Source organism: Chryseobacterium sp. WG23 (genome assembly GCF_024586575.1).
In the GTDB taxonomy this organism is placed as follows: domain Bacteria; phylum Bacteroidota; class Bacteroidia; order Flavobacteriales; family Weeksellaceae; genus Chryseobacterium.
In genome coordinates, this window is the sequence record NZ_JALCZE010000008.1 from 115,344 (window position 1) to 173,014 (window position 57,671).

58 protein-coding genes and 1 tRNA gene (2 of these 59 cut by a window edge) are annotated in these 57,671 nt (G+C 36.8%); 28 read left to right on the top strand and 31 right to left on the bottom strand.

All coding sequences use genetic code 11. The features are described 5' to 3' along the window. The 6 genes from MP477_RS13590 to MP477_RS13615 form a co-directional block, all read right to left on the bottom strand. Nucleotides 1-695, bottom strand: partial view of a DUF2235 domain-containing protein gene (locus tag MP477_RS13590; protein ID WP_230040668.1) — the 5' portion only. It extends 661 nt beyond the left edge of the window; 695 of the gene's 1,356 nt are visible here — the first part of the coding sequence; the start codon lies at nucleotides 693-695; the stop codon falls past the left edge of the window. A gap of 158 nt (nucleotides 696-853) precedes the next feature. Continuing rightward, the gene (locus tag MP477_RS13595) at nucleotides 854-1,531 is read right to left on the bottom strand and encodes a response regulator (protein ID WP_257190834.1); all 678 of its coding nucleotides are present in this window, start codon (nucleotides 1,529-1,531) and stop codon (nucleotides 854-856) included. Further along, the gene (locus tag MP477_RS13600) at nucleotides 1,497-2,219 is read right to left on the bottom strand and encodes a sensor histidine kinase (protein ID WP_257190835.1); all 723 of its coding nucleotides are present in this window, start codon (nucleotides 2,217-2,219) and stop codon (nucleotides 1,497-1,499) included. Before MP477_RS13600 ends, MP477_RS13595 begins: the two co-directional genes overlap by 35 nt. Before the next feature lie 62 nt (nucleotides 2,220-2,281). Further along, the gene (locus MP477_RS13605) at nucleotides 2,282-2,905 is read right to left on the bottom strand and encodes a hypothetical protein (protein WP_257190836.1); all 624 of its coding nucleotides are present in this window, start codon (nucleotides 2,903-2,905) and stop codon (nucleotides 2,282-2,284) included. 13 nt (nucleotides 2,906-2,918) lie between these two features. Further along, entirely contained in the window at nucleotides 2,919-3,689 is a 771-nt protein-coding gene (locus MP477_RS13610; protein ID WP_257190837.1) for a hypothetical protein, read from the bottom strand. Nucleotides 3,690-3,754: 65 nt separating this feature from the next. After that, nucleotides 3,755-4,375, bottom strand: coding sequence for a DUF5715 family protein (locus tag MP477_RS13615; RefSeq protein WP_230040678.1), 621 nt, complete (start codon nucleotides 4,373-4,375; stop codon nucleotides 3,755-3,757). Between the two features lie 222 nt (nucleotides 4,376-4,597). On the opposite strand from MP477_RS13615, the gene aqpZ reads away from it, so the two are divergent. Next, nucleotides 4,598-5,314 (top strand): aquaporin Z, encoded by a 717-nt coding sequence (aqpZ, locus tag MP477_RS13620; RefSeq protein WP_257190952.1) that lies wholly within the window; start codon nucleotides 4,598-4,600, stop codon nucleotides 5,312-5,314. A gap of 53 nt (nucleotides 5,315-5,367) precedes the next feature. Here the strand turns inward: aqpZ and MP477_RS13625 are convergent, their stop codons facing one another. The 12 genes from MP477_RS13625 to aceB form a co-directional block, all read right to left on the bottom strand. Continuing rightward, entirely contained in the window at nucleotides 5,368-5,913 is a 546-nt protein-coding gene (locus MP477_RS13625; protein WP_257190838.1) for a hypothetical protein, read from the bottom strand. Between the two features lie 174 nt (nucleotides 5,914-6,087). Further along, entirely contained in the window at nucleotides 6,088-7,074 is a 987-nt protein-coding gene (locus MP477_RS13630) for an acyl transferase (RefSeq protein ID WP_257190839.1), read from the bottom strand. A 197-nt stretch (nucleotides 7,075-7,271) separates the two neighbouring features. Next, nucleotides 7,272-8,042, bottom strand: a complete 771-nt coding sequence (locus tag MP477_RS13635; protein WP_257190840.1) for a UDP-2,3-diacylglucosamine diphosphatase — start codon at nucleotides 8,040-8,042, stop codon at nucleotides 7,272-7,274. Between the two features lie 27 nt (nucleotides 8,043-8,069). Next, nucleotides 8,070-8,513: a 6-carboxytetrahydropterin synthase gene (locus MP477_RS13640; RefSeq protein WP_047488007.1), complete on the bottom strand. Its 444-nt coding sequence runs from the start codon at nucleotides 8,511-8,513 to the stop codon at nucleotides 8,070-8,072. 70 nt (nucleotides 8,514-8,583) lie between these two features. Next, nucleotides 8,584-10,026, bottom strand: coding sequence for a serine hydrolase (locus MP477_RS13645; protein WP_257190841.1), 1,443 nt, complete (start codon nucleotides 10,024-10,026; stop codon nucleotides 8,584-8,586). Nucleotides 10,027-10,091: 65 nt separating this feature from the next. Continuing rightward, nucleotides 10,092-10,472 carry a hypothetical protein gene (locus tag MP477_RS13650; protein ID WP_257190842.1) on the bottom strand — a complete coding sequence of 127 codons (381 nt, stop codon included), beginning with the start codon at nucleotides 10,470-10,472 and terminating at the stop codon, nucleotides 10,092-10,094. 1 nt (nucleotide 10,473) lies between these two features. After that, entirely contained in the window at nucleotides 10,474-10,896 is a 423-nt protein-coding gene (locus tag MP477_RS13655) for an SRPBCC domain-containing protein (RefSeq protein ID WP_257190843.1), read from the bottom strand. Between the two features lie 71 nt (nucleotides 10,897-10,967). Then, on the bottom strand, nucleotides 10,968-11,351 hold the full coding sequence (locus tag MP477_RS13660) for a thioesterase family protein (protein WP_257190844.1): 384 nt from the start codon (nucleotides 11,349-11,351) through the stop codon (nucleotides 10,968-10,970). A 129-nt stretch (nucleotides 11,352-11,480) separates the two neighbouring features. Next, the gene (locus tag MP477_RS13665; protein WP_257190845.1) at nucleotides 11,481-12,053 is read right to left on the bottom strand and encodes an OmpH family outer membrane protein; all 573 of its coding nucleotides are present in this window, start codon (nucleotides 12,051-12,053) and stop codon (nucleotides 11,481-11,483) included. 123 nt (nucleotides 12,054-12,176) lie between these two features. Beyond that, complete coding sequence (locus MP477_RS13670; protein ID WP_257190846.1) at nucleotides 12,177-13,190, bottom strand: terpene synthase family protein; 1,014 nt, start codon at nucleotides 13,188-13,190, stop codon at nucleotides 12,177-12,179. 360 nt (nucleotides 13,191-13,550) lie between these two features. Beyond that, a complete protein-coding gene (aceA, locus tag MP477_RS13675) occupies nucleotides 13,551-14,831 on the bottom strand; it encodes an isocitrate lyase (RefSeq protein ID WP_257190847.1) in 1,281 nt (426 codons plus the stop codon). Between the two features lie 161 nt (nucleotides 14,832-14,992). Beyond that, nucleotides 14,993-16,567: a malate synthase A gene (gene aceB, locus MP477_RS13680; protein WP_257190848.1), complete on the bottom strand. Its 1,575-nt coding sequence runs from the start codon at nucleotides 16,565-16,567 to the stop codon at nucleotides 14,993-14,995. 126 nt (nucleotides 16,568-16,693) lie between these two features. On the opposite strand from aceB, the gene MP477_RS13685 reads away from it, so the two are divergent. From MP477_RS13685 to MP477_RS13695, 3 genes are all read left to right on the top strand, one after another. Further along, nucleotides 16,694-18,166, top strand: a complete 1,473-nt coding sequence (locus MP477_RS13685; protein WP_257190849.1) for a helix-turn-helix domain-containing protein — start codon at nucleotides 16,694-16,696, stop codon at nucleotides 18,164-18,166. Nucleotides 18,167-18,287: 121 nt separating this feature from the next. Next, on the top strand, nucleotides 18,288-18,941 hold the full coding sequence (locus tag MP477_RS13690; RefSeq protein ID WP_257190850.1) for a ComF family protein: 654 nt from the start codon (nucleotides 18,288-18,290) through the stop codon (nucleotides 18,939-18,941). A gap of 107 nt (nucleotides 18,942-19,048) precedes the next feature. Further along, nucleotides 19,049-19,735, top strand: a complete 687-nt coding sequence (locus tag MP477_RS13695; protein WP_257190851.1) for an alpha/beta fold hydrolase — start codon at nucleotides 19,049-19,051, stop codon at nucleotides 19,733-19,735. Nucleotide 19,736: 1 nt separating this feature from the next. On the opposite strand, the gene upp is transcribed toward MP477_RS13695, so the two are convergent. Next, nucleotides 19,737-20,387, bottom strand: a complete 651-nt coding sequence (gene upp, locus MP477_RS13700) for a uracil phosphoribosyltransferase (protein WP_257190852.1) — start codon at nucleotides 20,385-20,387, stop codon at nucleotides 19,737-19,739. A 156-nt stretch (nucleotides 20,388-20,543) separates the two neighbouring features. Then, nucleotides 20,544-21,854: a ribosome biogenesis GTPase Der gene (gene der / locus MP477_RS13705; protein ID WP_230040716.1), complete on the bottom strand. Its 1,311-nt coding sequence runs from the start codon at nucleotides 21,852-21,854 to the stop codon at nucleotides 20,544-20,546. Nucleotides 21,855-22,110: 256 nt separating this feature from the next. On the opposite strand from der, the gene MP477_RS13710 reads away from it, so the two are divergent. Beyond that, nucleotides 22,111-22,181, top strand: a tRNA-Gln gene (locus MP477_RS13710). A gap of 288 nt (nucleotides 22,182-22,469) precedes the next feature. Here MP477_RS13710 and katG read toward each other — a convergent pair. After that, the gene (katG, locus tag MP477_RS13715; protein WP_257190853.1) at nucleotides 22,470-24,746 is read right to left on the bottom strand and encodes a catalase/peroxidase HPI; all 2,277 of its coding nucleotides are present in this window, start codon (nucleotides 24,744-24,746) and stop codon (nucleotides 22,470-22,472) included. 475 nt (nucleotides 24,747-25,221) lie between these two features. Here katG and MP477_RS13720 point away from each other — a divergent pair, with 475 nt between their 5' ends. Together MP477_RS13720 and MP477_RS13725 are read left to right on the top strand one after the other, a co-directional pair. Continuing rightward, nucleotides 25,222-25,689: a heme-binding domain-containing protein gene (locus MP477_RS13720; protein WP_257190854.1), complete on the top strand. Its 468-nt coding sequence runs from the start codon at nucleotides 25,222-25,224 to the stop codon at nucleotides 25,687-25,689. 5 nt (nucleotides 25,690-25,694) lie between these two features. Further along, complete coding sequence (locus MP477_RS13725; protein ID WP_230040720.1) at nucleotides 25,695-26,105, top strand: thiol-disulfide oxidoreductase DCC family protein; 411 nt, start codon at nucleotides 25,695-25,697, stop codon at nucleotides 26,103-26,105. Nucleotides 26,106-26,270: 165 nt separating this feature from the next. On the opposite strand, the gene MP477_RS13730 is transcribed toward MP477_RS13725, so the two are convergent. After that, complete coding sequence (locus tag MP477_RS13730; RefSeq protein WP_257190855.1) at nucleotides 26,271-27,710, bottom strand: alpha-amylase; 1,440 nt, start codon at nucleotides 27,708-27,710, stop codon at nucleotides 26,271-26,273. 187 nt (nucleotides 27,711-27,897) lie between these two features. Between MP477_RS13730 and MP477_RS13735 the strand changes: the two genes are divergently transcribed. After that, on the top strand, nucleotides 27,898-28,575 hold the full coding sequence (locus tag MP477_RS13735) for a DUF4290 domain-containing protein (protein WP_230040724.1): 678 nt from the start codon (nucleotides 27,898-27,900) through the stop codon (nucleotides 28,573-28,575). Next, entirely contained in the window at nucleotides 28,575-29,882 is a 1,308-nt protein-coding gene (gene murA / locus MP477_RS13740; RefSeq protein WP_230040731.1) for a UDP-N-acetylglucosamine 1-carboxyvinyltransferase, read from the top strand. Before MP477_RS13735 ends, murA begins: the two co-directional genes overlap by 1 nt. Before the next feature lie 277 nt (nucleotides 29,883-30,159). Here the strand turns inward: murA and MP477_RS13745 are convergent, their stop codons facing one another. After that, nucleotides 30,160-30,471 (bottom strand): NIL domain-containing protein, encoded by a 312-nt coding sequence (locus tag MP477_RS13745; RefSeq protein WP_047490408.1) that lies wholly within the window; start codon nucleotides 30,469-30,471, stop codon nucleotides 30,160-30,162. Nucleotides 30,472-30,628: 157 nt separating this feature from the next. After that, nucleotides 30,629-31,255 (bottom strand): YiiX/YebB-like N1pC/P60 family cysteine hydrolase, encoded by a 627-nt coding sequence (locus tag MP477_RS13750; protein ID WP_257190856.1) that lies wholly within the window; start codon nucleotides 31,253-31,255, stop codon nucleotides 30,629-30,631. A 135-nt stretch (nucleotides 31,256-31,390) separates the two neighbouring features. Between MP477_RS13750 and MP477_RS13755 the strand changes: the two genes are divergently transcribed. Then, nucleotides 31,391-32,092, top strand: a complete 702-nt coding sequence (locus MP477_RS13755; RefSeq protein ID WP_257190857.1) for a response regulator transcription factor — start codon at nucleotides 31,391-31,393, stop codon at nucleotides 32,090-32,092. A gap of 27 nt (nucleotides 32,093-32,119) precedes the next feature. After that, on the top strand, nucleotides 32,120-33,487 hold the full coding sequence (locus MP477_RS13760; RefSeq protein ID WP_257190858.1) for an ATP-binding protein: 1,368 nt from the start codon (nucleotides 32,120-32,122) through the stop codon (nucleotides 33,485-33,487). Nucleotides 33,488-33,492: 5 nt separating this feature from the next. Here the strand turns inward: MP477_RS13760 and MP477_RS13765 are convergent, their stop codons facing one another. Further along, the gene (locus MP477_RS13765) at nucleotides 33,493-34,353 is read right to left on the bottom strand and encodes a DMT family transporter (RefSeq protein ID WP_257190859.1); all 861 of its coding nucleotides are present in this window, start codon (nucleotides 34,351-34,353) and stop codon (nucleotides 33,493-33,495) included. Nucleotides 34,354-34,884: 531 nt separating this feature from the next. Between MP477_RS13765 and MP477_RS13770 the strand changes: the two genes are divergently transcribed. The 5 genes from MP477_RS13770 to MP477_RS13790 all read left to right on the top strand — a co-directional run bounded on the left by MP477_RS13770 (nucleotide 34,885) and on the right by MP477_RS13790 (nucleotide 41,575). Next, nucleotides 34,885-35,583 carry an MgtC/SapB family protein gene (locus MP477_RS13770; protein ID WP_257190861.1) on the top strand — a complete coding sequence of 233 codons (699 nt, stop codon included), beginning with the start codon at nucleotides 34,885-34,887 and terminating at the stop codon, nucleotides 35,581-35,583. Nucleotides 35,584-35,697: 114 nt separating this feature from the next. Continuing rightward, nucleotides 35,698-35,982, top strand: a complete 285-nt coding sequence (locus tag MP477_RS13775) for a cation-transporting P-type ATPase (protein ID WP_257190862.1) — start codon at nucleotides 35,698-35,700, stop codon at nucleotides 35,980-35,982. 28 nt (nucleotides 35,983-36,010) lie between these two features. Continuing rightward, nucleotides 36,011-37,114, top strand: a complete 1,104-nt coding sequence (locus MP477_RS13780; protein ID WP_257190863.1) for an efflux RND transporter periplasmic adaptor subunit — start codon at nucleotides 36,011-36,013, stop codon at nucleotides 37,112-37,114. A 107-nt stretch (nucleotides 37,115-37,221) separates the two neighbouring features. Next, nucleotides 37,222-40,317 (top strand): efflux RND transporter permease subunit, encoded by a 3,096-nt coding sequence (locus MP477_RS13785; RefSeq protein ID WP_257190864.1) that lies wholly within the window; start codon nucleotides 37,222-37,224, stop codon nucleotides 40,315-40,317. Then, nucleotides 40,307-41,575, top strand: a complete 1,269-nt coding sequence (locus tag MP477_RS13790; RefSeq protein ID WP_257190865.1) for a TolC family protein — start codon at nucleotides 40,307-40,309, stop codon at nucleotides 41,573-41,575. Before MP477_RS13785 ends, MP477_RS13790 begins: the two co-directional genes overlap by 11 nt. A 119-nt stretch (nucleotides 41,576-41,694) precedes the next feature. On the opposite strand, the gene MP477_RS13795 is transcribed toward MP477_RS13790, so the two are convergent. The 3 genes from MP477_RS13795 to MP477_RS13805 all read right to left on the bottom strand — a co-directional run bounded on the left by MP477_RS13795 (nucleotide 41,695) and on the right by MP477_RS13805 (nucleotide 45,863). Next, nucleotides 41,695-42,150: a DUF1801 domain-containing protein gene (locus MP477_RS13795; protein WP_257190866.1), complete on the bottom strand. Its 456-nt coding sequence runs from the start codon at nucleotides 42,148-42,150 to the stop codon at nucleotides 41,695-41,697. A 109-nt stretch (nucleotides 42,151-42,259) separates the two neighbouring features. Continuing rightward, on the bottom strand, nucleotides 42,260-44,059 hold the full coding sequence (locus tag MP477_RS13800) for a T9SS type A sorting domain-containing protein (RefSeq protein ID WP_257190867.1): 1,800 nt from the start codon (nucleotides 44,057-44,059) through the stop codon (nucleotides 42,260-42,262). A 190-nt stretch (nucleotides 44,060-44,249) separates the two neighbouring features. Beyond that, nucleotides 44,250-45,863: a T9SS type A sorting domain-containing protein gene (locus MP477_RS13805; protein WP_257190869.1), complete on the bottom strand. Its 1,614-nt coding sequence runs from the start codon at nucleotides 45,861-45,863 to the stop codon at nucleotides 44,250-44,252. Nucleotides 45,864-46,109: 246 nt separating this feature from the next. On the opposite strand from MP477_RS13805, the gene MP477_RS13810 reads away from it, so the two are divergent. The 4 genes from MP477_RS13810 (at nucleotide 46,110) to proC (ending at nucleotide 49,795) form a co-directional block, all read left to right on the top strand. Further along, on the top strand, nucleotides 46,110-47,315 hold the full coding sequence (locus tag MP477_RS13810) for a pyridoxal phosphate-dependent aminotransferase (protein ID WP_230040759.1): 1,206 nt from the start codon (nucleotides 46,110-46,112) through the stop codon (nucleotides 47,313-47,315). A gap of 8 nt (nucleotides 47,316-47,323) precedes the next feature. After that, nucleotides 47,324-47,809, top strand: a complete 486-nt coding sequence (locus MP477_RS13815; protein WP_257190870.1) for a hypothetical protein — start codon at nucleotides 47,324-47,326, stop codon at nucleotides 47,807-47,809. Nucleotides 47,810-47,812: 3 nt separating this feature from the next. Continuing rightward, nucleotides 47,813-48,826, top strand: coding sequence for a UDP-N-acetylmuramate dehydrogenase (gene murB, locus MP477_RS13820; RefSeq protein WP_257190871.1), 1,014 nt, complete (start codon nucleotides 47,813-47,815; stop codon nucleotides 48,824-48,826). 165 nt (nucleotides 48,827-48,991) lie between these two features. Further along, nucleotides 48,992-49,795: a pyrroline-5-carboxylate reductase gene (gene proC / locus MP477_RS13825; RefSeq protein WP_257190872.1), complete on the top strand. Its 804-nt coding sequence runs from the start codon at nucleotides 48,992-48,994 to the stop codon at nucleotides 49,793-49,795. On the opposite strand, the gene MP477_RS13830 is transcribed toward proC, so the two are convergent. Beyond that, on the bottom strand, nucleotides 49,785-50,198 hold the full coding sequence (locus MP477_RS13830; protein ID WP_257190873.1) for a VanZ family protein: 414 nt from the start codon (nucleotides 50,196-50,198) through the stop codon (nucleotides 49,785-49,787). The genes proC and MP477_RS13830 overlap by 11 nt on opposite strands. A gap of 55 nt (nucleotides 50,199-50,253) precedes the next feature. Between MP477_RS13830 and lnt the strand changes: the two genes are divergently transcribed. Further along, entirely contained in the window at nucleotides 50,254-51,888 is a 1,635-nt protein-coding gene (gene lnt / locus MP477_RS13835; RefSeq protein WP_257190874.1) for an apolipoprotein N-acyltransferase, read from the top strand. 365 nt (nucleotides 51,889-52,253) lie between these two features. On the opposite strand, the gene MP477_RS13840 is transcribed toward lnt, so the two are convergent. After that, nucleotides 52,254-52,427 (bottom strand): hypothetical protein, encoded by a 174-nt coding sequence (locus tag MP477_RS13840; protein ID WP_257190875.1) that lies wholly within the window; start codon nucleotides 52,425-52,427, stop codon nucleotides 52,254-52,256. Between the two features lie 906 nt (nucleotides 52,428-53,333). Continuing rightward, nucleotides 53,334-55,043 (bottom strand): T9SS type A sorting domain-containing protein, encoded by a 1,710-nt coding sequence (locus MP477_RS13845; RefSeq protein WP_257190876.1) that lies wholly within the window; start codon nucleotides 55,041-55,043, stop codon nucleotides 53,334-53,336. 239 nt (nucleotides 55,044-55,282) lie between these two features. Between MP477_RS13845 and rpmB the strand changes: the two genes are divergently transcribed. The 7 genes from rpmB to MP477_RS13880 form a co-directional block, all read left to right on the top strand. Next, on the top strand, nucleotides 55,283-55,525 hold the full coding sequence (rpmB, locus tag MP477_RS13850) for a 50S ribosomal protein L28 (RefSeq protein WP_002976757.1): 243 nt from the start codon (nucleotides 55,283-55,285) through the stop codon (nucleotides 55,523-55,525). 6 nt (nucleotides 55,526-55,531) lie between these two features. After that, complete coding sequence (gene rpmG / locus MP477_RS13855) at nucleotides 55,532-55,714, top strand: 50S ribosomal protein L33 (protein WP_027373683.1); 183 nt, start codon at nucleotides 55,532-55,534, stop codon at nucleotides 55,712-55,714. Nucleotides 55,715-55,733: 19 nt separating this feature from the next. Continuing rightward, the gene (locus MP477_RS13860) at nucleotides 55,734-55,886 is read left to right on the top strand and encodes a DUF4295 family protein (protein ID WP_081989060.1); all 153 of its coding nucleotides are present in this window, start codon (nucleotides 55,734-55,736) and stop codon (nucleotides 55,884-55,886) included. Between the two features lie 89 nt (nucleotides 55,887-55,975). Next, the gene (locus MP477_RS13865; RefSeq protein ID WP_257190877.1) at nucleotides 55,976-56,302 is read left to right on the top strand and encodes a RidA family protein; all 327 of its coding nucleotides are present in this window, start codon (nucleotides 55,976-55,978) and stop codon (nucleotides 56,300-56,302) included. Next, nucleotides 56,286-56,441: a RidA family protein gene (locus tag MP477_RS13870; RefSeq protein ID WP_257190953.1), complete on the top strand. Its 156-nt coding sequence runs from the start codon at nucleotides 56,286-56,288 to the stop codon at nucleotides 56,439-56,441. Before MP477_RS13865 ends, MP477_RS13870 begins: the two co-directional genes overlap by 17 nt. Nucleotides 56,442-56,460: 19 nt before the next feature. After that, nucleotides 56,461-57,414 (top strand): signal recognition particle-docking protein FtsY, encoded by a 954-nt coding sequence (gene ftsY, locus MP477_RS13875; RefSeq protein ID WP_257190878.1) that lies wholly within the window; start codon nucleotides 56,461-56,463, stop codon nucleotides 57,412-57,414. Nucleotides 57,415-57,487: 73 nt separating this feature from the next. Continuing rightward, nucleotides 57,488-57,671, top strand: the 5' portion of a protein-coding gene (locus MP477_RS13880) for a GlsB/YeaQ/YmgE family stress response membrane protein (protein WP_202270897.1). The gene runs 77 nt beyond the window's last position; the window shows 184 of its 261 coding nt (coding positions 1-184); it begins with the start codon at nucleotides 57,488-57,490; the stop codon falls past the right edge of the window.

A 57,671-nucleotide genomic window follows, 5' to 3' on the forward strand; every position in this document is an offset into this window, starting at 1 on the left:
ATATAGACCGACTGGGGGCCTTCCAGATATCCACCGCCCACATCTGCATGAGCTCCCGGAACAAATATTTCTTTCCATACGGAATTCCAGTCTTCATATTTTTTGTTCTGTATGGTTTTAGAGTCTTCAAAAAAGCCGGTAAGCGGAAAAAAGAACCGGCATTCATTAATTGCACAAAGGTGAAGCGCTTGCTCTATTGTGTTGGAAAGGCTTAAGTCATAGGTATTAAAAGGTTTGGATTCTACCGTATCAAAAGCACCTAAAAACTTAATTTTAATGTGCATTGATGAATAGTGAGACAAAAGCCGGTTACAGAAAGTCCGGGCCAGCATTCCTCCTCTCCCGAATCCGTATAGGTAGAAATGGTACTCTTTATTTTCATCCCTGATTATTTCCTGTACAAAAGCATCTGCTTTCTGAATTTTATCGTCGGAAGAATATCCGTTACCGTAAGGTGGGTTTGCACAGGTGGCCATAGCAAAGTTATTGTCTTCACCCCCTATTACCGTTCCTATTCCTTCAATATATATTTTTTGATTCCCACGAAATAGGTTGTATAGTTTGTAAATATTGGTAAAAGCACCATAGTAGCTTTCATTATTCTTTAGTGGCTTATCCGGTGAAAAAGCGTTTACTCCATTATTTCCAGTACCATCAAAGAAGATTCCAACAGAAATTATGTTGCTGTCCTCCATTCTTTTTAATCATTTATGTTACAGATTGATCTGCATTGTACATTCAAATTTCATCCAAAGGTCTCTGACCTGGATATTTTCAAAGTAACAGAAAAAAGGACTGCTAAACTAGCGTGAAAAGTACCAAATAAAAAATTCCGTATTTCTACGGAATGAGGCTATAATTTGTCAAGCGAATAAATATTGTTTATAATGGCGTAAATCACTATGCCCACTGTATTTTTAGCTCCAATTTTCTCCAGGATCCGCTGTCTGTGACTCTCTACCGTTCTTGGGCTGATGAAGAGCTTTTCTCCGATTTCATTATTTGTAAATTCCTGACAAATAAGTTTTACAACGTCTTTTTCTCTTTCAGACAGCTCATCTTCTGTTTCAAAAAGCGAGTTTTTCTTTGCCGAGCTGTTCATATAAGTGAATAACATCTGATGGTCTTCAGCGGTAAAGAACACTCCATTTTTATTGACCATGGTAATGGCTTCAATAAATATTTTTTTATTGGAGTTTTTGGGAAGAAATGCAGAAACTCCCAACTTCACCATATATCCCAGAATAGAGGTCTTATAGTGGGAAGAAAGAATGATAATTTTAAGGTCAGGATATTTTTCTTTAAGAATCTCTACCAGTTCAAAACCATTCATCGGTTTCATCTGAACATCTACCAGGGCAATATCAGGAAATTCATTTTCAGAAATATTTTCCAATTGCTCAATAAAATCGGGGCCATTATCTGCGGTAAGGCATACCGATATATTTTTTTCATTGGACAGCAGCATCTTTACTCCTTCCAGGATCAGCTGTTCATCATCTATCAGGGCTATCTTGATTTGGGAACTCATTATGTTTGGGAATTTTAATAATTATACGGCTTCCTTTATTTAAGAAAGTACTTTTCCATTTATAAGTGGCATTCATTGACTTGATTCTGGATTCGATATTCTTAATACCCATTCCTTTTTTCACCTGATCGTAATCAAAACCCTGGCCGTTATCTGAAATCACAACTGCCATATGATGAGGATAATCTTTAATATAGATCCAAAGATCCGTAGCATCAGAATGTTTGATTACATTGGTTGTAAATTCCTGAATAATTCTGTACAACTGTACTTCCACAAAAAGATCTTTCTTTTTGTATCCGGGCATTACCTGCAGGGAAATATTGATTTTATGGGAAAGATTGGCAATCAATTCTTCCACATACAGCACCAGTCCTACAGATTCCAGGTTAACAGGATATAATGAATGCGAAATACTTCTGGCTGCGTCAATCAGGGCAGACATCTGACTGTAGATATTTTTTTTAATAATTTCATCTCCCTGGGTGTCGAGATTGTTCAGCCATAAAGAAAGAATGTTAAGTCTGTTTCCTATATCATCATGAATGGTTACCGCTATTCTTTTTCTTTCTTCTTCCTGAACCTTAATATTTTCCAGTGCCAGCTTTTTCTGATGAAGGACTTCTGCTTCATGCTGTACATTTTTTTCTTTTATAATCCTGCTGATAAAAGACCTGTAGGCAAGCAAAATAAAAGCTACTATAACTGTTATGGTAACAATTATAAGGATTAACAGGTTAATATTTAGGCTTACTTCTTTAATTTGATGAAGGTATATAAAAATGAACAGTACAAAATCCCGGACAGGATATTGTTGACACTAAAAATAATATAATAATCGTCCTCAGACAGGTTAGCGATCTGATGCTGCACGATAAAAATAAATACCGAAACCGAGTAATAGAAAAAAATACTGGCATCTGTTAAAAGAAAACGGTTTTTTGCAGAAGTATCTTTAATTTCCCGAATCAATGTAAATCCAGAAAGACAGATGATCATAATATTAGAAACTACTTTAGCTATATCTGCATTGACAGGGTAATTAAACCCATATTTTGAAATCATAAATCCGGCAGCCACTACTGCAACGAGAGCCAGGAAATTCTTGGGTAGCTCCAGCTTCCTGATAAATAACACCGACAGTAAAAAAAACTCCCCGGCTATATAAAGAGGATAAAGAAATGATGTATCGTTGAGATTAAAAACATAAGGCAGGACAAGATTCAGCAGCTCAATAAAGAAAAGAAAAGCAATACAGTGAAAATAGTGCTTTTCTTTATTATGTAATATGCGGTATTTTCCTGCTCCCAGCAATATCACTGATAGAAGAAGACCATAGTTCAGGAATAAAATCGCCTTATAAAAATCCGCCATTCCTCAGTTATAATTATAGTGCATCCGGTATACGGCAAATTGGCGGGCAAGGTTTTGCCCAATCGTATGTATTGGCTTCAGTTATTGCACTGCTTCCTGTATTACTGCTTTCCAGATTTTCAAGAAAAGAAATAAAAACAAGCGTTACTAACATTCTTCCATAAATATCACTGTATCTTAATCCGAATGAGCATACTATTCTGGTTAAATTTTTATCTGAAAGGCATAAATCTTCTGTAGGAACATAAAACTTAGTAAAGATTCTCGTTCCCTTGTATGCTGTACATTCCTGATAAAACCAATCCATTCCTTCATTTCTCCATCTTTCAATAGCTTCTATGGCCTTATCCTGCTCAAGGACCGGTTTACTGGAAATCGGGAAAGACATATCTGCATTCTTATCAATATTCTGAAGGTCTTTAGAAAGAAGAGCATTTTTAACAACCGTATACTGCTGTATTTCCTGCAGTTTTAAATCATATGCCAGCGGGCAAAGAAGGCTGCATGGATATTCTTCCATACTTCTTCTCAATCCGTTTTCATCCATAGGATATAAAATAATGATCAGATTTTTATTGTAAACACCTACCCCAGCACAGAATTCCGGATATTCACTATTTCCTCTCATCCAATCCAGATGTCCTTTGTTTATTTCGAAAATATAATTGGCGGGAATTAATTTCTTCAGCTCAGGAAAATTGGAAAGAAGTAAACTCCACTGGTCCATAGCTGTTTTGCATTCCTCTTTAGAGAGCATGAAGTCTTCGCTGTTTAATGTTGTCATAATCATAGTTTTTAAGTTGTATAAAAATATACAAACTACACATGCTATGCAAGTAAGAATTTTAATTAATAATTTCTCACTGTAATATGATAACAACGCTGTTGCTTCTCTTTGATGTAATAAATTCTACCAGCATTAGCATAATACTTTAAAACTTTCTCTAGTGCCAGTTCCATTTTTGGATTGTATTTGAGTACATTATTGAATCTTATGTAGGAGATATCAAAAGAATTTCCATAATTGTGGGAACTTATCCCCAGTGAAGCATTAGAATTAACTCTTCTTAACCTGTTTTGATCTTCAAGTGTCCGGGTAATGGAGGAAACGGTGAATGTTCCACCCTTTGTATCTTTGCTAAACTTTGTACCCATTTTTTCTAATGTCGCCTTTGCTTTAGATACCATCCAGGGTCTGCTGTAATCAAGCTTCTGAACATGATATCCTTTCCCGGATTTTTTTATTTTATGGAACTTTCCGTTATTAACGTATTTCTGTACTGTTTTAGAATCTTTCAGCAGCTGTATTTTAAAGCTTTTGGAAGCATCAATATGAGGCTTATAAAGAGCAGTGGGTTCGATATTCATAACCTTGATCCCTTTAAATTCACGCATTGCACTTTTGGCCACCTGCGCATAATGCAGATTATAAATAAAAGGTACAAAGACCACACAAAGAAACTTTTTCATTAACTCCTCTTTTTAAATTTACTGAATGAAAGATAAAATGTTTATGTTATATCATTCATTCCAATGATAGTACTATATAAATAAATCCCAAACAAACTTCAAACCAAATTATTGAATTTATAATTTTTGTTCTCTTATTTTTGAAATATTTTTTCAGTTTTAACTTTTTACTTTAAGATATAAATTTTACATTTGAGATACATTTTAAAAATAAACAATATGATAAAAAAACTTTTTGCTGAATTTTTCGGCACATTTTGGCTTGTTTTCGGTGGTTGTGGAAGCGCAGTTTTTGCCGCCGGAGTTCCCTATATTGGTATAGGACTTTTAGGGGTGGCTTTAGCCTTTGGTCTTACTGTTCTTACAATGGCTTATGCGGTAGGTCATATTTCCGGAGGGCATTTCAACCCTGCAGTTTCTTTCGGACTTTTAGCAGGAGGAAGATTTTCTGCCAAGGATCTGATCCCTTATATCGTAGCACAGTGTTTAGGAGCACTTGTAGCAGCTGGATGTTTATATACCATCCTTAACGGTGCCGGAGCGGTAGATTTTTCAAAACCGGGTGATTTTGCCACCAATTTCTATGGCGAGGCAGTGTACAACGGAAAGGCATTCAGTATGGGCGCAGCATTCCTTGCTGAATTTTTATTAACAGCCTTTTTCCTTATCATCATCATGGGAGCAACGGATAAATGGGCAAACGGTAAATTTGCAGGTCTTGCTATTGGTCTTGCGCTTACGCTGATCCATTTAATCTCTATTCCAATCACCAATACGTCAGTAAACCCTGCAAGATCTCTTTCGCAGGCAGTTTTCACAGGTGGTCTCGCTATGTCACAGCTTTGGCTGTTCTGGGTAGCACCTATCCTTGGAGGAATTGTAGGTGGATTAATCTACAAATTCTTACTTCAGAGAGATACTGCAGAAATAGCAGATTAATGAGGTTCTCAATTCATAACAAAATAGAAAAACCTGCCGGCTGGCAGGTTTTTCTATTTTATCTTTTTAATATCAAAAGGGTTTTTAAAAATAAGTTCTTCATGTTTTCCTTTGATTTCCATTTTACGCTGAAGAAGATTGAGTGCCATTTTCCTGATAAAAAGATCTTTATCATTCAAGCTCCAGTAAGAATCTTCATGAAGCTTTTTAGGAGGCCGGATTAGATAAAATTCTGTTTCCCATGTATCTGCATTATGATAAAATTCAATAATTCCGCAGTGTTCGGGAATAAGATGAGTATCTACCATTCCCATAGGCAGCAGGAAACTGAAAGTATTGCAGATATAATCTCCACAGGAAATTTTATCATGCTTCAGAAACTTTTCGCCGGTTTCTTTATTGATATATGATTTTTTGAAATCATTTTTAAAGTCACTTTTAGAAAGTTTGATTTCAATTTCATGGCTACACCCTTCTGCATCAACAATCAGAATATCTGCTTCCCAGTCTGCCTGAAAATAATTAGTCAGAACAAGCTCTTTTTCAAAATCACAGTGAGAGTGAATATAGGCATGTACAAGTTCTTCTATTTTGATCATGGTTTTTATAATATGAAATGTACAAAGTATGATGTATAATGTATTGACGTGAACAGACTGAGAGAGTAGAGATAAGAGACTTAGAGATTAGAAACTTTAGGCTGTTGAGAAATGTATAATCTTAAGGCTTCAATCTCTGGCCCTCGAATTGCGGATCTATATAGCTTTCAACTTTCAACTTACCAGTAAGCTACAGCCTCTGATATCAGAGTGGTCTATTCTTCCCAGTACCTGGAATTTATCACCGTTTATTTTCCCCAAATCCTGTGTTGCAATGAAAGAACAGGAATGGGTATTGGCAAGGTCTATGATGTTAATAGCCCCTGTTCTTCCTTCTTTTTCATAAGACAACGGGTCTTCTGCATTCCTGACCATAATCTTCATCCAGTTTGGACATTGATATTCATTATTTCCAAGAGAGTATGCTTGTGAAAGCAGTTCCGTCATCGAATATTCAGAGTATATTTTTTGGGTATTAAAGCCTTCCTGCAAAATTTGCAAAAGTTCATCTTTTGTCATTTCTTCTTTTCGCCCTTTCATTCCTCCGGTTTCTATAACGACTAAATTTTCAAGAAAACGTAGAGACTTATTACCTGTATTGGATTGACAATGATCCAAAAAATCCAGCAAGGCAAAAGAAACTCCAAAAAGGATAACTTTTTGATCTTTCAATTGGCTTAAAAGGTCAAAAAGGTCTGAATGGTTATAAAGAAAATATCCGTTTTCCGGTTTTCCCGATTTTTTCATCAGGTAATCCACCATATAAATTAATGATGAATTTTGTTTTTCCAGATAGCTTGGAAGTAACCCCAGAAAAATAAAATCTTCGGGCTTACCTATAAACTGCTCAAAACTTTTATAAATACTTTCTTCATATAAATTCTGATCGGCAATGAAATGTTTCGACAGATTCATCTGGGTAGTCCCTGAGCTCTGAAAATATAAATCTGTAGAGGCATTCTTATCCAGAATCTGATGGTTCTTGAACATTTCTATAGGCAGAAAAGGGATGCTCAATACGCTGTCTACCTCATCAGGATTCACTTTTAAAAAATTGACGAACTTTCTATATATCTCAACATTTTCATACTGATAACGAAATGTTTTCAATGATGCTTCCGCAAAATCCTGTTCTGTCTGTATGTCGAATATATTTTTCAATTTATAAATCTTTTTTAGCCCTTCCATCCCTTCAATACAATGAATTTCAAGAAAGAATATTTTTTATTTAATAATTTTTACTGTAAAATTAAACTTTGGTAAAATTCTTGCAATCACTTATTCGGAATATGGATTAAAAACAAGAATGCGCTTAGGTTCATTCGAAAATTGTCTCTTTTAGAGGCAATTTTTTTTGTTTATTTATCAAAAACCTTAAGTTCAAAATCTTTTTCAAAAACTCCATATGTAAAATAAGAGATCCAGTCACCAAGGTTGATATATTGTGAGCGCTGTTCCAGATCCAATACCATAGGAAGATGACGATGCCCATAAATGAAATAGTCTATCTTCTCTGTCTTCAGCTTTTCTTTGGAATAGATGATCAAAAATTCTTTGTCTTCTCCTAAAAATGCTTTGTCCTCTTCTCCGGAAATCATTTTATTTTTTTGAGAAAGATATAAGGCCATTTTCATGGCAATATCGGGATGCAACCACTTGAAAAACCATTGTGCCACCGGATTTGTGAATAACTTTTTCATTCTCTTATATCCTTTGTCTCCCGGTCCCAGACCATCTCCATGAGCTAACAGAAACTGTTTTCCGCCCATTTCAAAATATTGCTTCTGATAAAAAACGGTACATCCTATTTCCTCCTCCAGATAATCTTTCATCCAAAGATCATGGTTTCCCACAAAAAAATAAATATGGATTCCCTGGTCTTTCAGTTCAGCAATTTTACCAAGAACACGCACATATCCTTTGGGAACAACATGTTTCCACTCATGCCAGAAGTCAAAAAGATCTCCCATTAAAAATAAAACCTGAGCATCTTCTTTGATCTCATTCATCCAACGTATAAATTTCTCCTCACGTATCCTGCTCTCCTTAGGAGTTGGAGCTCCAAAATGCTGATCTGAAGCAAAATATACCTTTTTTCCAGGTTCTAAATTAATTGTTGTTTTTAACACCGTCTGAACTTTATTGGAAATGAATTATTAATTATCTTCTGCAAACCATTCTCCATAAGAGTTTTCAGTCTCATGAAGTTTAAGATAAGCCAGAGAAATTCCTTCAGGAAGTTTAGATTTCACTTTTGCAGCAATAGCATACAACATATTTTCACAGGTCGGCTGGAAACTGCAGTAGATTACTTTATGTCCTTTCTGTTCAAGATCATCTCCTAGTTCTTTGTGAGGAGATAATGCATTCACCAGAACAGAATGGTCCCAAACATCTACAATTTCAGATTTTACGATACTTTTGATATCTCCAAAATCCACCACCATCCCATTCTTAGGGTTTTCTATATCATTAATAGGTCTTCCCTTTACCGTTACAAACAGTTTATAGGAATGCCCGTGCATATTTTTACACTTCCCATCGTAGTTGTACAGTACGTGAGCTGTTTCGAAGGTAAAAATTTTTGTTATACGTATCATGGTGCAAAGATATGACAAAACAGCTAAACACAGAAAAGACTGTTTCTATTACAGCTATTAAACTCATCTTTTAATCAATTTTTAAGGTTAGATTATTATCCCCGGATCCATTTACATTGATGGCATTGTAAGGAATAGTCAGCCATCCGTTTTTGTTCATTACGAATTTAAAACCATAAGTTTTTCCTTTTTCAAACTGAGATTTGGGTACTGCAACCTCGAACACATTATTCTTTTTAAGAACCAGCTGATAAGATGTATTCTCACTATTCCAGTCATTAAATGAGCCTGCTACTGAAATAGTCTTGATAAACTCAGTACTTAGATTTTCAGGATATCGATAAGAAAAAATTACTTTGTCGTTTTCTGTTCTGTATCCATACACTTCTTTTTTAAGATCCGGATGTACAAAAGGTTCAGCTATTGTCATTTCTTCTGCCAATGTATAGGGATTCATAAGGCGTTTATCCATAATTCCGGCAATATGATTGATCATTTGGTACATCACTGGAAACCCTTTATTTCCATTATACATAACGGCAACAGCCATATCGTTATCCGGAAAGATACTATAAGCATTTACGTTTCCCCCCGAAAAGCCATATGACTTTGTATTATTGTTATCTGTAATCTCCCAACCATACGCAAAATCAAATCCATTATTTTTATAGTGAAAGGGCTGCCACATCATTTTTTTTGTCTCCGGTTTCAGAAAATCATTTTTGCTAAGATGAATACCCCATTGTAAAAAAGCAGGGAGTGTAATCGCCAACCCATTTGAAGAATGTGCTCTCACACCGTCAATAGCAGTAACCTTTTCGTATTGTTTTGTTGTTGTATTATAATTATACTTTACAATTCTGTTAGGAATTTTCTCAACAGGATTGGATGAAAATACCAATTGGTTTTCAGCATCCTGAAATTGATTCTCAAGGACATAATCTTCATAGGTCTTCCCTGTTATTTTTTCAATAATCATGGTAATCAGAAGATAGTTTGTCTGGTTGTATCTATATTCATTTCCGGTTTCAAATTCCATTTTTTCCTTTGATAACCGGGCAATAACTTCAGCATTTGTTGCATTTACTGAAATATCACTAAAATCAACCCAATTGGGAAGGCCGGAAGAATGGGTCAACAGGTTTTTTACCTGTACGTTTTGCCACTCATTGGGCAAGTTGGCCACATATTTTGACACTCTATCCTCCAGGGATAATTTCCCCTCTTCAATAAGCTTAAAAAGAGCCACATTTGATATCAGTTTCGTAGTAGAATAGATCCTGAACATAGAATTGGAATTCACCTTTTTACTGGTTTCCAAATTTTCCCTGCCATAATACTGCTGAAAGGTTATTGTATTGTTCTTTACAATTCCAACAGCCATTCCGGGAATTTCATTGATTTGGATAACTTTTTTTATATAGCTGTCGATTGCTTTTGACTGTTCTGCTGTTTGGCTGTACCCCAAAAAAGAAAAATTTAAAAAGAGTGCTGCTAAAATGGATTGTTTCATTATATGTTAATCTGTCGATATTTCTTTATTATAGACAATTGACAGCTTTATTACATTACATAATTTCATGAAATTAATTGATCCGTTTCATACCCTAATTCTGCCAAATAATCCAGTCCGTTTTGTTTTTCCATTGCATTAGTTCCTGTCCAGCCTTTTTTTTGTCCCTGCAGGATAAGTTGTCGTATATACCCGGGCTCATTAAAGTTAACCTCATCTTCAGAGGAAGTTATTTTATTGATTAGTATAATTCCTGATTGTAAGGGCTGTCCCATAAAATAATCATCAGAAGTCAGAAATTCAATGATTAAAGGGGTCTTTTTCTGTCCGCTTAAAAATATTCTCACCGTTAAAGTATTGGTTTCCGTACCTGCATGATATGTATCTGTAACAGAATACAAATACTCCCTATTGTTGATATGTATTTTTCTTAATTTCCTTTTCATATCAACTTGTTTCCGCAATATTTTTTAATCCCTGAAGAACCGGATTTTCTTTACCTTGTAGCTCTTCCTGTACAGCATCGGGTCTGTTATCCTCCTGTATAATTTCAAGTTTTGTTTTTCCGCCAAGATCCGTCAGAATGTATTTCATGATAAAATAATTCTCAGGCTTATCTTCAAGGCCCGGTCTGGGGGCAAACAGGTTATAACTTAAACTGTCCGTCGGAATAAATGTCAAAACGGTTCCCCACTGTTTAAAAACGTTTCCTTCCCACTCTGCTATAAACTCTATAGCACTTCCTACGATCCAGTCTGTAAGCAGATTGCTTCCGTATTGCCATTGTTTTACGAATTCAGGTTGTGTTAAAGTATCCCAAACTTTCTGTTTTGGTGCATTAATCACTATTGTTGAAATATTTGTTGCCATGCTAACTGGTTTTCAGAATGATTATATAGTATTTTTTGTTTTATCTGGAGTCGTTTACTGTATGTTATTATTTAAAATTTTTCCAGCCAGTTACTTTCCAGTCTTTTAATTTTTTTTGTTTCAGGATCAAATAAAACCCAAAGCGTGCTTGAATCCACCAAAAGCTTGTCATTACAGTAAAACTCAACTTTTCTTGGCTGCTTAGCTCCTTCAGGAGACAGAGGATAGGTCTTTACGGTGATCATATCATTCAGATAGGCCTGCTTTTTATATTGAATATGGTGATCCAGGAGCATCCAGGCATCATTTTCATATTCTGTTTTATGTTTTAAAAGATCCCAGTGTTCAGCAGCTATTTCTTCCACCCAATGTACATACTGAACATTATTAACATGATTGTTCTGATCAATATGCTCTTCCGTTACTTTTATTTTTTTCTGATATACTAAACCCATTTCTGAAATTTACTCAAAATTATAATAAAAAATAAAATAGAGCCGCTCCTTCTGTTATAAAATGGCAATAAAAAAACAGAACCGGATATTGACCGGTTCTGTTTTAGAGTATTTAATCTATTGAGGTGATTATTTAGATTTTGCTGCAGGCTTAGAGGTTGTTGCTGAACCTCCTAATTTAGCTTTTACACTGTCCGTAATATCTTCGCTTCCATCTGTGTAGATAAGGTTATTATTCCCTTGTGAAGCTGTATCAAACACCATGTTCAGGCTTTTTTCTTTTGCCACTGCTGCAATAGCTCCCCGCACTTTCTGCTGTAATGGAACCAACAATTCATTTTGTTTTGCTGAAATTTCCTTACCGGCTTGCGTTCTTGCTGTTTCTACTTTTTTGCCTAGAGCATCTAATTCCGTCTGTGCTGCCATCAGTTCTTTAGTCACTGATTCTTTATTAGCTTCAGTCAATGTTTTTTCTTTATCTTGAGCTGCTTTCAGCTTAGCTTGATAGTCACCGATTAACTTTTCAACCTCAGCTTGTTTGGTTTTCGTCAGGTTATCAATCGTTGCACTTATTGTTTTCACCTCCGGTAAGCTTGAAAAAACTTCATCCGTGTTTACGCTACCTATTTTTTGCTGAGCATGTACAGTATTTGCGCTAAGTACTAATCCTGCTGTAATAAAAAGGGCTTTAATTAAATTCATTTTGTTTAAAAAATTGTTTTTTCCGACTTCAAATATAATCCAATTTTTTAATTATCTGTTATCAAATTTAAATAGGTAAAAACATTCTTAACTAAAGAAATTCTTCTTTAATTTAAACAATGATTATATTTCGCTTAATTTTTTCTGAAGTTCTAAAGCACTGGGAAAAGCAGTTCCATTATAACGGTCAAGATTGGCAGAAATAGTTTTCCAGCCACTCAGAAACAGACTCATAGAGTGCACCCAATTGACAACTGCATCATTCCACATTCCAAAATCCGGAAGAGAGTTTTGTAAACTTATAAATTCTTCAAGACCCTCATTATGGAGACGCAGACTTTCAAGACAGGCTTCTTCTAATGTCATTTTGTATTCATTCTGGATAACTTTTACCATATTATAGTAAATACATCCGGTAGCTTCATCCTTCCGGAGTGATTGTATTTCATTAAAATAAACTGTCATTTGACATATTAATGCCTGAAGACGCTGAATAACAGGATGCTCATGAACCTCCGGAGGCAATACAATCCCAGCTTCCACTTCTATAAGCTGCATAAAAGGATATAAACAAACTGATTTTTCTCTCAGAGCAATACATTCGGATATTGTTGGAAACTGTTCGTTCTTTTTATATTTTAATTCTGCTTCCAATCCTGAAAAATACCTGTCAACCATTTGACTAAGCCGGAAAACAGATGTTTCCGGAACGAACTGCAACAGTTCCTGTCTCAATGAAGCTAACATCCCGCCCAAAGGTATAGTTGAAGCAGAAACTTCCATTTCACCATTCAATATAGCAGTTGATTGAGTTCGCACATCTCCAAGATATTCAGCCTCAATTTGTTCATAGAGATCATCATTATAAAATGCCCAAAGCATCAGCTTACCCATAGGTTTAAGGCGTTCAAAGGATGCTATGGAAAAAAAACAGGCTGTAATATGAGCTGTTTTAGTCTTTTTATACTTTTTACGTAATTCAGGATTATTTTTATAAATCCACAAATATTCTCCATCAATCCATTGTTCATCAGTAATTTCCTGCAGATAATCTGCCTGGGGATTTTTTAATACAGGAAAGGGATACGTAAAATTTTTGTAAAGGAATTTAACGGTGTCAAAGTTTTCGTTATTCATGATTATATACTTTAATACTTATTTTAATTTTAATAGTTCTTTTATTGATTAAAAAAACATATCTTATTAAATATCAAAAAGATACAGTCATGAATATTGCATACTAATTTACATATTAATTTATATCGACCTATAAAAATTTAATTTTTAAGCTTAATAACCTATAATCTATTGAACTAAAATCATTTAACATCCATATTTTTTAATAATTCAAACAATTTCATGTAAAATAAAGGCAGTTTAAGTAACCAAAATAACTTTTAATGGGTAGTTTTTTTTAAATTTTGTGACAATTCTACCACCAAAAAAAACCTTCCCGGAAACGAGAAGGTTTAGTATCAAAAAATATGGAAAAAATGACTAATGAAACTGAGCCGTTTCTGTAGAATCTTTCATGGCTACGGTAGCTGAAGAACCGTTTGTAACAACATTCTGTACTTCATCAAAATAGCCTGTTCCTACAAAAGACTGGTGTTTCACTGCTCTGAATCCTTTTTGCTGCAGTGCAAACTCACGCTCCTGAAGTTCTGAATATCCGGCCATCCCTCTTTCTTTATAGGCTAAGGCCAATTCAAACATTGCTGTGTTCAGGGCATGGAATCCTGCCAATGTGATAAACTGGAATTTATAGCCCAGTTTTGCCAATTCTTCACGGAAAGTAGACATCTCCTCCACGCTTAGCTTGGCTGCCCAGTTGAATGAAGGCGAACAGTTGTAAGCCAGCATCTTTCCAGGGAATTTTGCGTGAATTCCTTCGGCAAATCTTCTTGCCTGTTCCAAATCTGGATTTGAAGTTTCCATCCAGATTAAATCTGCATAAGGAGCATAGGATAATCCTCTGTCTATCCCTTGTTCTACTCCATTTTTCACCACATAAAATCCTTCGGAAGTTCTTTCTCCTGTGACGAATTTTTTATCTCTGTCGTCAATATCTGATGTTAATAAATCAGCTGCATCAGCATCTGTTCTTGCAATGATAAGGCTTGGAACTCCTAAGACATCTGCCGCAAGACGTGCAGCAATCAGCTTATTAACAGCTTCTTGTGTAGGAACCAATACTTTTCCTCCTAAGTGTCCGCATTTTTTAGCTGAAGAAAGCTGGTCTTCAAAATGAACCCCGGCAGCTCCTGCTTCAATCATCTGCTTCATCAGTTCAAAAGCATTTAGGTTTCCTCCAAAACCTGCTTCAGCATCCGCAATGATAGGAACAAGATATTCTTTATCTCCGTTTCCACTTACAGACTGCACCTGATCTGCTCTTAATAAAGCATTATTAATTTTCTTCACTACAGCAGGCACTGAATTGGCAGGGTACAAAGACTGATCCGGATACATCTCTCCCGATAAGTTAGCATCTGCCGCTACCTGCCAGCCAGAAAGGTAAATCGCTTCCAGCCCGGCATCCACTTCCTGAACCGCCTGGTTACCTGTAAGCGCACCAAGGCCGGCTACATAATCCTGGCTATTTAATTTATCCCAGAATTTTTTAGACATTTCTGTCGCAATGGTGTAATCAATTTTATAAGAGCCTCTGAGTTTTAAAACTTCTTCAGCTGTATAAGGTCTTTTAACGCCGTTCCAGCGTGGATTTGTCAGCCAATCTTGCTCTATAGCCTGGATTTGTTCTTGTTTAGATTTCATAATATTTTGGATTTTGTTAATTTAGAGGTTAGGGATTAGTAGTCTGGCAGTAGGAGTGAGAGTATTGAGTATGGTTGTCAGTTGATAGTTGATAGTTGATAGTTGGTAAATTACATTCATTTAAACTTATCACTACAACTTTCAAACTCTCTCACTTCAAACTAAATAAAAGGATACGCTTTCAGGGTTAAAAATTCTTCAAAATTTTCTGAGAAGATCAATTCATTGAAAAGTTCTTTGGCTAGGTTAAATTTTCCGGTTTTGAAACGGTTTTCTCCTACATAGCTTTCAATATTCTCCATTTCTTCAGCTTCCCATTGCAGTACCATACTTCGGGTAAGCGTTCTGTCGCCACTTAAAACAGCTTCATTTTTCAGCCATTGCCAGATCTGAGTTCTGGAGATTTCTGCGGTGGCCGCATCTTCCATAAGATTGTATATCGCCGCAGCACCGGTTCCCATCAGCCAGCTTTCCAAATAAAGGATTCCTACATTGATATTTTTTCTGACTCCTTTTTCTGTTATTTCTCCTTTAGGAATTTCCAGCAGGTCTGTCTCTTTGATATGGTATTCGAATTTTTTATCGATCTGATTCTTTTCAGGCATATGCTGATCAAAAATTTCTTTTGCCACTGTCACCAGTGCTGGATGTGCTACCCAGGTTCCATCGTGTCCGTTCTTTACTTCACGTTCTTTATCGCTTCTTACCTTTTCAAAAGCAATTCTATTGGCTTCATCATCATCCTTTACCGGAATCTGAGCTGCCATTCCTCCAATAGCATGAACATTTCTTTTGTGGCATATTTCAATCACTCTTTTTGAGTAGGCACTCATAAAAGGAGAAGTCATTGTTACCTGATCTCTATCCGGAACAATAAACTCAGGAAGGTTTCTTAGTTTCTTGATATAGGAAAAAATATAATCCCATCTTCCGCAGTTCAGCCCTGCGCTGTGCTCTTTTAATTCATATAAGATTTCATCAATCTGGAAGGAAGCCGTAATGGTTTCAATCAGAACAGTTGCTTTAATTGTACCCTGGGGAATTTCCAGGTAATTCTGAGCAAATACAAAAACATCATTCCACCAGCGGGCTTCTTTATAATGTTCCAGTTTTGGAAGATAGAAGTAAGGACCACTTCCTTTTTCCAACAGGTTTTTTACATTTCTGAAAAAATAAATTCCAAAATCAGTCAGTGAGCCAGATGCTTCTTCTCCATTGATCTCCATATGTTTTTCAGGCAGATGCAAGCCACGGGGACGAACCAATAAAACAGCGGTTTTCTCATTAAGTTTATACGCTTTTCCATTTTCGTTGGTAAAATCAATTTTTCTGCTGACGGCATCAGAAAGGTTTTTTTGCCCTTCCATACAATTTTCCCATGTTGGCGAGGTACTGTCTTCAAAATCAGCCATAAATGTTGAAGCTCCGGAATTCAATGCATTGATGATCATTTTTCGGTCAACCGGGCCTGTAATCTCGACTCTTCTGTCCAGTAAATCCTCCGGTAATGATCCGCAGGTCCAGTTTCCGTTTCTGATTTCTTCTGTCTCTTTCAAAAATTGCGGAAGAGCACCTTTATCGAATTCCTGCTGAGTTTTTTTTCTCTCTTTTAAAAGCTCCAGCCTTTTATCGTTGAAATTCTGATGAAGTGCTGTCAGAAATTCCAGCAAATCCGGAGTTAAAATTTCTTCAAACTGTTTCTGAGCCTTTATTTTTAATTGAGCCTGCGTTTCCATAACTTGTTGATTTTGTGATTTGATATTACAAACATAAATAAAAATTTTCACAATCAGCGAACGTTCGCTAATTTATTTTAAAAACTATTATGCGAATAATCGCATTCAATTTTTTATATTTGGGTAATGAATCCAGAAAGTGACTTTATCAAAACAGTTTTCGGGCTAAAGCTGAAGCAGCAGAGACAAAAGAAAAATTGGTCTCTACAGGAACTTGCTGTAAAAACCGGATTATCAAAATCTTACCTCAACGAAATTGAAAATGGAAAGAAATATCCGAAACACGATAAAATCATCCAGCTTTCTGATGCTTTACACTGTACTTTTGATGATCTTGTATCCACAAAACTGGATAAAAGCTTAGCGCCATTCAATGAAATACTGCAATCTGATTTTTTCAAAGAAATTCCCCTGGACTTATTTGGGATCAATAAAAACAACCTTATCAGTATTATCAGTGATGCACCCAAAAAAGTAACAGCTTTTATTAATGCCCTGATTGAAATTTCCCAAAACTATAACCTTGGGAAAGAGAGATTTTATTTTGCGGTATTGCGGTCTTTTCAAGAGCTGTATGATAATTATTTTCCGGAAATAGAAGAAAAAGTCAGCTTATTTACTCAAGAAAATCAATTGTATATTGATAAAAACCTAAAATCTGAAGCGTTAGAAAATATCCTTGTGGAAAAATTCAGTTACCATATTCAGTCTGAAGATTTTGAAAAATATGGAACCCTGGATAATCTCCGGTCTTTATTTGTACCTGAGAAAAAATTATTGCTGCTCAACAAAAAACTTGAAAAGGATCAGAAGACGTTTATTCTTGCCAAAGAAATAGGGTTCAATGTACTGGACTTAAGGGTTCGTCCCACTACTTATTCATGGCTTGATTTCGGAAGTTTTGAAGAAATTCTTAATAATTTTTATGCCTCTTATTTTGCGGGAGCCTTATTAATACCAAAAGAACCTGCCATTGAAAAAACCTCAGATTTTTTTAAACAAAATAACTGGGAATATAAAAGTTTTGAAAATCTTATCAACGGCTTTACCAATTCACCGGAAACTTTCTATTACAGGTTAACCAATATCCTTTCTGCTGAAATGGGGATAAAGGATTTGTTTTATTTATGTCTGGTAAAGAAGAAAGATTCCGATAAAATACAGATTTTAAAAGAGCTGCATCTCAATCACCAGCAAGCGCCCCATGCCAATGCTATGAATGAGCATTACTGCAGAAGATGGATCGCTGTGAAAAACCTGCACCATTTAAAGGAAAATGAAACGTTGACAGATGCTCAAATCTCCCATTATAAAGACCAGGGAATAAGTTATCTGGTTATCTCAACGTCTCAAAAAAATCCATTTTCTGACGGCAGCAACAGAAGTTACTGCCTCGGTATTTTACTGAATCCCCAGACCATAAAAAAAATAAGCTTTATAAAATCTCCGTCTTTAAAAACCATTAACGTTGGGGTTACCTGTGAGTCCTGCAGTATTCCGGATTGTGAAGTAAGACAGACTCCTCCCGTCCGGCTGGAAAAAGAGCACTTTAATCTCAGTATGAAAAATGCTATTGAGAAGATCAGGAAAGAGTTTTAGGGTCAGAGAGTTGGAGGATGTGAGAGTCTGGATTATGAAAGTTTAAGAGGGTGCATAGTTTAAAAACAGCTATTTATTTACTGACAACAAACAATTTCCTAACTTAGCTAAAAACACGCCAATGATGCTTGATTTATTTTTCCCTAACCGATGCATCCACTGCAGCAGGATTATAGAACCTGATCTTTTGGTCTGCGACTTATGTTTCAGCCAAATTCATTTCACCCATAATGATTATTTGGGAAATAATCCTGTCAAAGAAAAATGCAGGCTGCTCTTCCCTGTTGAGAACACTTATGCTTTGATACAGTTTGAGGAAGAAGGGTTAAGCAGAAAAATTATCCATGAACTCAAATACAGAAGCCGGGAAAAAACAGGAAAAATTCTGGCAGAATGGACGATAGAACGTCTGGATTTTGAAAACACAAAACCTGACCTGATGGTAAGTGTTCCATTACATCCAAAGAAATTACGGGAAAGAGGTTACAATCAGCTGCATCTATTCACAGAAACATTATCTGAGTTTTACAACATACCATTTGAGCATAACCTGATTAAAAGAAATCATTATTCAAAAGCCCAGGCATTGAAGGATAAGAAACACCGCTTGGAATCTGTCAATACATTTTCACTCACTCAACCAGTAACGGGAAAACACATTTTACTTATTGATGATGTTTTTACAACAGGAAACACCGTTTCATCCATTGCATGGGAAATTTTAAAGGCTGGTGATAATAAGGTAAGTGTGCTGGTGATGGCGGTAGATGTTTAATAGCCACAAGTTCACAGATTAAAAGCTTTAAGGTGAAGTTCTAAAATCTTTCAAACTTCTTTCGTCCTCAAATTCTTTTTCTTAATTTTCCGGAAAACTACAACATCATGCCTCATCTTATTTTACTGCACGGCGCTTTAGGCCACAGTGATCTTTTTCACCCTTACTTAGAGCAGTTATCACGGCATTTTACTGTTCATACTCCTTTATTTTCGGGACACGGAAGTACTGCGCTTTCAACAGAAGGTATCAGTATTGAAAAATATACCCAGGAATTAAAAGAATATTGCATTAGCAACAGTCTGGCAGATGTACATCTTTTCGGACACAGCATGGGAGGTTATATTGCGCTTTGTTATGCTATGGAAACACCTGAGAATATAAACTCCATCATCACGCTGGGTACAAAATTTGACTGGACTGAAGAACAGGCTTTAAAAGAAAGTAAAATGCTGGATCCTGAAGTTATTCTTACTAAAGTCCCGCAGTACGCCCAGCTTTTAGAAGCTCAACATGGTCCTGGATGGCAAAAGTTACTTCCTGCAATTGCTGATTTAATGATTAACTTAGGAAAAAATCCACCATTAAAAGATAATTTTGCCGGGATTAATATCCCTGTCCAGGTTATGGTAGGAGACAGAGACAATATGGTAACCATTGAAGAGAGTACCCATGTTTACAGAAGTCTTCCGAATGCAAAACTGGCCGTACTTCCGGATACAAAACACCCGATGGATAAAGTACGACCAACCTTGTTATTGAATAATATAAAAGATTTCTGGAATCTTTCTTAAGTTATCTTTGAAGTTTTTCTCCGTAGCTTAAATCTCCGGCATCTCCGAGCCCTGGGGTAATATACCCTTTTGAAGTTAAGTTTTCGTCAATGGCTCCCACCCAGATCTGAGCGTCAGGGTAAGCATTCTGAACGGTTTCTACTCCTTGTCTTGATGCAATTGCTGCTACAATATGAAGCTGGGTAGGATTTCCGTTGGTCAGTAGATCTTTGATGGCCTCAATTAAAGAGGCACCTGTTGCTAACATGGGGTCTGCTACGATCAAAGGTCTTCCTTCAATACTCGGGCAAGTGAGATAATCCTGCTTAATAGAGAAATAATCATTAGCATCGTGTTTTCTGTAAGCTGCTACAAAACCACAGTCTGCTCTGTCTAAATAACTCAGAATTCCTTCAAACAATGGAACTCCTGCTCTCAGAATAGTGGTAATTACCGGCTGTACCGCAATTTCTCTGCTTTTTATTGTATCTAAAGGAGTCTGGATAACAACATCTCTGTATTCCAGCCCTTTGCTGATTTCAAAAGCTGCAATCTCTCCGATTCTTTCCATATTTCTTCGGAATCTCATCCGGTCATGCTGAACTTCCACGTTTCGAAGTTCATTAATCCATTCATTTACAAGAGAAAAATTTTGTGATAAAATACTAAGCATGAATATCTTAAGTTTATAAATTACAGTTAATCGACATTGAATTCCGCAAAATTACAATTAAAAAACGAATCTGCAGGGAGCGTCGAAATGAATACATATAGTTATAAAAAATCTGGTAAGAATATTTCCTTACCAGATTTTTATTTAAAAGTCATTTTATTTTTGTCTGAAATACACTTCAATAGGAACTCCGGTAAACCCGAATTCTTTTCTCAATTGGTTTTCAGCAAATCTTTTATATGGTTCTTTCACATATTGTGGAAGGTTACAGAAGAATACAAACTGTGGTGATGGCGTAGGAAGCTGAACACAGTATTTAATTTTAATATATTTTCCTTTATTGGCTGGTGGAGGCGTCTGCTCAAAAATAGGAAGCATCACCTCGTTCAGTTTTGAAGTTTTTATTTTTTTCTTACGGTCATTATAAACCTCCATTGCTACTTCTACCGCCTTTAAGATTCTTTGTTTCGTTAAGGCAGAAACGAATAAAATTGGAATATCCTGGAACTGTCCTATTCTATCTTTAATAGCTTTTTCGAAATCACGCATTGTATTGGTTTGCTTATCCTCTACCAAGTCCCATTTGTTTACCAGGATCACAATTCCTTTTCTGTTTTTCTGAGCCAGTCCGAAGATGTTCATATCCTGAGATTCCCATCCTTGTGTAGCATCTACCATAATGATTACTACATCAGAAAATTCAATAGAACGGATAGATCTCATTACGGAATAGAATTCCAAATCTTCATTTACCTTAGATTTCCTTCTCATACCGGCAGTATCTACCAATACAAACTCATGTCCGAACTTATTATATAAGGTCTGGATACTATCTCTTGTTGTTCCTGCAATATCAGTTACAATATTTCTTTCTACATCAAGTAAAGCATTAGTCATTGTAGACTTTCCTACGTTTGGACGACCTGCGATAGTGATTTTAGGCAGCCCTTCAAACGGATCTTTATATTCTGTGGTAGGGAAATCTTTAACGATATCATCTAACAGTTCTCCTGTTCCTGAACCTGTAGCAGAAGAAAGAGTATAATATTTATCAATTCCTAACTGATAGAATTCTGTCGCAGGAAGTTCTTCCTTAGAAGAATCTACTTTATTAATGACAATATAAATAGGTTTATTGGATCTTCTCAGTAAACGGAAAATCTCATAGTCTGTATCAGTAAGCCCTTCTTCCACGTTCATCATAAAGATAATGGAAGTGGCTTCATCTATTGCCAGCTGTACCTGCTTACGGATCTCCTCTTCAAAGATATCATCTGTACCTACATCATACCCTCCGGTATCAATTACAGTGAAGTCTACTCCATTCCAGTCAGATTTTCCGTAATGACGGTCTCTGGTTACACCGGCTGTAGAATCTACAATAGCTTCTCTTCTCTCTAGTAAACGGTTAAAAAGCGTGGATTTTCCTACGTTGGGACGCCCAACGATTGCGACAATATTCGACATAAAAAATGTTTAATAATCCTTTGCTATGCTCGGGACAAGTTATTAATGGGTTACTCTAACTTTTAGAGCCCAATTTTTTGCAAAGATAAGATTTTATTATTTAGTATTAAAAACATCCCTTATTTCGAAAATTCTTCGCAAAAATAATCATTTGGATATCAGCCAGTAAACCCATAAGACAGGTGAAAGTCTTATATTATCTCCTTATTTCATTTTTATATTTAAAATAAATTCTATAATTTCGCAGCATCAAAACAGACCTATAGTGTAACGGTAGCACTCCGGTTTTTGGTACCGTCAGTCGGGGTTCGAATCCCTGTGGGTCTACAAACCATCTTTTTTAAGGATGGTTTTTGTTTTTTATGCATTTTTCAACATTGGCAACAAAGGGATCAAAACCATCTGTCACGTAATCGACAACAATATAGTATTCCCTGAAAGGATGTTTTATTTTTTAAAGTAATTGAAACAAGTCTGTTTATAAATTCTTTTTTTTCCATCAGTATATTTTATTTCTTAATAGTATCTTTTTTATGATACTAACAGTCTCCAAATATATTTAAAAAACAAAAAAGACAGCATCACTGCTGTCTTTATCATATGATAGATGATCTGTTAATCCAAATCAAACCGATCCAGATTCATCACTTTCGTCCATGCAGCTACAAAATCATTGATAAATTTACCTTGCGCATCAGCACTTGCATACACTTCAGCTACAGCTCTCAATTCAGAATTGGATCCGAATACAAGATCGGCACGGGTAGCCGTCCATTTTGGCTGACCTGTTGAGCGGTCGGTTCCTATATATAATTCTTTATCTTCTGACATGGCTTTCCATTGTGTTCCCATATCTAAAAGATTTACAAAGAAATCATTGGTAAGAACTCCGGGACGGGTGGTAAATACCCCATGTTTTGAACCGTCAAAATTCGTATCTAAGGCGCGCATTCCTCCTATTAAAGCAGTAAGTTCAGGAGCGGTAAGCGTTAACAACTGTGCTTTGTCTATTAATAAAGACTCTGTAGAAACTGAGAATTTTCTTTTCAGGTAATTACGGAATCCGTCAGCAACAGGCTCCAGGTATCCCATAGATTCTACATCCGTTTGTTCCTGAGAAGCATCCATTCTACCGGGTGCAAATGCTACTTTAACATCATGTCCTGCATTTCTCGCGGCCTTTTCTACAGCGGCTGTTCCTGCCAGAACAATGATATCTGCAAGTGAAATTTTCTTACCTCCATTTTGAGAATTGAATTCATTCTGAATTCCTTCCAAAATCCCTAATACTTTCTGTAATTGTGTTGGATTATTGACTTCCCAATGTTTCTGAGGTTCCAATCTTATTCTTGCTCCGTTGGCACCACCTCGCTTATCACTTCCTCTGAAAGTAGATGCAGAAGCCCAGGCTGTAGATACCAGTTCGGAAATAGTCAATCCGGAATCTAAAATTTTAGTTTTAAGATTTTCAATATCTGTAGCGTCTGCCAGTTCATGATTCACTGCCGGAATAGGATCCTGCCAGATTAATTCTTCCTGAGGAACATCCGGTCCTAAATAACGGGCACGAGGTCCCATATCCCTGTGGGTAAGTTTAAACCAAGCTCTTGAAAAGGCATCGGCAAAGGCATCAGGGTTTTCATAAAAATGTCTTGAAATTTTTTCGTAAATAGGATCCAGCCTCAATGAAAGGTCTGTCGTAAGCATTGTTGGTCTATGCTTTTTAGTGGGATCAAATGCATCAGGAATAATTTCAGCACCATCCTTCGCTACCCATTGATGAGCTCCGGCAGGGCTTTTCGTCAGTTCCCATTCATTTTCAAACAGGTTTTTAAAGAAATAATTGCTCCATTCAGTCGGAGTTTCTGTCCAGGTTACTTCAAGACCACTGGAAATAGCATCCTTTCCACTTCCTGATTTGTAGCTGCTCTCCCATCCTAATCCCTGTAATTCTATTCCGGCTCCTTCAGGTTCTTTGCCTACATGATCTGCAGGACCAGCCCCATGAGTTTTTCCAAAGGTATGACCTCCGGCAATCAGGGCAACAGTTTCTTCATCATTCATTGCCATACGTCCAAAAGTATCGCGGATATCTTTAGCAGCAGCAATAGGATCAGGATTTCCGTCCGGACCTTCAGGGTTTACATAGATTAATCCCATTTGTACGGCTGCCAAAGGTTTTTCAAGATTCCTGGAATGGATATCACCATCTGCATCATCATCGGTAGGAAGAACGGCTGCATGTCCCTCCACGACTCCTTCCGAACCATGGGCATAACGCACATCTCCGCCTAGCCATGTTTTTTCTGACCCCCAATATACATCCATATCCGGTTCCCAGACATCTTCACGGCCACCAGCAAATCCAAATGTTTTGAATCCCATAGATTCCAGCGCTATATTACCGGTAAGAATTAAAAGGTCTGCCCAGGAAATATTTCTTCCATATTTTTGTTTGATTGGCCATAACAGCCTTCTTGCTTTATCTAAACTAACATTATCAGGCCAGCTGTTCAAAGGCGCAAAACGTTGTTGTCCCGCTCCTGCTCCACCTCTACCATCTCCTACACGGTACGTTCCGGCACTGTGCCAAGCCATACGGATAAACAAAGGTCCATAGTGCCCGAAATCGGCCGGCCACCAATCCTGAGAATCTGTCATCAATGCATGAAGATCTCTTTTTACGGCTTCAAGGTCAAGGTTTTTAAATGCTTCAGCATAATCAAAGTCTTTATCCATAGGATTAGACAGTGATGAATGCTGGCGCAGCATATCTACTCTAAGCTGATCAGGCCACCATTCCAGGTTTTGGGTTCCTCCACCTGCTACATTCTTTTTCATAGTCCCATTATGAAACGGGCATTTACTGATGTCATTCGAATCTTTTTCCATTGTCGTTTATTTATTTTTTATGTTGATTAATACAGTTTAAGTAACATTTTGTTGTAAGAACATGACAAACTTACAACGCTTATTTAATAAATACAATCTATTAATAATTATTTCAATGATAGTTAAAAACTATAAAGAAACATTTCCGACAGCATGCAAACTAAAGACATAATTGTGGTATTAAGTTAGTGAAAATTCATATGAATGTGGATAAAAAACATCAGCACCCCACTCAATTTAGAATTGATCAACGTAATATTTTTTGGACAAGAAAGGCAGAAGAATACCGATACTAAGAAGTTTTAGCCTATCAAAAGGACTTCACCTCCTTTACATAAATTATTGAAAAAGTATAGCTTATCTAAAATCCATGCTATTATTTCTCTTCTCCAGCTTCCCATAAAAATATTTCAGCCTCAACTTAGCATAAAAAATAATTTAACTACCTTTAACCTAATAAGAAACATGAACATCTATGAAAAAAGTATTAGTTGTCATTCTTGTGGCATTTATTATGATCCAGTTTTTTCCTATTGACAAAACCAATCCTGCTCCAACACCGGGTATGGATTTCCTGAAAATTAAAAATACCCCGGACCCTATTGCCAAAATTATACGTACGTCTTGTTATGACTGCCACTCCAATGAAACCAAATATCCATGGTATTCTAATATTTCACCAGCCTCATGGGTGGTAAAAAATCATATAAATGAAGGCAGAAAACATCTTAATTTTTCTACCTTTGCAGTGTACGAATCTAAAAGACAGCTTCATAAGATTGAAGAATGTTTAGAAATGATAGAAAAAAAGGAAATGCCTCTTGAGTCTTATTATTTGGGACATCAGAATGCAAAACTGACGGATGAACAGCGTACAGCACTTTCTCAATATTTTAAAAAAGTAAAAGAGGATACCGAAAGAAATATCATGTTTAATAAATAGAAATCATGAAAGACTGGAAAAATAAATATATTGTATTTTTTGACGGAGACTGTGGTGTCTGTAATTTCTGGGTACAATGGATTTTGGAGAGAGATAAAAAGGACCAATTTATGTTTGCTTCACTACAATCTGATTTCGGACAGCAGTTTTTATCTGAAAGAGGATTGGAAACAAAGGATTTCAATACCATGTATCTTTGGAAGCCGGAACAATATTATCTGATTAAATCAAGAGCAGTACTTAAAATTGCGGACCTGTTAGGTGGAATTTACAAGCTTTCAGCTATTGGAAAGCTATTGCCTGCATTTCTAAGTGATAAAGTTTATAATATAATTTCCAGAAACAGAATGAAACTGGCCAACCAGAAATGTTATCTGCCGGATCAACATCAGAAGAAAAAATTTATCCAGGTATAGTCCGCATCTTATCAGGATTTTTTCTCCTCAGGAAAACATTTCTCTTTCCTGCCAGAGCAGCAGCATATAAAAAGTCATTCCATAAAAACCTAATCGATTTGATCGTAAAATACATGATTAAGGTTCTTAAAGAATGACTAGTATTTAAATTAATCGCTTTTAGACTTATTGATTCAGTGACCAAACTGAATAGCTATTCGGAGCACATTGAATTTTCACCCATTTATCTCCCTGAGTTGTAGGATACCAGCCTGAACTTCCTGTAAAATCTTTGATCTGCTGGCTGGCCCAATTGGTCTCAATCCATCTTTCCTGCCAGCTTGACGAAGCATTGATATAAACTACAAGCCCCGGATTTCCGTTATAGCCATTACGTCTTGCAATATATTCATCATTATCTGTATATAAAATGGAAGTGGTTCCGGTAGCTTTATTATTATGAATCCAGATTAAATTATTCAATCTCTCTTTGTTCAGCCATTCTTCATAATCTCTGTAAAAAATAGTTGGATAGCCTTCGTGAGTTAAGATATAAGCGTATGCCGCCATTTTATTGCTAATAATATCGGTATCATGATTGGCAACAAAAGTGACTGCTTTATAGGGATTTCTCTTCCACATCATATCATCATTTAAAACATTCAGATTACCATTATCAAAGGCTTCATCCATTTTATAATAAGCTGCAAAATCAAATACGGAACTGTTTGCATTATTTGCCCACCATTCCAGTGTATTGACATTGGAGTCCCACAATTCACCAACGGAAAATCCACCCACCTTAGAATTCCAGGTATTCACTACCCAGGGTCCGAACCCTTTTACATAATCAAACCTCCAGCCATCGAATTTCATCACATTTTTATAATATTTTCCTACAGAATCATCCCTTCCCCATAACCAATCCTGTACATGAGGATTCGCATGACACAAGTCCGGAAATCCACCGAAAGAACCTTCATCATTATTTCCGTAAGCATTTTTATAAAAATCCTCATAGCTTCTTTGAAATTTCCCGGAAGCGACTCCTGAGAAGTTGGTCCAGGTATTCGTTCCGGTATAAGGATTCGCTTCAGACTGCCCGCCGCTGTTGTGATTGATTACAATATCAGCAAATACCTGCATATTTTCGCTGTGTGCTTTAGTAATTAATGCTTCCAGCTCAGTTCTCGATCCAAATCGGGTCTCTGTAGTCCCGTTTTGATTAAAATTTCCAAAATCATAATAATCTGTGGGGTCGTATCCCATTGAAAGGGGGCCGTTTTGAGCTTTGGAAGCCGGAGGAAGCCATACAGCTCCAATCCCTGCATTGGACCATGCCGTCAATTTATCTTTAACGGTATTCCACCAGTTACCCCCTTCTGGAACATCCCAATAAAATCCCTGCATTAAAACTCCCCCACCGGGACCAGCTACAAACTTGCCCTGTAAAGACCCGGACCCTCCTCCCGTACTGAAGGGTCTTCCGTCATGGTGAGTGACATTTACAATTTTGTCATGTACTTCCTGCTCTTGTGAAGACTTATTACCAATATCATCATTGCTCTCACAAGAAGTGGCTAATGCTAAAGCCCATACAGAAAGAAGAAAATATGTTTTTTTCATTGCAATATTTAATTATAAACCTATTAACCAAGTTACAATTTCCTTACATACAAATTCTAATTCCGGTGAAATATTTTAATTTTCAATAATAAATCATAAGAAAGGCCAGTACAATTTTTCATTAAAAAATCATAAATTTTTAATATTCTCGAAACAATTTTTCTTTTAATCCATATATTTGCATACTATGGAATACAATACCCAAAAAACTCAGCTTCATATGCCCGAATACGGCAGAATTATACAACAGTTGGTTGAGCGCTGCAAAGAGCTTCCTTCCAAAGAGGAAAGAAGTGAAATGGCTATGGCAATCATCGATTTTATGGGTCAGAGAAACCCACAACTTCGTGACGAAGACAATTATAAACATAAACTTTGGGATCATCTTTTTATTCTGGCAAATTACGATTTGGATGTAGATTCTCCTTATCCGTTTCCTACGATGGAAGAATTGGCCGAAAAACCTAAAAGGATGGAATATCCAAAACTTCAAGGAGACTTTAAGTTTTACGGAAAAAGTATTCTTCAATTGATCGAAAAAGCAATTGAACTGGAGGCGGGTGATGAAAAAGAAGCCCTTATCGAGGTAATTGCGAACAATATGAAGAAATCTTATAATGTCTATAATAAGGAACATGTGACGGATGATGTTATTTTCCGCCACCTGAAGGAACTGTCTGAAAACAGGTTGGACCTTACAGGAATAGATTCTCTTGAAAAAAGTAAAATCTATTACACCAGTAACAACAACAACCGAAACAATAACAGTAACAACAATAATAGGAGTAATAACAATAACAACAGTAATAACAAAAATCAACCCAATAAAAGGAGACATAACAATAATCATAAAAACAGAAAATAATGAGTGGAACATTTCAAATACGAGGAGGAAAAAGATTGCAGGGTGAAATAACTCCACAAGGGGCTAAAAATGAGGCTCTACAAATTTTATGTGCTGTTCTGTTAACTGATGAAGAGGTCACTATTAAAAATATTCCGGATATTCATGATGTCAACAGATTAATTGAAATTCTGGGTGACTTTGGGGTAAAAATTACTAAAAACGGACACGGTGACTACACGTTCAAAGCTGACCAAGTAAATTTCGACTATATAAAATCCAGCGAGTTCAAAAAAGATGGTGCTAAGCTGCGTGGTTCTATCATGCTTATGGGACCGATGCTGGCTCGTTATGGGGAAGCTTATATGCCTACTCCGGGTGGTGATAAAATCGGGAGAAGAAGATTGGATACCCACTTCCAGGGATTAGTGGAGCTTGGCGCAGAATTTAATTATGATGAAGAAGAATATTTTTATTCTTTAAAAGCGACTGAGCTTAGAGGAAAATTTATTCTTCTGGAAGAAGCTTCTGTAACCGGAACGGCTAACATCGTAATGGCTGCTGTACTGGCAAAAGGGAAAACAAGAATCTATAATGCTGCCTGTGAACCTTATCTTCAGCAATTGTGTAAAATGCTGAACAGAATGGGTGCCAATATTTCAGGAATTGGCTCTAACCTTCTTACCATTGAAGGGGTTGATTATCTGAGAGGAACTGAGCACACGATGCTTCCGGATATGGTAGAGATCGGATCATGGATAGGTCTTGCTGCGATGACAAAATCTGAAATCACCATTAAAAATGTAAACTGGAACCAATTAGGAGTTATTCCCAATACCTTCAGAAAACTGGGAATTCAGCTTGAGCAAAGTGGTGATGACATTTATATTCCTGCTCAGGAACATTATAAGATCCAGAAATTCATTGACGGTTCTATTCTTACTATTTCAGATGCGCCATGGCCAGGGTTTACCCCGGATCTATTATCTATTATTCTGGTAGTAGCTACTCAGGCTAAAGGAAGTATTCTGGTGCACCAGAAAATGTTTGAATCCAGATTATTCTTTGTTGATAAATTAATTGACATGGGGGCTCAGATCATTTTATGTGATCCACACAGAGCTACCGTAATTGGATTAAATCAGGAAGCGCCATTAAGAGGAACAACAATGGTTTCTCCGGATATCAGAGCCGGAAATGCACTTTTAATTGCGGCACTTTCTGCAGAAGGAAAATCAATTATCCACAATATCGAGCAAATCGACAGAGGATATGAAAATATCGATGGAAGACTAAAAGCAATTGGTGCTGATATCGAAAGAATATAAAATTATTTTTATTACTATAAAGCGTTCAGAGTGATCCGGACGCTTTTTTATTTTTTAAAAACTAAAAAATTCATCATTCTGAGTCCCTATAGAAATCAACAGTTTAGATTCTTCACTGCATAACCACCACATCAAATCTTCGGTTTGCCACGCCGTTGAAGGAAAGGAATGGTTTCACCTCCAATGTAAGCGAAAGGAGATCTTAGTTTTAAAGGAATAAAAAAAGTGCCCGATTAAAACCGGACACTTTGGGTAATTAAAACTATATGAATCTCCCTTAAGAATATTTCCGGCAGAGATACTCTACCGTTGTACTCAAAAGTTTATTTTTGTTCAGATAGAACTCAAGGTTCTGATAATCTTCTGAATTGACATTAATATATAATTGTACGGTACCAAAACTGTATCCGTTCACATATTCCACATTAGCAGACAACACTCTATGACAAATGCCCAATTGATTGTAGATGGTATTCATTAAATGTTCAAATTTCATTTTCCCATTCAACTCTATTTCCAGGATCAATTCTTTTTTAGGCAGGGTAATTTTGTTTTGCAAAACCTGCAGGCCAGGATTAGGTGTAATCATCACTAAACATTTTTGGTTAAACACTTTCAGATTATATTGCGCTCTGCATTAAATCTGTGACAAAAATATAAAAAAATATTAGTCCATCAAATTAGTAGACTAATATTTTTAAAACTTTAACAAAAAAAAGAAGCCATTACAGCTTCTTTTACATTCTTTACAATTCTTTTATTCTTTCCAGCTTATCTGAACCGGCCAGTCCATTGGGGTTACAGCCGGGTGCTCCTTCCGGAACCTTAAGATTTTTCTTTTGATAAAACTCTTCCCAAAAAACATTTATTTTCCCTGTCTTAGGATCTGTGAACGTCATGGGCTCCAATTTGAAAATATGATCTTCTCTGAATGCTCTTTCAATAAAATCTGAACAGTAATAGGAGTTTTCATCCAGGATATAATTGAAATTATAAGGTTTACCCAGCATTTGATTTGCTTTTTCAACAGCTGATGGAATTGATTTCTGATATTCAGGTTTTAAACGGTATACCACTACTTTCTGGCCGTCTTCTTTCTGATCCTGAAGAAATTCTTTTAATTCCTGCTTTTGGGAGCCTCCTTTTGGAGCCGCATGCAATACAAACAGTCTGTTTTCATCTTTTTCTACAATACCTATATGATCAAAAGAAGCCGCTTTCTGCTTTTGTGTCACATTGTTAATTGCTCCGGAAAGTCCTGATTCTTTTGCAGTGACAAAAAGAAGGTCACCATTTTTAAGCTTTAATGTTGGCGAAGCACTACAATTCGCAAGCAGTACAAGCAAAAAGAACAGACTTCCTGTAATGGTCATTTTTTTTAAAAAAGATATATTAAATTTTAGCATTCTGATATTGTTTCGCCGCCAAAATTACAAAATAGAATTTATTACATTTGTAGGAAGTATTGATCTATTCTTCATATCAACCCAAACATTCCCTATATCTTTATGCCACATATTTTACTCGTTGAAGACGATGACAGACTTTCAAAATTGATCACCAAGGGACTTCAGGAAGCTGAGTTTGAAGTAACGGCAGCCTACGATGGAATAACGGGACTCAAGCTGGCATTACAAAAAGATTTTGATCTTATAATCACGGATATTGTCCTTCCTAAAAAAAACGGTCTTGAATTCTGTAATGAAATAAAGATTTTAAAACCCAACCTTCCCGTGGTAATGCTTACCGCTCTCGGAACGACGGATGATAAGCTGGAAGGTTTTGATGCCGGGGCTGATGATTACTTAACCAAGCCTTTTGAAATGCGTGAGCTGGTGGCCAGAATTAAAGTTCTTTTAAAACGTTTTTCACTGCAGAGGCAGCAAAAAGTTTTTGTTCTTAAATATGAAGGGATTGAAATAAACCTGGAACAAAAAACAGTCAGCAGAGATCAGATTCCCATAAAATTAACCCCAAAGGAATTCAACCTTTTAAAATTCATGCTTGAAAACTCCGAAAGAGTACTTTCCCGCAGTGAAATTGCAGAAAAAGTATGGGAAACCCATTTCGATACCGGAACCAACTTTATTGACGTATACATCAATTATCTGAGGAAAAAAATTGATAAAGATTTTGAAATTAAGCTTATTCATACCAAGGCCGGTATGGGATTTATCTTAAAAAAAGACTACGAAACAGGCATTATATAGTAACCGAAGTGAACTAAAAACAAACGGATGAAAATAAGAACCAGGCTTACACTCCTCTTTACCCTAATCACGGCAATGCTTTTAGGGGTTTACAGCTTTTCTATTTATTATTCGTCCAAAGAGGCCAGAGAGAAATCTTTCTACAGCGAATTGCAAAACGAGGCCATTGCCAAAGCTGATTTATTTTTTCAAAGTTCACTCCCGGAGCAGGAAATGCATAAGCTGTACAAAAATAACAACAGAACTCTTAACGAAGTTCAGGTTGCTATTTATGACTCTGACCATCAGCTTATTTATCATGACGATGCGAAAGTTGACTATGTAAAAGAAACACCGGCGATGCTCACGCAGATATTTCAAAAGAAAAAAATCAACTTCTTTTTAAACAACTTACAGGTAATCGGAATAGTCTATCATCATGCCGGAAAATCCTATGCTGTAACCGCTGCTTCCTATGATAAGTATGGTTATGAATACCTTACTCATCTTCTTACCATTAGTATTATCGCCTTCATCAGCATCCTGATCCTTATTTATCTCGCCGGAATATTCCTTTCTAAAAAAGTATTGAGTCCCCTGAGCGAAATGGTGAATCAAATTAAAAAGATTACTGCCGGAAAATTACAGCTGCGCTTAAAAACGACCGGAGAAAAAGATGAACTTAACGAGCTGGCCCAGAATTTCAATGGAATGCTGAAACGCCTGGAAAATTCTTTTGACTCTCAAAAACATTTTGTATCCAATATTTCACACGAACTCCGCACCCCATTATCCGCAATTATCACTGAGCTGGAGCTGGCTTCTGAAAAAGAACAAACTAAAGAAGAATACCAGCAAACCATCCGGTATGCGTTGGAAGATGCACGAAATATGGCCAAACTGTCCAACAGTTTAATGGATCTTGCCAAGGCAAGCTATGATCCTAATGAAATCAGTTTTTCCGAAGTACGCCTTGATGAGGTACTTCTGGAATCTTACACCAAAATAACAAGAGAGAATCCAGTATATAAAGTCTCACTGAATATAGAAAATGAGGTAGAAGAACATCAGCTGATCACACAGGGAAATGAATACCTGCTGCAGGTTGCTTTTAATAACCTTATTGACAATGCCTGTAAATATTCTCCTGAACATATATGCTCAATAGATGTTACAGCCGGTGAAAAAATACTTTCTATCAGTTTTGCCAACACTGGTATCATCATTCCCCAGGAAGATTTACAACGTATTTTTGAACCTTTTTACAGAAGTGAAACCTCAAAAAAAGAAAAAGGCTATGGTATCGGACTTTTTCTGTCAGAAAAAATCATTCATCTTCATCATGCAATAATTTCTGTAGCATCAGAGCATGATAAAACGGTTTTTACCGTGCATTTTGAAATACCGGGATCCTAGTGATTTTAACTATTTCCATCCTGTTCCACTGAAATTTTACTGAAAACAGTAGTTCCTATACTGGCTGCTATTACGCAGGCAATGGATATCCATTGTAAAAAGGTTAAACTTTCGGAGAGGAATAATAATCCTGAAAAAGCAGCAAATGCAGGTTCCAGGCTCATCAGAATACTGAAGGTTTTGGCCGGAAGTCTTTTTAACGCCATCATTTCCAGAGAAAACGGCAGCGCACTGGATAAGATAGCAACTCCAAGCCCCTTTATAAAAAGGGTTGGTGTAAGATTGAAAACCGCACCATCCCAAATGGTAAAAGGAATAATCACAAGACTCGCAAATAACATCCCGGTAGTAACAGCATCTTTTCCATCCATTATTTTAGATACTTTTCCACCCATTACGATATAACCTGCCCAAAACATTCCTGCCAGAAAAGCCAGCCCAAGGCCTGTTAAATCTATATGATTACTCTGCCAGGGTACAATCAGTAAAATCCCTACACAGGCTAATAAGGCCCAGACAACATCCAGTAACTTACGCGACAGTGCCAACGCCAGGAATAAAGGTCCTGCAAATTCTACCGTAACAGCCAATCCTAATGGAATTCGCTGAATAGCCATATAGAAAATAAGATTCATCGCCGCCAGCCCAATGCCATACAGAGCGCAGTATTTCCATTTTTGTTTTGTAAACTGTAAAAATTTCGGACGGTTAATTAAGGTGAGCAACACAGCAGAGAGAACAATTCTTAAACTAACGGTACCAATAGCACCAATGGCTGGAAAAAGCTGCTTGGCAATGGAAGCCCCACCCTGCACGCAAATTATTGCTAAAAGTGTAGCCGATATAGCTACATTAGACTTTTTCATTTCTAAAATTTATAACTTAAAAAACAACTTTGGAAAGAATTTTCCGGGATTAGGCAAACTCTTATTTTATCATTATAAACCGGGAAATTCCGAATGCAAAATAGCTTGCCGTCAAATGTATTGAAATTTTATCTTTCAAAATGGATACAGTTTTCATTAATTCATAAGACTTAGTTAATGAATATTTCCTAATTATGTTTTCCAAATCCTTTCAAGGTTTCCTGCTATTCTATCCGGTTCAGATGATGATGTACGGTGAGAACATAGGTCTTTTTTTTAAATCCTATACACAATATCATTTGATACATTCCGATGTATACATTCATTTTCAAAGGTCATTTTCCTTCTGTTTTCTCTAATCATTTTCTAATAACATTCTAAAGCTTTTCTAACGGCTTCCCTCCAAAAGGAGGAATACCTTTGCAGCAAATAAAAACCATTATGGATACTGATCCTTCATTATTACACTAACTAAGCATTCAGCAATATATCTTTCTGTATATCGGCTGCATGCCATACAACAAAAAGATTATGAATACACTAGAATTTACCCTCCGTCTTTTCACAGCATTCCTCCTGGGTGCCGGCATTGGTTTTGAAAGACAGTGGCGCCAAAAAAGTGCCGGTCTCCGTACCAATACACTGGTATGCCTTGGCTCTGCGGCCTTCGTTCTGCTTTCCATCAGAATCGGAGGTGATGCTACAGGCAGAATAGCTTCCTATATTGTGAGTGGCATAGGTTTTCTGGGAGGAGGTGTCATTATGAAAGACGGGCTTACTGTACGGGGACTCAATACGGCAGCTACTATCTGGTGTTCGGCTTCCGTGGGAGCTCTTAGCGCTATAGGCCTTCCTTTTGAAGCAGCTATTACCAGCGGGTTTATTATTCTCACACATGTCATTCTCCGTCCTTTAGGAGTAAAGCTTGGCAACACTATCAGCAGCCGAAATCTTTATACCGAATATTTAATCAGTATCAAATGTAAAAGTGAGGTGGAAAACCACATCCGGGTACAGCTGATGCAGTCTTTAAGCGGGAATGATAAAATATTACTGAAATCTCTCACCAGTGATGACAATGGCGTTCCTGAAAATGCCATCATTACAGCAGAAGTTCACGCTTCTACTCCACAGGACAGTTTCATGGAAAAAATAACCAGCAGACTTACTATTGAAGATAAAGTCATCAGGGTAAGCTGGGAAATTATAGGTACTGAAACTGATTTATAACATTTAACACCAACCCTGAAGCCATGTTAAAAAAATATTCCAACAAAAATCTCAATTCCGCAGCGCTTGTAAAATTGAAAGAAGCTGCCTCAGAGAACGAAAATGATTTATGCTATGCTGGAAACTTCAGAAGAAGGGCTAAGCGAAAACACCGTAAAAGACCATTTAAAAATATATGGTAAAAATGAAATTGCCACTCAGAAAGCACCTTCATGGCTGAAGCAGTTTGCCCACTACTATGGGGTATTTCCCTTATCTGACTGCCATTCTTACAGGATATTGTATCCTCACTCAGTTTGTAAAACAACGGTTCATCAAAAAATTTGGACAGTGGCTATAATAGGTTTGCAGCAACTGAAAATAAACGATGTAACTATTGCATTACAGGCTCTCAATTAAAAATAAATCATTGGTTATAAATATTTATATGAAAAATACTGTATTATCAATACTGCTTTTGGCTTTTATTATTTCTTGTAAAGATTCCAAAAGAGAAAACCCACAAAGCCAGGATCTTCAAGTAAAGGGAGATCATGTGATTATTCCTGAAAACAATCCTGTTTTAAAAACCATTAAGACAGAAGTGATCACCGAAAAGCAGCACAGTGATGGGGTGGTGTCTGCAGGAACTATCCAGGCTATTCCCAATCATTATGCAGAAATTGCCAGTCCTTTTTCCGGAAGAATTACAAAATCCTTTATCCGGCTTGGTCAAAATGTTTCTGCGGGAAGCCCGCTTTTTGAAATCCTTTCTTCCGATTATTTTTCAGTTCAGAAGGATTATACAGATGCCTTAAATGATGTGCAGCTGGCAGAGAAAAATTACAGGCGTCAGCAGGATCTGGTAAAACATGGGGTCGGTATTCAAAAAGAGCTGGATGAAGCGGAAACAGATTTTAAAAATAAAAAGACCTCACTTTCTAATGCCTCCTCTGCCCTGAAGGTATATAACAGCAAAGGAGGAGGTATAGGAAGCCCCCTTATTGTAAGAGCTCCTATCAATGGAGAAATTATTTCCAACAAGATTGTTAACGGTCAGTATCTGAAAGGTGACGCTGATCCTGTAATTATTATTGCAGAACTTTCCAAAGTATGGATTTCCGGGGATGTTAAAGAAAAAGACATTCGTTTTGTCAATAACGGTGATCACGTTTCCGTAAAAATAAGCGCTTATCCGGATCGGAATATTACAGGAAAAGTATATCATATTAATGAAATAGTAGACGAGAATACCCGAAGTATAAAAGTCCTTATAGAATGTGATAATCCGGACAGAAAGTTAAAGCCGGGTATGTATGCCACCGTTAATTTCTCAACAACTCCCGAAAAAACAGTTATGATCCCCGTTACCGCTTTAATGCAGCAGGACAACACTCAGTATGTATGGATAAAAACGGGTAAGAACCAATTTACCAAAAAATCCGTAACAACGGGTGAAACTGACCAGAAATCGGTAAGAATTATTTCCGGATTGAAGTCGGGAGAGACCATTATGACTGAGGGCGGAATTTATATGCTGGAGGCAAAATAATATGAATATGATAAAATGTACAATCTAAAAACTATAAAGTACCGTATCCTGTTCAGTACAAACATATGATACGTAAGATTTTATACGCTGTACAAAAATTAAGAATTATGAAGCAATTACTTACAATCTCTATACAGAAGAGGTGGCTGATGCTCGCGCTCTTCCTTTTACTAGGCTTTTTTGGTTATTATTCCTGGACCAGATTATCCATAGAAGCTTATCCTGACATTGCCGATGTCAGCTCACAGGTGGTTACACAGGTACCGGGACTGGCTGCTGAAGAAGTAGAACAGCAAATTACTATTCCGTTAGAACGGTCTTTGAATGGGCTTCCGGGAATGCATGTTATGCGAAGCAAAAGCACTTTTGGACTTTCTATTATTACAATGGTATTCGATGACGGTGTAGATGATTACTGGGCCAGACAGCGAATCCAGGAAAGACTGACCGATGTGGAGCTTCCCTATGGTGCACAGCCGGGGTTGGATCCTCTTACCTCTCCTATCGGCGAAGTCTATCGTTATATTATCGAAAGCAACAACCACAGTCTGCGGGAACTTACCGATTTACAAAATTTCGTGATTATTCCACGCATTAAACAGGTCTCAGGAATTGCTGATGTGACTAATTTTGGGGGTATTACTACCCAGTTTCAGATCGAACTGGATCCTCATAAACTAGAGCAGTATGGTCTTTCATTATCTGAAGTTACGGAAACTATTTCCAGAAATAATGTAAGCGCCGGCGGGAGTATGCTACCCCGGGGAAACCTGGCCTATGTGATCCGGGGGATAGGTTTGGTAAAAGATCTAACAGACCTTGGAAAAATTGTAGTTAAAACACAGAATGGAGTTCCTGTTTTCCTGAATGATGTGGGAACATTAAAATATGGAAACCTGGAAAGAAAAGGCATTCTAAGCTATACAGACAGAAAACGCAACTACTCCGAAAGCGTAGAAGGAATTGTACTTTTACTACGAGGACAAAACCCGTCACAAGTACTAGAAGGTGTTCATCAGGCTATTGAGGAATTGAATAATGAGACCCTTCCTTCAGGGGTAAAAATTCATCCTTTCCTGGACAGAGCCGACCTTGTAAAAACAACCCTTACCACCGTATCCCATACCCTTACTGAGGGAATTGTACTGGTTATTATTGTACTGATTGTATTTCTGGGAAGCTGGAGAGGTGCATTATTGGTTGCTATTACCATTCCGCTTTCCTTATTGTTTGCATTTATCTTAATGCATTTCACTAATATTCCTGCCAACCTCCTTTCACTCGGAGCCATCGATTTTGGGATTATTGTAGATGGCGCCATTGTCATGTTGGAAACTATCCTGAAAAAAAGAGAGGATAATGCAGAGGAAACTCTCGAAGAAAAAACAATTACCCAAAGAGTGATTGAAGTAGCCAAGCCTATTTTCTTTTCCACCATTATCATCATTACCGCGTATCTCCCGTTATTCGCGTTTGAAAGAGTAGAGAAAAAACTGTTTACCCCAATGGCGTTCACCGTAGGTTATGCCTTATTGGGAGCACTCGCTGTAGCGCTGCTTCTTATTCCCGGATTAGCCTATGTGATCTACCGTAAACCACAAAAAATATATCATAACAAATGGCTGGAAAAAATAAGTACTGCCTATGGAAAAAGAATAGAAAAGATCATGCAGACTCCTAAAAAAGTCATTATACCGGTCAGCATTGTATTATTATCTGCAGGAATACTTTCTTATACTGTAGGAAAAGATTTCCTTCCCGAGCTGGATGAAGGATCTATATGGCTTCAGGTACAACTTCCCCCCGGTATTTCTTTAGCCAAATCAAAAGAAATGAGTGATACCCTGCGTGCCCGAACACTGAAACATCAGGAAGTTACCTATATGATGATCCAGACAGGCCGTAATGATGATGGCACCGACCCATGGACCGCTTCTCATTTTGAAGTATCTGTTGGTATAAAACCTTACAGCGAATGGCCTTCCGGAAAAACTAAAGCAGATTTAATTAAGGAACTGGATGCAGATTATAAAAATATGCCGGGATTCACCGTAGGCTTTTCACAGCCTATGATTGATGGGGTTATGGATAAAATCTCCGGGGCACATAGTGAACTGGTTGTAAAAGTATACGGCGAAGAATTTAAGGAAACCCGAAGAATTGCTGAAAACATAATGTCTACTTTGAATACAATTCCTGGTTCTGCTGACCTTGCCATCGATCAGGAACCTCCTTTACCTCAACTGCAAATTATTGCCGACAGGGACAAAATTGCTCAATACGGCCTCAATGTAGCAGATGTAGCAGACCTTATTGAAGTTGCATTAGGGGGAAAAGCGATTTCTCAAATCTTTATCGGCAATAAAGTATATGATATTTCCTGCCGGTACACCGAAGACAGCCGCGATACTCCGGATAAAATAGGAAATCTGATGCTTACCTCAGCTTCCGGGGCAAAAATTCCATTGTCGCAGGTAGCAGAGGTAAAATTAAGCACCGGTGAAAGTACCATTACCAGAGAAATGAATAAGCGTCACCTCACTGTAAAACTGAATTTAAGAGGTACTGACCTTTCTTCTTTCCTGAAAAAAGCTCAGGATAAAATTGAAAAAGACATTCAATACGATCACGGAAAATACCAGATCAAATGGGGTGGTCAGTTTGAAAATCAAAACAGGGCTTATTCCAGGTTAGCATTTATTGTTCCGCTGGCGTTGGCGATTATGTTCCTGTTACTGTATAGTGCATTTGGTGATTTCAGACAGGCTTTGGTCCTTATGTCTATCGTTCCGTTGGCACTATTCGGTGGAATGCTGGCTCTTAATATACGCGGAATGTCTCTTAATGTCTCTTCTGCTGTCGGGTTTATTGCACTGTTTGGGGTAGCCATTCAAAACGGGGTCATCATGATTTCTCATATCAATGACCTTCGTAAAAAAGGTTATGATTTGAATATTGCAGTCACCAAAGGGGCAAAAGATCGTTTCAGGCCGGTACTGATGACGGCCACCGTTGCAGTAATCGGACTATTCCCGGCATCATTGGCTACAGGAATCGGTTCAGATGTACAACGGCCTCTGGCTACGGTGATCGTTTACGGGTTGATGTTCTCTACTATTTTAACACTGTTTGTGCTGCCAGCTATTTATTTTATGGCTGAACGTCGCAATGAAAAACAAAATTTAGAATCAGATGAAAATTAGAGCTCAGTTTATCATACTATTTGCTGTGTTATTCAGCATGACAGGTATACTAAAGGCACAGGAAAAAGAACTTATACGTTTTGAAGAATACCTGAGTCTTGTAGGAAAGAAAAACCTCAGCTATGCCGCCCAAAAATATAACGTAGGTATAGCTGAAGCATCCATCCAGACTGCAGGTATGTTTCCGGATCCGCAACTGGAAATGGAAACCACCAACAATGGGGTAAGAGAAAATATGGGGTATGTTTACGGAGCATCCATCGGCTGGACGCTGGAGCTGGGAGGTAAAAGAAAAGCCAGAATAAATCTGGCCAGAAATCAATCTGAACTTAGCAAAATACAATTGCAGGATTTTTTCAGAAATCTCCGTGCTGATGCAGGTTTAGGATATATTGATGCTTTAAAATCCAAAGCTCTTCTGGAAGTACAGCAGGATTCATACAAAAACGTACTGCAACTGGCCAAGTCCGACAGCATCCGATACCGCCTGGGAACAATATCACTGGTTACAGCAAAACAGAGTAAACTGGAAGCTGCCTCCATACTCAACGAAGTATTTCAGGCTGAAAGTGCAGAGCAGCAAGCATTAACCAATTTATCGGTATTTCTCAGTGACCACAAAATGACCGGCAGAGAGGTTACCGGAGATTTTAATGCTTTCAACAGAAATTTCAGTGTAGATGATCTGATCCTCCAGGCACTGAATGAAAGAACAGATGTATTGGCAGCCAAGCAAAATACACAAATTACCCAAAGCCAGATCAGCCTTGAAAAAGCCAACCGTGCTATAGACCTGGGAATCAGTGCCGGTGCAGAGCGACATACTGAGGCCATCAATGAAATAGCTCCTTCACCAACCGTAAATGCAGTAAAAATAGGACTTAGCATTCCTTTGAAATTTTCAAACAGAAGAAATGCAGGATTAAAAATAGCAGAAATGGCCCATTCTCAGGCTGAGGTTGAATACCAACAGATTGAGCAAAGCATACGGGCAGATGTGATGCAGGCTTATCAGCAATATACAGCCACTCAGAAGCAGGTAAAACAGTTCCATAACGGAATGCTTACTGAGGCCAAAAGTATATTGGAAGGGATTACGTACAGCTACAAAAGAGGGGAAAGTTCTATTCTGGAGGTTCTGAATGCCCAGAGAACCTACAACAGTACCAGGAAAGACTATTACCAGGCTCTTGCAGAGAATGCCGCTGCTTTAATTGAACTTGAGCGGAAAGCCGGAATCTGGGATATTGAATTTTAGAAAATAAAACTGAGAACATTTTTCATCAAAAAACTATAAGACTACAGATTAATTCCATATTCCTTTTTTTCCTTTATTAAAAAAGCTCTGAAACCTATATGATTCCGGAGCTTTTTTACTTATTTCTTGTATTGAGATTCATAAATACTGACCCAGTCTTCAGGCGTCATTTTCTTACTCAGCTCAGCAATTAATTCAAAAGGGATATCTTCCACTTTTTTGAAACGGACACAGGATTTTCCCATATCCAGTTTTCTCCTGGAGTATTTTGGATATTCGGCCACAAACCATTCTAAAAGTTCCGGCCTGGAATACAGCCCCATATGGTATAATGCTATAAAATTTTTCTGAGAAGCCAGATTAATGAAAGGCAAAGGTGTATTGGCAGCACAATGATATCCGGCAGGATATGTTTTCAAGGGGACAACCCAGCCTATCATTCCATAATTGGTGGCATCCTCAAACCCCTCCGGTAAGTTGGTATTAATGATATCAACAAGTTTCCTGAAAGCCTCCTGTCTGTCTTCAGGAATCTTTGAAATATAATCTTCGATCGACTTAGATAAAATTTGCATTTTCAGTTCGTTTTTAAAGGGGTCAAATTAATAAAAAAAATTTCATCACAGGATAAAAAAATGGCAGTACATCACTATACTGCCATACAATTATTTACATAAAAAAAACTTATTTTTTAACAACTTTTACAGTAGATTGAGTACCATCTTTAAAATAAAGGGTAACAAAATACAATCCGGAGTTCAGCATACTTAGATTAAGCTCTTTTACAGGGCCATCAATCGTATTCACTATTCTTCCTGACAGATCTCCCACTGTGGCAGACTTCACTTCTCTTGTATCTGATATATAGAGGATATCTTTAAAAGGATTCGGATGAACTTCAGCTTTCCTTGTTGTTTTATTTACTTCCGAAGTACTCAGCTGAGCACTTTCAACAGTAAAATCATCTATATAAAAATTATAATCAAGACCTTCATTTGCCGTTCCGGAAGTTCCATAAAATGCAAATAGCGTACTGGCATTGGTATTGGCCGTTAAATTATAAGTATATTCATTCGATGTATTGGAAGGTCCATTAGCCGTGTTCCAGGTTTGTAATATCGTCCACGTAGTTCCTCCGTCCTCGGAAATCATGAAATGAACAAGGTCATCAGCACCCATCAAAGAGGTAGCCGTTCCGGAATAAGTGGTAACACCATAGTTAAATTTCACTCTATATCCCCCTGCTGAAAGATCGAACGGTACTGTTTTAAGCCATCCTGTTCTATTGGCAGAATATAAATTCATATGTACGGACGGTCCGTTAGCTGATGCATTTAAGAAATTACGCTGATCCCAATAGACCGTAGTTCCGGTAGATCCTGTGGAAGGGCTTCCTCCGGAGATATTATTAGCCCAACATGTCCCCGGAACGCTGCTGAAATTATTGGTATATGGAGGTACTAAGGCACCACATAACGTAGTAAATGATTTAGAGAATGACCATGCACTTTCACCCGTTGCAGTACTGCAATTTGTTCTTACCCAATAATAATAGGTTGTACTTGGAGCTAAACTTCCCAATGTATAAGAGGTTCCTGTTACATCCGAATAACTTGGAACTGTAGCGCTGGTAGGAGTTGTAGAACTTGTACTGTAATAAATATCATGGCTTACGGCTTGTGTACCGGCAGGAACCGTCCATGAAATATCTGCAGAATTTGAGGTAACCGTTCCTGTAGCAGATAATGTAGGAGCTACACAATCAGTATAAGCATCAGCCGAGAAGGCAAAAATATTGGCTACACCTCCACTATTGGTTTTGGTTATCGTAACACTCTGAATGGGTTTTGCCTGGTTGGCAGCATCAATATTCAGAATAGTCTGATATAATCTCGGATTAATAGAATTAGCATCCAATACATCTGTAGTTCTAAGAATCCTTCCGATCCCCTGAATGGCATAATTAGCTCCTCCGTACCAGTCGGTGATCGTTTGCCCGGTAAAAACCTGAGTCGTGTTGTCTGTAAAATTAACGGTGACATTTACTGTGGAGCTACCACTTCCACTGGTAGAAAGCATATATAACTTAAAAGCGGCTACAGGATTCGTAAATACCAGGGTTCCTGTATTTGTTCCTGTGGTATTACTGTTAATTCTTAAAGAATTATTTCCTGAATAATCTCCAAGCTGATAGCTTAAACCCGGCGTTGCAGCTACCGCTGAATTGATAATCCCATTGACAGGAAGACCGTAAGTAAGCGGTGTACTACTCGCAGCGAGCTGAAAGTCCCTGGAAACAAAATTGTAGGAAACTCCATCCACATCCATTGTTGTAGAAGTCATAGAAGATCCTATCCCATTGGCGATAACATCAGCTGTATATCCCGACTGAACGGGCATGGTTTGAAAATTTTGAGCCATCATTGATGATGTAAAAAGCAGAGCTGTAATACTTAAAGCTCCAAAAAATAATGTTCTTTTCATATTGATTAATATTTATCCAGTAAATTTATAAAAAAAATAACATTAAAAGTATTTTATCATCATTTTCAAAAAGAAAACGCATTATAATTAAATAAAAATAATATTTATTGAAATAAAAAAAAAAATTCAACACAGGATAAAAAAATGGCAGTACATCACTATACTGCCATACAATTCTTTACATAAAAACTTATTTCTTAATAGCCTTTACGGTAGATTGTGTACCATCTTTAAAATAAAGGGTTACAAAATACAGCCCGGATTTCAGCATACTTAAATTAAGCTCTTTTACAGGACCTTCAATGGTATTTACTATTCTTCCCGCCGTATCTCCGATCGTTACGGATTTTACATTCCTGGTATCTGATATGTACAAGATATCGTTAAAAGGATTGGGATGAACAGCTGTTTTCTTTACAATCCCTTTCATTTCAGAGGTGCTCAGCTGCATATTTTTATTGGCAGAAAATGCAAAAATGTTTGGAATGCCTGAGCCTCCACTTTTTGTAACAGTAACACTTTGCACAGGTTTAGATTGGTTTGCTACATTAATATTTAATGCAGACTGATACAATCTAGGATCACTGGTACTTTCCTCCAAATTATCATTATTTCTGTTAATCCTTCCAATTCCCTGAATGGCATAACCAGAACCTCCATACCAATCAGAAAGACTAATATTAGAAAATACCTGAGTCGTATTATCTGTAAAGGTTACTGTTGCATTTATGGTAGATCCTCCACTGCCACTGGTAGAAAGCATGTACAAATTAAGAGCTGCCGTTGGTGTGGTAAATACAAGCGTTCCGCTATCTCCGTTATTGGCCAGCCTTAATGAGTTATCAGAGCTTAAATCTGCCAGCTGATAACTAAGACCGGGTGTTCCGGCAACAACCGAATTGATAATACCGTCAGAAGGAATACCATAAGTAATTGGTGTACTGGAAGATGTTAATAGGAAATCATTTGCTACAAAAGCATAGGATACCCCGTCCACATCCATGGTAGTGGAACCCATAGAGGACCCGGTTCCATTAGCAATTACGTCAGCTGTGTATCCGGATTGAACAGACAATGGCTGAAAATTTTGAGGAATTATAATAGATGCAGAAAATGCAAAAATGTTTGGAATGCCTGAGCCTCCACTTTTTTCAACTGTAACACTTTGTATAAGTTTAGATTGATTAATGGCATCAATATTTAATGCAGACTGATACAATCTAGGACCATTAAAACTTGCTTCTAAATTATCATTATTTCTATTAATCCTTCCAATTCCCTGAATGGCATAATTAGAACCTCCATACCAATCAGAAAGACTAATATCAGAAAATACCTGGGTCGTATTATCTGTAAAGGTTACTGTTGCATTTACGGTAGATGCTCCACTACCACTTGTAGAAAGCATATACAACTTAAGAGCTGCCGTTGGTGTAGTAAATACAAGCGTTCCGGTATCTCCGTTATTGGTTAGCCTTAATGAATTATCAGAGCTTAAGTCTCCCAGCTGATAACTAAGACCAGACGTTCCGGAAACAGCTGAATTGATAATACCGTCAGAAGGAATCCCATAAGTAAGCGGTGTACTGGAAGAGGTTAATTGAAAGTCTCTTGCTACAAGAGCATAGTCTGCTCCATCCACATCCATAGTAGTGGAACCCATAGAAGGTCCAGCTCCATTAGCAATTACATCAGCCGTGTACCCAGACTGAATAGGCATAGTCTGAAAATTTTGAGCAATCATAGTTGACGCTGAAAAAAGAGCAAAAACAGACATTGTTTTTAAAAATAATTTTGTTTTCATATTTATTAATATTTATCCAATAAAATTACAAAAAAAACAACTTTAATTGTAATTACATGTTATTTCAATAAAAAAAACTATTACAATTAAAAAACATAACAATAAAAACAAAATACCTCTAAATAATTCTATAAAACGAGAGATATCAAAAAACTATAAATCAATCTATTCTTCAAATACAATTTATTTATAGATTTTATTATTGGGAAATTAAATCTTATTTTTGCCATACAAATTTTTTAAACAATGCCGAATATTTCAAACAGAGCACTGCACATGCCGCCATCGCCGGTAAGAAAACTAGTTCCTTTCGCATTACAAGCAAAACAAAAAGGGATAAAAGTATACCACCTTAATATCGGGCAGCCTGATATTGAAACTCCGGAAACAGCTTTAAATGCTTTAAAAAATATTGATTTAAAAGTATTGGAATATGCCCTTTCTGAAGGTAATATAGAATACAGAAAAGCCCTTACTGAATATTATCATTCATTAGGTTTTGCTGATTTGACACCGGACAACTTCATTGTTACCAACGGAGGATCTGAAGCCCTTAATTTTGCCATTTCTACATTATGTGATGATGGTGATGAGGTTATTATTCCTGAGCCTTATTATGCAAACTACAATGGTTTTACCAGTACATTTAATGTCAATGTAGTAGCAGTTCCTTCTACTATTGATACAGGTTTTGCCCTGCCTCCAATAGAAGAGTTTGAGAAAAAAATCACAGAAAAAACAAGAGCTATTGTCATCTGTAATCCTGGTAACCCAACGGGATACCTGTATACCCGTGAAGAGTTGCAAAAACTTGCAGAAATTGCTTTAAAATATGATATCGTAATCATCTCTGACGAGGTGTACAGAGAATATGTATATGATGGGAAGCAGCAAATTTCAATGCTTGATTTCCCTGAATTGAGCGAAAACTGCATCATTATAGACTCGGAATCCAAACGTTATTCTATGTGTGGCGTAAGAATAGGATGTATGCTTACCCGTTCTTCAAAAATCCGTAATGCAGCAATGCTTTTTGCCCAGGCAAGATTAAGCCCTGTTCTTTTGGGACAGATTGCAGCAACTGCCGCACACCAGAACGATGGCGCTTACATTAGAGCTGTAAGAGAAGAATACACCCACAGAAGAAATGTATTGGTAGACCTGTTAAATGCTATCCCAGGGGTAATCTGTCCTAAACCGAGAGGGGCATTCTACTGTGTTGCCGAGCTTCCGGTAGATGATACAGAAAAATTTGCACAATGGTTACTGGAAAAATATTCACTGAATAAGGAAACCATTATGGTAGCTCCTGCCGGTGGATTCTACAGCAATCCGGAATTAGGTAAAAAACAGGTAAGAATTGCCTACGTTCTTAAAGAAGAAGATTTGAGAAAAAGTGCTGAAATCCTTAAAGAAGCTTTAAAAAAGTACAGAGAAGAATTTAGCCTATAAATTATAATATGATGCCGACAACAAAAAATATATATCTGAAAATACTGTTTTCGATCTTTTTGCTGTCGGCATTTTTTTCCTGTGACAAAAAGGAATCGGTACAAACAGTCCCTAAGAACCCCTATGAAATCACGTCTATCAGCATTTCCAATATTGGGGGAAGTCTCGGCTACTACAGGATTATAAAAGTCACCAAAGATTCCATCACTGCGGAAAAAGGAACAACTTCCACTCAAAATCACAAGAAATGGCATTCTGCTATCAATGCCGATACCTGGAAACAGCTTACCTCATCCATTCATATGGTGGATCTTGATCATATAAAAAGTTCTCCAAGCCAACAATCTGTAGACGGTATAGATGAAACTTTTCAAATCCGTACTCCTAAAAAGTCACATATTTATGTAAACGCTTATGTTGATACTGTACATTACAATCAATTTCAACAGCTTAAAGAACAAATAGACCACATTCTGCCAAAAGAATACAAATAAAACATGCAAGAAAATTTTTCCTTACAACCTTACAACACATTTGGAGTTGACGCCAATGCTAAATACTTTACTGAAGTCAGCAATATCGAGGAATTAAAAGAAGCGCTCAGCTATTCAAAATCTCAGTCTCTTCCCCTTCTTTTTTTGGGCGGCGGAAGTAATATTTTATTGACTAAGGATTTTGACGGCCTTGCTGTTAAGCTTAATTTAAAAGGAATATCCGAAGAAAACTTTAGTGATCGTGAAATACTTGTCACAGCCAAAGCTGGTGAAAACTGGCATGAGTTTGTGATGTATTGCTTACAGAAAAATTATGGCGGACTGGAAAACCTGTCTTTAATCCCCGGAAATGTAGGCACTTCTCCCATGCAGAATATCGGGGCTTACGGAACTGAAATTAAAGATGTTTTTGTCAGCTGTAAAGTATTGGATCTGGAAGACCTTGAAGTGAAGACATTCAACCTTGAACAATGCAGATTCGGATATAGGGATTCTTTTTTTAAACAGGAAGGAAAAGGCAGATATGTCATTATGGAAGTTACTTTTAAGCTGACTCAAAAAGAACATCATGTAAAAACAGAATACGGCGCTATTCAATCTGAACTGAAACATCTGGGTATTGAAAACCCTAGTATTCAGGATGTATCTAAAGCAGTGATCAATATCAGACAAAGCAAGCTGCCGGATCCTAAAGAAATCGGGAATGCCGGAAGTTTTTTCAAAAATCCTACAATTCCTTTGGTTCAGTTTGAAGATTTACAACAGAAATTTGAGAATATTCAGGGATATGCTAACGGAAATAGGGTAAAGGTTCCTGCCGGATGGCTGATTGAACAATGTGGGTGGAAAGGAAAACAGATCGGAAATGTAGCCTCACACAAGCTGCAATCATTAGTGATCATCAATGCAACCGGAAAGGCAAGCGGCAAGGAAATTTTTGATTTCTCTACTGAAATTATAAACTCCGTGAAAGAGAAATTTGGAATAGAGCTTGAACGCGAAGTGAACATCATATAATAAATACAAGGGCTGCTTCAATAGTGAAACAGCCTTTAATTTTACAGTTTTGTCAGTACACAATTTTGTATTACTGGTAATCGCAAAAACAATGGCAATTATCCTATAATAGTTCATACCCATTTTCCATAAAATCATTATTTTAGCTGAAAATAAAGGCACAATATGAAAATAGCGATTCTGGGAGCCGGAAATATGGGGCTATCTTTTTCAAAATCTTTTTTGAAGTACGAACTGATCAAACCTGAACACCTTCATCTGATCATCCGAAATCCATCTAAAGTAGCTAAAATAGCTGAGGACTTTCCCAAGTCTGTAATTTCAACTTTCAGCGAGGTTAAAGAACTGGATGCAGATTTGGTCATTATCGCTGTGAAACCTCAGGATTTCCAGCTTGTTGCTCAAAATATTCAGTTTACATTAAAAGAAAACCAGATGGTTTTATCCATCATGGCTGGAATCAATATTGATAAAATCCAAAAATCACTTAATCATCCACTTGTGGTAAGGGCAATGCCTAACTCTCCTACTCTTTTAGGTATGGGAATTACCGGTTATACTGCTGCAGACGGAATTTCTTTCAGTCAGTTAATCAATATTGAAAGACTGCTCAACAGCACCGGGCGCTCTGTCTATCTGGAAAATGAAGATCTTTTGGATGGTGTTACCGCATTATCAGGCAGCGGACCTGCTTACTTCTACTATATCATTGACGCCATGATTAAAGCAGGAATTGAGATGGGAATTGAAGAAAACCTGTCCAAGCTTTTTGTAAAACAAACAATGCTGGGTGCTTACCATCTGATCAACAATTCTGAAAAAAGCCTTGAAGAGCTGATTAAAGATGTGGCATCCAAAGGCGGAACTACGGAAGCTGCCTTAAAGACATTTGAAGAGAACAGCTTTAAAGATATTTTAAAACAGGGAATTCTGAATGCTGAAAAGCGTGCTAAAGAACTCAACAATTAAACTTTTTTTCTAAAAATACTCTGATCTGCCAGCCCAAATACACCCCGAAAGTATTCAGGAGGATATCGTCTACCTCAAATATCCCCATTCTTGTAAAGTATTGGAGTGCTTCTACAATTACAATAGCTGAAATGAAAGTGATACACAATGTTTTCATATCTTTAAGCCCTGGAAAAATCCAGCCCAGAAAACCAAAAGGAACAAACATAACAATATTCCCTAATACAATAATCACAATATCTCTCCACTCATCTGTAGTCTGAATAAATTTGATTGTAGAAAAAATAGGTTCTACAGTAATCAGATTATCTTCATACTGATATCTGCCCATCCCCAAAAACATCAGGTAAAGCAAAAATAAGGTATAGGGAATAATTACAATTTTGTATACTTTCTTTAACATCAGGTGCTAAGATATTCATTTCAAAAACATTAAATTTGTATATTAAAATAAATTAATGAAATACGTTTTACTTACACTTATTTCAGCAATGCTGCTGTCGGTTTCATGGCCTACTTATGGAGTTCCTTTTTTTATATTTTTTGCCCTTGTTCCTCTACTGATGATGGAACATGGAATTTCAAAATTCTCCAGCTATACAAGAAAAAGCTGGATGGTTTTCGGACTTTCCTATCTGTGTTTTATCATTTGGAACATCGTCACTACAGGATGGCTTTATGGCTCTAAAAATCCGGATGGAAGCCATTCCATGATGGCAGTGGTATTCCCAGTTTTGGTCAATTCACTTTTATATTCTTTAGTTTTCCAATGTTATCATTGGTACAAAAATGCTCAGGGAACTTATTGGGGCTTAGGATTTTTGATCGCCATCTGGATGAGTTTTGAAAAATTTCATCTGGGTTGGGAACTGACATGGCCCTGGCTGAATTTAGGAAATGTATTTTCTGAATATCCTAAGCTTATCCAATGGTATGATACCCTGGGAGCTACGGGAGGAAGTTTTTGGATCTTACTGATCAACGTTTTAATTTTCTATACCCTGAGAACCTGGGAAGCCGGAAGAAAGAGAAAAGATCTGATTAAAAACTCTTCCATTGTAGTAGCGTTAATTGCCGTTCCCATGATTATTTCATTAATCAGGTACAACAGCTTTAATGAGAAACCATCGGGACAGGTAAACGTACTGATGCTTCAGCCCGATCTTGATCCATACATGGAAAAATACTCAAAAGACAGCCTTACCATTGAAAATGACTTGCTAACGCTGGCTGAAAATAATGCAAAAGGAAAAATTGATTATTTCATGGCTCCGGAAACAGCCATTCCGGGTAGAGGTTCAATTTCTGAAACCGGCTTTGAAAAGAGTTTACTTTTAAACAATATCAAAGAGTTTTTAGCAAAACATCCCGGATCTGTTTTTGCTACAGGAATTTCTTCTCACCGTTTTTATTTTGATCCGCAAAATATCCCTCAAGAAGCTTACCAGATCAATTCAGGAGTTTGGGTAACGAGTTACAATACAGCCATTCAGTTAGCTCCCAATCAGAAAACACAGGTTTATCACAAAGGAAAACTTGTTCCGGGAGTTGAAATCTTTCCATATATGAGTGTTCTTAAACCTCTATTAGGAGATGCCATGCTCAATCTGGGAGGCACAGTGGCTTCTTTAAGCACAGATAAAGAAAGGCTAGCTTTTTCGAACCCTTACAATAAAGGTAAAATAGCGCCTATCATCTGCTATGAAAGCATTTATGGCGAGTTTGTTACCGATTATGTAAAAAAAGGAGCCAATTTCTTAGGCATCATGACTAATGATTCCTGGTGGGGAGTTTCTGAAGGACACAAACAGCTTCTATCTTACGCCAGATTACGGGCTATTGAAACAAGGAGAGAAATTGCCCGTGCTGCCAATAGTGGAATTTCCGCACATATCGATGCCAAAGGAGAAGTGGTAGCTGATACTTTTTATGGTGATCAGACTACTTTATTTGCCAAAGTAAATCTTTATGATACGATGACTTTCTATACCAGAGCCGGAGATCTTCTTTCAAGGTTTTCAATATTTGCTTTAGGATTTTTATTGTTTTATTTTCTGATTGAATGGTTCAAAAGAAAAACAAAGAAAGCTTAGTTTTTATAGAATGATTGAATGTATTAGAGCATAGGAAAAATGAAGGAAAAAATATTCAGATATAGATATTTTATAATTTTTCTATTGTATTTTATAGTAGTATCCTATCTAAGCAAAAATGCCACACTCGTATTTGAGTGGAAAGTCATCATGCAAAATTTTGCGGATTACCATGACTATTATTATCTAGGTAAACCTTCTGCCTATATGCCTCCCTTATATCCTTATTATTTACTTTTGATACAAAGTATTTTTAAGATTCCGCAATGGATAATGATATCCTGTATTTTACAATCTGTTATTTTATTTTTTTCAGTCTTATCGCTTGTTCAAAGTTTTAAAGAAAATGATAAGAATAAAAATAATTACTTTATTGCTTTTGTATGCATAATTTTCTTTCCGCCTATTCTTATTGGCATTACAAAAATCAGTTCATTTGCACTTACAATCTCTATATTCAATGTTTTTTTTGCTTTACTATTGAAATTATCAAAAAAAATCACCCACAAAAATTTAGTACTGATTTCAATTGTATCCATACTGGGATTATATATCCGGTATGAATTTTTATTCTTAATGATTCTCTCAGCATTTGTGCTCATATTGTATAAAAGAATAAAGTATTACAGCCTCCTGCTTCTATTGGCATTCATATTCATCGCCTACCTCCCCTGGTGTATAAGAAATTATGAAAAAATAGGAACTTTTCATTACTCAACTTCTTTAAGTTATAATTTTGCAAAAGGAAATCATGAAAAATATGATATATTTTCAAGTGACAATTTCCCCTATGATCCGTCAAAAAAAATAATATTAACGGATGAGTATCTCCGAACTCATTACGAAAACGAAAAACAAATAGATACCTATCTCAATCAACTCAACAAGAATTTTATTTCAACACATCCTAAATTGTTTATTGAAAATAGTTTAAAGAAAATCGGAATTAATTTTTTAAACTATTATCCGGGGAACTATAACTTCTCAGGTAATACAGTGCCCTATTTATACAGTATTAGCTTATTAGTTTTTAATCTGCTGTTAATTTATATATTATTTCAAAAGTCAAGATCAGGATTTACATTTCAAGCAGCATTTCTTGGGATATTATTTATATTTTATCTGTTATTTTATTCTATAGCCCCTTTACCAAGATATTTCTTACTCTATTTCCCTCTATTCTTTCTCTTTGTATTTCAATATTTCAGCTGTAAAATACAATCAGTGCTGTTGAAAGCAAATAATGGAAATTATTTCTAATAGTTACCCATTTTAATAACAAAGCAAAGTATCATCTTCAACACAAGCATCCACTTAATTTGTATGATATGCAAAGTCATATCTTCTCGTTGATGTTACAGATCATTCAGAAATTTTAAATAAAAAAAGAGAAAAGCCAGCTGGACGTCTGGCTTTTCTCATTGATAGAAGATAGAATGATTCAATTACTTAATCGTAAGTTTCTTGGTGGTTATTTCGTTTTTTATCTTCAGTTTTAATACATAAATTCCTTTTGGTAAGTGAGAGACAGTAATAGATTGGTCACTGTTCAAAATAACATTCAGTTTTTTACCGTCCATTGAAAACATTTCAGCTTCCGAAACTTTTCCCCCTCTGATATATACTTTCTCAGAAGCAGGATTCGGATATACGACAAGCTGCTGGCTGGTCATGATATCACGGGTTCCCAATGTGCTGTTTTCTGCAGAAGAATTAGAATAGGTTTTTGACGCATCTATTGCTTTTACGCTCCAGTATACATTCTGAACAGAAGGATCCAGCTCCAGAAACCATGATGGGGTTGTCACTATATATTTAGCAATATCTATCGCTCCGGAAGTTGATCCTACACTGATTTCATATCGTAAAGCACTGGCAGGTGTTTTATCATCTGTGGCACCACTCCACGCAAAATCAAACCTGTTTCCGTTTCTTGTCAGATTCAGATTGGTGGGAGGTGTAGGCTTGGCATTGGCTTCTGTAGATGTATTTTTAAAAATCTTCGTCAGGGAAGGCATATCAGGATTTGACCAATCAAATCCGCTCAATAAAACGTCCAGATGGTGATCATTATCAAAATCAAATAATTGAACAACTCCCGGACCTCCCAGGTTATATATTCCCGTAGTAGTTCCTTCAGTAAAGTTTTGAGTGTTTGGGTTATACAGATAGGTTTTTACAGCTGCATCATTATCATTTCCGGAAATAATAAAATCATAATACCCGTCATTGTTTACATCTCCAATGCTTATAGAGGCATCAGAAATATCCGGCAGATTAAGCTGATGAGTGATCAGCGTACCTGTTCCATCATTCATTAAGACCGCAAAATATCCGTTATCATTATCATCCTTTCCTGCCACAAGAATATCCTGGAAACCATCCGCATTAAAGTCTGCAAAATCTATCTTTCCGCTTGTCAGAGGTTCAAAATCCTGAACAAATGTCAACACTCCGGCCTGATTCATGTACACCCTGGAGATAGGTGCTCCATTGATATCCGATCCAATGATTACGAGATCTAAAAGCTGATCATTATTAAGATCAACGATTTTAAAACTACCGTTCTGAGTTCCATCTACCCAGTTTTCAGTCATGTCAAAACCAGCTCCTGTATTACGGTAAAAATCCAGGCTGTTTCTAAAACCTCCCCCATGGGAGTATTGGGTTCCATTAAGTGCATAATCCTGTTTTCCGTCATGATTAAAATCACAAACCTCTATAGATCCGTAAATTTTTCCGGAAAGGTTTTCTTCTTTTACAAAACCTGTTCCTGTATTTCTGAATCTGTATTGTTTATAATTAACCACATCCATATAGCTCAGCCCTGTAGAGACAATATCCAGCAGTCCGTCATTGTTAAAATCAATAAACTTTATATCTCCTAAATGCGTAGGTCCTACTCCAAGCCCGGCATAAGAAGATAATCCGGAACCATTATTCTTGTAAACTTCATTATAAGTCATATCCGCTGTTCCATCTCCATCTGAATCTATAGCTCCATTGAATACAATATCCATAGTCCCGTTATGATCAATATCAGCGATATCCGCCGCAGAATAATAAAAGTTGTTCATCCCTGTTTGTATTTCGGCGAAATTCTGAGCGGCTAAACAAATCGGCACCATAGATAACAGAATATAAATTCTCTTCATATTATTTTTATTTAGATTAATTAAAAACAAAGATAAAGTATTAAATTATTTTCCATGAAGAAAGTCTGCATGAAATATATCAGGCCTGCTCTACAACCCTATTCCGGCAATTCGGCTATTTTAAAATCAATATTATTAATCAGTAAGTTATTTCAAATATTTTCTAAAAGATTTGTCTATCTAAAAAATTCTTCGTTATTTTGCACTCTCAAATATTATACAAATAAGAACATCGAGATATGTCAAGAATTTGCCAAATAACAGGAAAGCGTGCAATGGTTGGTAACAACGTTTCTCACGCTAATAACAAAACGAAGCGTCGTTTTGAAATTAACTTATTGGAGAAGAAGTTTTACCTTCCGGAGCAAGATAAGCACGTAACACTGAAAGTATCAGCTCATGGATTGAGAGTGATTAACAAGATTGGAATCGAAGAAGCTATTGAAAGAGCTACTAGAAACGGATTGATTAAAAAGAATTAATACATCATGGCAAAAAAAGGAAACAGAGTTCAAGTAATCCTTGAATGTACAGAGCACAAAGAAAGCGGTATGCCAGGAATGTCTAGATACATTTCTACAAAAAATAAAAAGAACACTACAGAAAGATTGGAATTGAAAAAATACAATCCTGTTCTTAAGAGATCTACCCTTCATAAAGAAATCAAGTAATTTATAAATATAATTTACAATGGCAAAGAAAGTAGTAGCAACCCTACAAAGCGGTCAGTCTAAAAAAATGACTAAAGTGGTGAAAATGACTAAGTCTTCTAAATCAGGAGCTTACGTTTTCGAAGAAAAAGTAATGAATGCAGACGAAGTTGATGGTTATTTGAAAAAATAATCGGGACTTTATTTACAATATAAAAAACTACTCATATTTTGGGTAGTTTTTTTGTTATCTTTGTTCACCAGATTATTAATCAATAAAATATGAAAAAGATTCTTGTTCTGTTTTGCACAGCCATCTTTCTATTTTCATTCAGTCAGAAAACTATGAATATCTTAGAATATAAAAATTCTCCAAAAGTTTTCAACATAAAAGGATTGTCACAAGCAGTAAGTATTGATTGTGGAACTTCTAAAATGGTTTTATTGTCTGGGCAGGTTCCCCTTGATACGGATGGAAACCTGATAGGGAACAATGTAGAGGAGCAAACACAGCAGATATTCAAAAATATAGATTACGGTTCTGAAAGAATATGGAGGAACAGCGAAAGACATTATAAAATTAGGAATATTTATCACAGATATGTCTAAAACACCGGATTTCAGAAAAGTCCGGGATGCCTATGTCAACCTTCAAAACCCTCCGGTAAGCAGTCTTGTAGAAGTGAGCAGCCTGTTCAGAAATGATGTGTTTATAGAAGTAGAAGCCACAGCAGTTATTAAAAAATAAATAAGAATAAACTAAAACTATGAGTTGGTTTAAAAATATTTTCAAAAAGGAAGAAAAAGAAACCTTAGATAAAGGATTGGAAAAGTCCAGCCAGGGATTCTTTGAAAAAATGACGAAAGCCGTAGTCGGTAAAAGTAAAGTAGATGATGAAGTACTGGATAATCTTGAAGAGATACTGATTGCATCTGACGTAGGTGCTTCTACTACGATTAAGATTATAGGAAGAATTGAAGAACGTGTTGCCAGAGACAAATATGTTAGTGTAAACGAATTGGATAAAATTCTCCGTGATGAAATTTCAGGACTGCTTCTTGAAAATCCTCATGCCGGAACCGGAAATATTGATGCTTCCAAAAAGCCATATGTTATTATGGTAGTAGGAGTAAACGGTGTAGGGAAAACAACAACTATCGGAAAGCTTGCCCACCAATTCAAATCAGAAGGTAAAAAAGTAGTTTTAGGGGCCGCAGATACCTTTAGAGCAGCAGCTGTTGATCAGCTTACCATCTGGAGCGAAAGAGTGGGTGTTCCTATCATAAAACAAGGAATGGGCTCCGACCCGGCTTCTGTAGCATTTGATACCGTACAAAGCGCTGTAGCACAAAATGCAGACATTGCTATTATAGATACTGCCGGAAGACTTCACAATAAAATAAATCTGATGAATGAACTTTCCAAGATCAAAAGAGTAATGCAAAAGGTTATTCCTGATGCTCCTCATGAGATCCTGTTGGTTCTTGACGGCTCTACAGGGCAGAATGCATTTGAACAGGCGAAGCAGTTTACAGCCGCTACCGAAGTAAATGCATTAGCGGTCACCAAATTAGACGGAACAGCTAAAGGAGGTGTTGTTATCGGCATCTCAGATCAGTTCCAGATTCCTGTAAAATATATAGGCGTAGGTGAAAAAATGCAGGATTTACAGCTTTTTAATGGTACGGAATTTGTAGACTCATTCTTCAAGAAAAGATGATTTATATCATGTTTTCCCTTATATTAGTAAACAAATTATTAAAAAAAATATTAACATTTAAAAATTTACAACTATGGGAATAATAACATGGATTTTATTCGGTCTTATTGCAGGAGCTATCGCTAAAATGATCATGCCCGGTACTCAGGGTGGAGGATGGCTAATCACTATTATCCTGGGAATTCTGGGAGCCTTTTTAGGAGGAGCTATAGGAGTTTATATTTTACATTGGGGAGATATTGCCTCATTTTGGAATC

What these genes read in the sequence shown, in the direction of transcription:
- MP477_RS13595 (WP_257190834.1), bottom strand. Translation starts at nt 1,531, where the DNA reads ATGAGTTCCCAAATCAAGATAGCCCTGATAGATGATGAACAGCTGATC.
- MP477_RS13605 (WP_257190836.1), bottom strand. Translation starts at nt 2,905, where the DNA reads ATGGCGGATTTTTATAAGGCGATTTTATTCCTGAACTATGGTCTTCTT.
- MP477_RS13610 (WP_257190837.1), bottom strand. Translation starts at nt 3,689, where the DNA reads ATGACAACATTAAACAGCGAAGACTTCATGCTCTCTAAAGAGGAATGC.
- MP477_RS13615 (WP_230040678.1), bottom strand. Translation starts at nt 4,375, where the DNA reads ATGAAAAAGTTTCTTTGTGTGGTCTTTGTACCTTTTATTTATAATCTG.
- MP477_RS13625 (WP_257190838.1), bottom strand. Translation starts at nt 5,913, where the DNA reads ATGATCAAAATAGAAGAACTTGTACATGCCTATATTCACTCTCACTGT.
- MP477_RS13640 (WP_047488007.1), bottom strand. Translation starts at nt 8,513, where the DNA reads ATGATACGTATAACAAAAATTTTTACCTTCGAAACAGCTCACGTACTG.
- MP477_RS13645 (WP_257190841.1), bottom strand. Translation starts at nt 10,026, where the DNA reads ATGAAACAATCCATTTTAGCAGCACTCTTTTTAAATTTTTCTTTTTTG.
- MP477_RS13650 (WP_257190842.1), bottom strand. Translation starts at nt 10,472, where the DNA reads ATGAAAAGGAAATTAAGAAAAATACATATCAACAATAGGGAGTATTTG.
- MP477_RS13655 (WP_257190843.1), bottom strand. Translation starts at nt 10,896, where the DNA reads ATGGCAACAAATATTTCAACAATAGTGATTAATGCACCAAAACAGAAA.
- MP477_RS13660 (WP_257190844.1), bottom strand. Translation starts at nt 11,351, where the DNA reads ATGGGTTTAGTATATCAGAAAAAAATAAAAGTAACGGAAGAGCATATT.
- MP477_RS13665 (WP_257190845.1), bottom strand. Translation starts at nt 12,053, where the DNA reads ATGAATTTAATTAAAGCCCTTTTTATTACAGCAGGATTAGTACTTAGC.
- MP477_RS13670 (WP_257190846.1), bottom strand. Translation starts at nt 13,190, where the DNA reads ATGAATAACGAAAACTTTGACACCGTTAAATTCCTTTACAAAAATTTT.
- aceA (WP_257190847.1), bottom strand. Translation starts at nt 14,831, where the DNA reads ATGAAATCTAAACAAGAACAAATCCAGGCTATAGAGCAAGATTGGCTG.
- aceB (WP_257190848.1), bottom strand. Translation starts at nt 16,567, where the DNA reads ATGGAAACGCAGGCTCAATTAAAAATAAAGGCTCAGAAACAGTTTGAA.
- MP477_RS13685 (WP_257190849.1), top strand. Translation starts at nt 16,694, where the DNA reads ATGAATCCAGAAAGTGACTTTATCAAAACAGTTTTCGGGCTAAAGCTG.
- MP477_RS13690 (WP_257190850.1), top strand. Translation starts at nt 18,288, where the DNA reads ATGATGCTTGATTTATTTTTCCCTAACCGATGCATCCACTGCAGCAGG.
- MP477_RS13695 (WP_257190851.1), top strand. Translation starts at nt 19,049, where the DNA reads ATGCCTCATCTTATTTTACTGCACGGCGCTTTAGGCCACAGTGATCTT.
- upp (WP_257190852.1), bottom strand. Translation starts at nt 20,387, where the DNA reads ATGCTTAGTATTTTATCACAAAATTTTTCTCTTGTAAATGAATGGATT.
- der (WP_230040716.1), bottom strand. Translation starts at nt 21,854, where the DNA reads ATGTCGAATATTGTCGCAATCGTTGGGCGTCCCAACGTAGGAAAATCC.
- katG (WP_257190853.1), bottom strand. Translation starts at nt 24,746, where the DNA reads ATGGAAAAAGATTCGAATGACATCAGTAAATGCCCGTTTCATAATGGG.
- MP477_RS13720 (WP_257190854.1), top strand. Translation starts at nt 25,222, where the DNA reads ATGAAAAAAGTATTAGTTGTCATTCTTGTGGCATTTATTATGATCCAG.
- MP477_RS13725 (WP_230040720.1), top strand. Translation starts at nt 25,695, where the DNA reads ATGAAAGACTGGAAAAATAAATATATTGTATTTTTTGACGGAGACTGT.
- MP477_RS13730 (WP_257190855.1), bottom strand. Translation starts at nt 27,710, where the DNA reads ATGAAAAAAACATATTTTCTTCTTTCTGTATGGGCTTTAGCATTAGCC.
- MP477_RS13735 (WP_230040724.1), top strand. Translation starts at nt 27,898, where the DNA reads ATGGAATACAATACCCAAAAAACTCAGCTTCATATGCCCGAATACGGC.
- murA (WP_230040731.1), top strand. Translation starts at nt 28,575, where the DNA reads ATGAGTGGAACATTTCAAATACGAGGAGGAAAAAGATTGCAGGGTGAA.
- MP477_RS13745 (WP_047490408.1), bottom strand. Translation starts at nt 30,471, where the DNA reads ATGATTACACCTAATCCTGGCCTGCAGGTTTTGCAAAACAAAATTACC.
- MP477_RS13750 (WP_257190856.1), bottom strand. Translation starts at nt 31,255, where the DNA reads ATGACCATTACAGGAAGTCTGTTCTTTTTGCTTGTACTGCTTGCGAAT.
- MP477_RS13755 (WP_257190857.1), top strand. Translation starts at nt 31,391, where the DNA reads ATGCCACATATTTTACTCGTTGAAGACGATGACAGACTTTCAAAATTG.
- MP477_RS13760 (WP_257190858.1), top strand. Translation starts at nt 32,120, where the DNA reads ATGAAAATAAGAACCAGGCTTACACTCCTCTTTACCCTAATCACGGCA.
- MP477_RS13765 (WP_257190859.1), bottom strand. Translation starts at nt 34,353, where the DNA reads ATGAAAAAGTCTAATGTAGCTATATCGGCTACACTTTTAGCAATAATT.
- MP477_RS13770 (WP_257190861.1), top strand. Translation starts at nt 34,885, where the DNA reads ATGAATACACTAGAATTTACCCTCCGTCTTTTCACAGCATTCCTCCTG.
- MP477_RS13775 (WP_257190862.1), top strand. Translation starts at nt 35,698, where the DNA reads ATGCTGGAAACTTCAGAAGAAGGGCTAAGCGAAAACACCGTAAAAGAC.
- MP477_RS13780 (WP_257190863.1), top strand. Translation starts at nt 36,011, where the DNA reads ATGAAAAATACTGTATTATCAATACTGCTTTTGGCTTTTATTATTTCT.
- MP477_RS13785 (WP_257190864.1), top strand. Translation starts at nt 37,222, where the DNA reads ATGAAGCAATTACTTACAATCTCTATACAGAAGAGGTGGCTGATGCTC.
- MP477_RS13790 (WP_257190865.1), top strand. Translation starts at nt 40,307, where the DNA reads ATGAAAATTAGAGCTCAGTTTATCATACTATTTGCTGTGTTATTCAGC.
- MP477_RS13795 (WP_257190866.1), bottom strand. Translation starts at nt 42,150, where the DNA reads ATGCAAATTTTATCTAAGTCGATCGAAGATTATATTTCAAAGATTCCT.
- MP477_RS13800 (WP_257190867.1), bottom strand. Translation starts at nt 44,059, where the DNA reads ATGAAAAGAACATTATTTTTTGGAGCTTTAAGTATTACAGCTCTGCTT.
- MP477_RS13805 (WP_257190869.1), bottom strand. Translation starts at nt 45,863, where the DNA reads ATGAAAACAAAATTATTTTTAAAAACAATGTCTGTTTTTGCTCTTTTT.
- MP477_RS13810 (WP_230040759.1), top strand. Translation starts at nt 46,110, where the DNA reads ATGCCGAATATTTCAAACAGAGCACTGCACATGCCGCCATCGCCGGTA.
- MP477_RS13815 (WP_257190870.1), top strand. Translation starts at nt 47,324, where the DNA reads ATGATGCCGACAACAAAAAATATATATCTGAAAATACTGTTTTCGATC.
- murB (WP_257190871.1), top strand. Translation starts at nt 47,813, where the DNA reads ATGCAAGAAAATTTTTCCTTACAACCTTACAACACATTTGGAGTTGAC.
- proC (WP_257190872.1), top strand. Translation starts at nt 48,992, where the DNA reads ATGAAAATAGCGATTCTGGGAGCCGGAAATATGGGGCTATCTTTTTCA.
- MP477_RS13830 (WP_257190873.1), bottom strand. Translation starts at nt 50,198, where the DNA reads ATGTTAAAGAAAGTATACAAAATTGTAATTATTCCCTATACCTTATTT.
- lnt (WP_257190874.1), top strand. Translation starts at nt 50,254, where the DNA reads ATGAAATACGTTTTACTTACACTTATTTCAGCAATGCTGCTGTCGGTT.
- MP477_RS13840 (WP_257190875.1), bottom strand. Translation starts at nt 52,427, where the DNA reads ATGGATACAATTGAAATCAGTACTAAATTTTTGTGGGTGATTTTTTTT.
- MP477_RS13845 (WP_257190876.1), bottom strand. Translation starts at nt 55,043, where the DNA reads ATGAAGAGAATTTATATTCTGTTATCTATGGTGCCGATTTGTTTAGCC.
- rpmB (WP_002976757.1), top strand. Translation starts at nt 55,283, where the DNA reads ATGTCAAGAATTTGCCAAATAACAGGAAAGCGTGCAATGGTTGGTAAC.
- rpmG (WP_027373683.1), top strand. Translation starts at nt 55,532, where the DNA reads ATGGCAAAAAAAGGAAACAGAGTTCAAGTAATCCTTGAATGTACAGAG.
- MP477_RS13860 (WP_081989060.1), top strand. Translation starts at nt 55,734, where the DNA reads ATGGCAAAGAAAGTAGTAGCAACCCTACAAAGCGGTCAGTCTAAAAAA.
- MP477_RS13865 (WP_257190877.1), top strand. Translation starts at nt 55,976, where the DNA reads ATGAAAAAGATTCTTGTTCTGTTTTGCACAGCCATCTTTCTATTTTCA.
- ftsY (WP_257190878.1), top strand. Translation starts at nt 56,461, where the DNA reads ATGAGTTGGTTTAAAAATATTTTCAAAAAGGAAGAAAAAGAAACCTTA.